The organism is Bradyrhizobium sp. USDA 4506 (assembly GCF_054058795.1).
This window is the reverse complement of record NZ_JBSSBM010000002.1, coordinates 1,774,721-1,831,919: the sequence shown is the minus strand read 5'-3', so window position 1 is coordinate 1,831,919 and position 57,199 is coordinate 1,774,721. Positions and strand designations below refer to the sequence as shown.

The window sequence follows — 57,199 nt, the reverse complement described above, 5'->3', positions numbered from 1 at the left end:
CGCCGTCGTAGTCCTCCGGCTCCGATAAAAACAGCGTGACCGAGAGGTCGGTGCGGATCCTCATGCCGGTCAGCCTGTCGCCGCGCACCGCATTGTCGACGTGCAGGCCGAAATGGTGCCCGTCGCTGGCGGCATAGCGGTTGAACAAGGGTGGAAAGATTCTAAGCGGGATCGCCGCCGAGATGAAGCGCGGGCTCGCCGACAGCGCCGACAAAATGCGATTGCCGAGCTGCCGCCCGACCTCGCTGTCGGGCGGCAGCTGCTCGTTGCGCTTGACCATCGCGGACGCGGCGCCGGCGGTCGAGCGGCCGTCCTCCCATTCGGCTTGCGCCATGATGCGGCGGAAGTCCGCCACATCAGCCTTGCTCAATACGTTGGGAACACAGATCAGCATCTCGTGCCGCGAAGCCTCCGTCAGTAACGCGCAGAAACAACCAGATACGCGGCGCGTCCCGGCGCTTCGAGCACGAACGGCGCCGCGCTCTGGTACAGCGCGTCGTAGTAGCGCTTGTCGAAGATGTTGTTGACGAACAGCTTCATCGTCCAGTGCTTGTCGATCTTTGCTTCGGCAAAGGCGTCGAAGCGCCAGTAGCTCGGGATCGAGGTACCCTGGTTGGCCGCCAGCAGCGTGCCGCCATAGACCTTCGAGCGATACACCGCCTGCCCGCCAAGCTCCCACATGTCGGTGAGCTGATACTTGGTCAGCATGCTGAACGACTGGTGCGCGACGTTGGCGAGCGGCAGTCCGACATTGCTGGAGTACAGGATGGTGTTGGCCGGCGGCGCCAGCGACCTCGTCACTGCCGACTGCATCAGCACGAGACCGCCGAACACGCTCCATTTGTCGGTGATCTTGCCGCCGACACCGAGATCGATGCCGCGGATGCGGTAGGCCGCGCCCGCGGTGATGCAGGAAATATTGCCGGTCGTCCCGGTCGGATAGGAGCAGCCGAGCGCCGCGGCCGCGGTTGCGTTGTTCACGTTCTGCGATTCGCGCGCATTTTCCTTCTCGGTCTGGAACAGCGCCGCCGTCACCAGCAGATGACGATCGAACAATTCCCACTTGGTGCCGACTTCGATCGCCTTGTTCTTTTCCGGCCCGAAAATCTGGGTATTGCCGCCGTTCAACACCGGAGACAGGCCGCCATACGCAGTGCTGGTACCGTCGAACTCGGCGCCGACAGGGTTCGACGAGGTCGCATAGGCCGCATAGACGCTGCCGTTCGGCAGCGGCTTCAAGGTAAGGCCGAGGTTGAAGTTCGGCATCCCGAAGTCAGCCGACTGACTGCCGAATGTGGTCCTATTGCCCGACGTCAGATATCCTGACGTGTTGATCTTGTAGTCGTCGTAGCGGATGCCGCCATTGAGGATCACGAAGTCATTATAGTTCGCGGTATCCATGATGTAGCCGCTGGTGGTGTCGATCCCGATCTTGGTCGGCATCCCGGACAACCCCGACGGAATCGGGAACGGAATGTTGGTGTATTGCGGATTGAACACGCTGACGCCGGAGAGCGATCCGCTTCCCGTGAAAGCCGATGTGCCGGTCGTTATTTCCGAGCTCAGGCCGAGATATCTGTCGATCGAGGACCGCTCGTTGTCGTATTCGACGCCGGCCGTCGTCGTGTGCTTGAAGCCGAGGCCGTCGACCGATTTGTAGGTCGCCTCGGTCTGGTTGGCGAACACGTCGGTGACCTGGTAGCGGCTTTGCGGATTGGCGCTCAGCGTATACGCCGTGAACGGAGCGCCGGCGGCAAGCGTCGGCGCTTCCGGCAGCGTGCCGATGTAGTTCTGGGTCGAACGCGATTCCCGGATCTTGTTGCTGACCACGAGGTCCGGCGTGATCTGCACTTCGGCGTTGATGGTGCCGATGTCCTGCCCGGTCCTGAAGAAGTCGCGGTTGACGAAGCCGTACCAATTGTTGCGGTTGACGCCGAAATCCGGGAACGGGCCGCCGGCCGTGCTCGCGGTGCTCGGCCGGTAATACGGCACGCCGAAATCCGGGAGTCCGGTCAGTTCAGTGTGGATGTAGTTGCCGGTGATCTTCACCGCATCAACCGGCTTCCATGTTCCGGCGACGAACGCGCCGTTGCGGTCGTCGGTGACATAGCTGCGGCCGGCGACGCCGGCATCCTGGAACAGGCCGCCGGCGCGGATCGCCAGCGTCGGGCTGATCACCTGGTTGACGTCGAGCGTCACGCGCTTGGTGCGATCGGTGCCGAACGTGGTGTCCATGTTGTAGAAGCTGTTCTGCGTCGTCGCCTGCTTGGTGACGATGTTGATCGCGCCGCCGGTGGTGCCGCGGCCGGCAAAGGACGAGCCCGGGCCGCGCAGGATCTCGACCTGCTCGGTGAAGAAGTTCTCGCGGACGCTGACGCCGGAGTCGCGCACGCCGTCGATGAAGATGTCGTTGCGCGCATCGAAACCGCGGATGAAGAAGCGGTCGCCGAAGGCATTGCCGCCCTCGCCCGTGCCGAGCGTGACGCCGGCCGTCGACAGGATCGCCGACTTCAGCGAGGTGGCGTTCTTGTCTTCGAGCACGTCCTTGGTCAGCACCGTGACCGATTTCGGCGTGTTCAGGATCGGCTCGGGATATTTCCCGGACGACTGCAAACGGTCGCCCTTGTACGGCGCGGCCGGATCCGCGTACGGATCGCGGTCGGCGGGAAGACCGCCGGCGTTGGGAAACGGCACCGGCGCCTGCAGTGCTTGCTGGTTGTTGCGGCGCGCGGCGCGGCGCAGCGCGTTGCGGGCGCGGACCTGGTCCGACGTGGGCTTTGACGTCACGGGCCGCGGGCGAGCGACCGGGGCATCGACATTCACCGGCGGCAGGTTGGATTGCTGCGCTTCGGCCCCCGAAAACGACGCCACCGCGATTAGGCTCGCGACTGCGGAGACCTTCGTGGCGGAATAACCGGTGTCATCAGCCGAACCGATCGCTGCATCGAAGCGCAGCGATCTCGGCGCCTTCACATTGCTCATGTCTTGCTCGCCCCAGAAAAATCAGCTCGTTCGCGAAATGAAGCTGCGACGAACTGTCTCCATCGGTTATCGAGCGTGACCTTTTTTATCAATGCGGTGAGCGCAACAGTCGGCTTGAATCGCCCCAATTCAAAGCGATTCTAATCTACGGTTTGAAATCGTTCTAAAGTAAAGTTTTTAAGCGTTCTAATAATCGTTCTAAATCAGAGCTGCCCGTCATTGATCGCGGCTTGCGGGCGCTGTCCATGCGTCCACGCGATTACTCGGCGCCTGGCGGCTTCATCAGCGAAAACAGCTCGTCGATCGTCCGCTGCGCGACCTGCCGCACGCGGTCGCTGTTCTCGAGGCCGGCGATGTTGACGCCGTTGACGACCGCTTTGATCTCGTCGCGGAAGTCGGTGAGAAAGCGCAGCGGATCCCGCTGCTCGTTGGCGACGCGCGCGATCAATCCGGTGACCAGGATCTGGCATGCCATCATGCGCCCGTTCAACTCATCCATCGCAGCCCTCGTCCTCTCGCATCGTTGCCGCGCGATATGAACGACATCCCGCGACGATTCAACCGGCACGCTGCAACGGGTGAATGGATAAAGCGAAGGAATCTGCGCGCGATGAGATGCGCTATTTCGCAGCGATGCGCTCCGCCTCCTCGCCGAGCGCCTTGATGCGATCCTTGACCTCGCGCAGCGTGGCGAGGCCGCTTTCGACGTGCTTGTCGGAGACGTCGCGCAACACGTCGCCGGCGATCGCGTCGCGCAAACTGTCGAGATCGTCGACGAGACGACGCCCGCTCCGGGTCAGGAACAGGCGATTGGCACGGCGATCCCTGGGATCGGGCCGGCGTTCGAGCAGGCCATGCTCGACGAGGCGGTCGAGCAGCCGCACCAGCGAGATCGGTTGCAATTCGAGGACGTCGGCGAGATCGACCTGGGAAAGTCCCTCCTGCTCGCGCAGGCGGAAGAGCACGATCCATTGCGCACGCGTGGTGCCTCGCGCCTTGGCGCGATGATCGATATAATTGCGCAGCAGCCGGGAACTCTCGACAAGCTGCGCGATAAACTGGCGTTTGAGATCGAGCGACATAGGGGTCCTCGGTGCGTTTCCCAGGCGAATTGTTTCTGCTCGTTTCTGACCTAAACCTTTCCAAATGTTTAGGATTCTCAAGCCTTGGTGTGTTTACACATTAAGTGCACGCATATTATATCCGCAAGCTCTGTGAACCGTTTCGATCAGCCTTTATTGTTACGTCGAACCCAAGAGTCCGTATGTCAAAGTCACGCACCATCGGTTGGGTTTTAGTGATCGCTGCGGTCGGCGCCGCCGGTTATTTCGGCTGGCAGAAACACACGAGCAACCAGCAGGCGATCGAAGCCGCCCAGAAGCGCTCCGCCCAACGCCCGGCCGTCCCGGTCAAGATCTCGCCGGTCGAGAAAGCCGACTTCCCGGTCTATCTCACGGGTCTCGGCACCGTGCAGGCATTCAACACCGTCCAGGTCCGCACCCGGGTCGACGGCCAGATCACCAGGATCGCTTTCAAGGAAGGCCAGTTCGTCAAGGCCGGGGACACGCTGGTCGAGATCGATCCGCGGCCCTATCAGGCAACGCTCGACCAGGCCAAGGCCAAGAAGGCCCAGGACGAAGCCAATCTCGCCAACGCCAATCTCGACCTGCAGCGCACCACCAGGCTCGGCGAGTTCGCGACACGCCAGCAGCTCGACACCCAGCGCTCCACGGTGGCGCAGCTGACCGCCCAGATCTCGGCTGACGAGGCCGCCATCTTCAACGCCCAGACCCAGGTGGACTACACCACCGTCAAGTCCCCGATCGACGGCATTGTCGGCCTGCGACTGGTCGATATCGGCAACATCGTCAATGCCTCGGCCCAGACTGGCATTGTCACGATCACCCAGATCGAGCCGATCACGGTGATCTTCACCGCGCCGGAAGACCAGCTGCCGGATATCAAGGCGGCGCTGGCCGTGGCGCCGCCCAAGACCATTGCCCTGACCACCGACGGCAAGCGGGTGCTATCCACGGGAACCCTGGCGCTGATCAACAATCAGGTCGACACGTCAAGCGGGACTGTCCGGCTGAAGGCGGTGTTTGATAACAAGGACCACGCGCTGTGGCCGGGCCAGTCGGTCTCGACCCGCCTTCTGGTCAGAACCTTGAAGGATGCCACCGTCGTCCCGGATGACGCGGTGCAGCATGGCACCGATGGCCTCTACGCGTATTCAGTCAATCAGGAGAACAAGGCCGAGCTTCGCAAGATCAAGGTCAGTCAGTCGATCGACGGCAAGTCGGTGATCGACGAGGGCCTGTCGCCGGGACAGCAGGTGATCACCGCGGGCCAGTACAAGGTCTCGCCGGGAACCCTGGTGACAACGGCGGTGGCGAGCTCGGATCCGTCCCAGTCGAAGGTTGCGCAGGAATGAGCGTCGGCGCCGGAATTTCCGCACCATTCATTCGTTTCCCCATCGGCACCTCGCTGCTGATGGCGGGCATCCTGTTCGTCGGTCTCGTCGCCTATCCCCTGCTGCCGGTCGCGCCGCTGCCGCAGGTCGACTTCCCCACCATCCAGATCACCGCGACCCTGCCCGGCGCCAGCCCGGAAACGATGGCGACATCGGTCGCCCAGCCGCTGGAACGCCAGTTCGCGCAGATCCCCGGCATCGCGCAGATGACCTCGACCAGCTATCTCGGCACGGCGGCGGTCACCATCCAGTTCGACCTCAACCGCAGCATCGACGGCGCCGCCAACGACGTGCAGGCCGCCATCAACGCGGCCAGCGGCCAGTTGCCGAAAACCCTTCCCTCGCCGCCGACCTACCGCAAGGTCAACCCGGCGGACTCGCCGATCATGCTGCTGTCGGCGACATCGGACACGCTGCCGCTGACGACGGTCAGCGATGCCGTCGACGCCCAGCTGGCGCAGCAGATCAGCCAGATCTCGGGCGTTGCGCAGGTCATCATCGGCGGCCAGCAGAAGCCGTCGGTTCGCGTCCAGATCGACCCCGCCAAGCTCGTCGCCAAGGGCCTGTCGCTGGAGGACGTCCGCGCCGCGATCAACATCGCCACCGTCGACAGTCCGAAGGGCAATATCGACGGCGCCACCCGCGCCTACACCATCTACGCCAACGACCAGTTGCTGACGGCGAGCCCGTGGAACGACGTCATCATCGCCTACCGCAATGGCGGGCCGCTGCGGATCCGTGACATCGGCCAGGCCGTCACCGGGCCCGAGGACGCCAAGCAGGCCGCCTGGGCCAACGGCAAGCGCGGCGTATTCCTCGTCATCTTCAAGCAGCCCGGCGCCAACGTCATCGACACCGTCGACAAGATCAAGGCGACGCTGCCCCGGCTGGTCGCCGCGATCCCGCCGGCGATCAAGATCGACGTCATCAGCGACCGCACCACCACGATCCGCGCGGCGGTCGAGGACGTCCAGTTCACCCTGCTGCTGACCATTTTCCTGGTCGTGATGGTGATCTTCGTCTTCCTGCGCAGTTTCTGGGCGACCGTGATCCCGACAGTCACGGTGCCATTGGCGCTGCTCGGCGCCTGCGCGTTGATGTGGGTGTTCGGCTACACGCTCGACAATCTGTCGCTGATGGCACTGACGATCGCGGTCGGCTTCGTGGTCGACGACGCCATCGTGATGCTGGAGAACATCAGCCGCTACATCGAAGAGGGCGAGAAGCCGATGGCTGCCGCCTTCAAGGGCTCGCAGGAAATCGGCTTCACCATCGTTTCGATCAGCATCTCGCTGGTCGCGGTGCTGATCCCGCTGCTGCTGATGGGCGGCATCATCGGCCGCCTGTTCCGCGAATTCGCGGTCGTGCTCGCGATGACCATCTTCGTCTCGATGTTCGTGTCGCTGACGCTGACCCCGATGATGGCCTCGCGCTTCCTGCGCGCCCACAATGACGAGAAGCACGGCCGGTTCTACCAGCTCAGCGAGCGCGGCTTCGACGCCATGCTGCGCGGCTATCAGAGCGTGCTCGACCTCGCTTTGCGCTGGAAGTTCACGACGTTGATGATCTTCTTCGGGACGCTGGCGCTGTCAGTCTACCTGTTCGTCGTCATCCCGAAGGGCTTCTTCCCGCAGCAGGACGTCGGCCTGATCACCGCGACCTCGGAAGCCAACCAGGACATCTCCTTCGCCGACATGAAGCGGAAGCAGGAGGAACTCGGCAAGATCGTGCAGCAGGATCCCGCGGTGGCGACGGTGGCGATGGCGATCGGCGGCAGCGGCCGCGCCGGCAACAACGGCGCGATGTACATCACGCTGAAGCCGCTGAAGGATCGCGACGCCAACGCGCAGCAGGTCATCGCCCGGCTGCGGCCGAAGCTGGAGAAGGTCGAGGGTGCCCGGCTGTTCATGCAGGCGGCGCAGGACGTCCGCCTCGGCGGCCGCCCGACCCGCACCCAGTTCGAATTCACGCTGCAGGATGCCAACCTCGCCGAATTGAACGAATGGGCGCCGAAGATTCTCGGCAAGATGCAGACGCTGCCGCAGCTGCGCGACGTCGCCACCGACCAGCAGACCAACGGCACCACGCTCGAATTGAAGATCAACCGCGACACCGCCTCGCGCTATGGCATCCAGCCGCAGCTGATCGACGACACGCTCTATGACTCGTTCGGCCAGCGCCAGGTGACGCAGTACTTCACCCAGCTCAACAGCTACCACGTCATCCTCGAGGTGTTGCCGGAGCTCCAGGGCGCGATCGACACGCTGAACAAGATCTACATCAAGTCTCCGCTGACCGGCGAACAGGTGCCGATCTCGACCTTCGCGACCTGGACCAGCGTGCCGGTACGGCCGCTCTCGATCAGCCACCAGGGCCAGTTCCCGGCGATCACCATCTCGTTCAACCTGGCGCAGGGTGTTGCGCTCGGCCAGGCGACGGAAGCGGTGCAGAAGGCGATGGTCGACCTTGGCGCGCCGCCGACACTGAGCTCGAGCTTCCAGGGTACCGCGCAGGCGTTCCAGCAATCGCTGTCGACCGTCCCGCTGTTGATCCTCGCGGCGCTCGTGGTCGTCTACCTGATCCTCGGCATTCTCTATGAGAGCTACATCCACCCGATCACGATTCTGTCGACGCTGCCGTCGGCCGGCGTCGGCGCGCTCGCGATCCTGATGGCGGCCGGCTTCGACTTCTCGCTGATCGCGCTGATCGGCATCATCCTGTTGATCGGCATCGTGAAGAAGAACGGCATCATGATGGTCGACTTCGCGATCGCGGCCGAGCGCGACCAGCACATGGAGCCGGTGGCGGCGATCCGCCAGGCCGCCCTGCTCCGCTTCCGCCCGATCATGATGACGACGATGGCCGCTTTGCTCGGCGGCGTGCCGCTGATGCTAGGGACCGGCACCGGCTCGGAAATCCGCCAGCCGCTCGGCTACGCCATGGTCGGCGGCCTGATCGTCAGCCAGGCGCTGACGCTGTTCACGACGCCGGTCGTCTATCTCTATCTCGACAGGCTCTCCAACGCGTTTGCCAACTGGGGCCGCTCGCCGCGCACCGACCACGATGCTGACGACGACGAGCATGGATCGGTCAAGGAGGCCGCCGAGTGACTTGACTTTGCCGGCATCCCGGCACATCCGAAAGATGTCCATTTCGGAGCCGGTACCGTGAAGATTGTCGCAAAGTCGCTCTTCGTCCTGTTCACCGTGTTCGGCATAGCCCACTCCGGCCACGCCCAGACGGCCAAGAGCAAGAACGCGCCCACTCCGGCAGCTGCGCCCGCGGCTCCTCAGGGTGATACAGCAGCGCCCAACAATTCCGGCTGGGTCGCGCGCTGTACCAGTGCGAGCCGCGACGCTCCGCTCGAATGCGCGATGGAACAGACCGCGGTGCTCACCAAGACCGGCCAGCTCATCGTGCTGGTCAATATCCGCGTTCCCGGCGACACCCGCACGCCGGTGGCGCTGATCCAGCTTCCACTCGGATTGAACCTGCCTGTCGGCGCCAAGCTGCAGGTCGACGACGGCAAGGCCGTCGACGTGCCGATCCAGACTTGCGAGGCGCGCGGCTGCTACATCAATACGCCGATCGCCGCCGATGTCCTGACCCAGCTGAAATCGGGCAAGCAGCTGAAGGTGTCGTTCCAGAATCTCGGCAAGGAAACCATCTCCATCCCGATGCCGCTCGCCGATTTCGCGACGGTCTACGACAAGATCAAGTAACGCCGCGCAGTTATCGCTCCCGCTTGTAGAGGAACGCGTTGTCCGGCTGCGGCATGCCGATGGTCTTGTAGAACCCAATCGAGTCCGGCGCCGACAACAGCAGGCACATCGATTCAGGTCCGGCGAGGCGCCGCGTTTCCGCGATCAGACGCTTGCCGATGCCATGTCCCTGGTACCCGCGATCGACCGCAAGGTCCGACAAATAGCAGCAATAGGCGAAATCGGTCAGCGCGCGCGACACGCCGACCAACTTGCCCGCCTTCCGCGCCGTCACGATCAGATTCGCATTGGCGATCATGCGCTCCATCCGGTCGGTATCCGCCAGCGGTCGCCGCTCGCCGAGGCCCGACTGCCGCAGCACCTCGATGAACTCATCGACGCCGATCGACGCTTCGCGGGCATAGAGAATTTCGTCCATCAGCCTAAACCTCTGGTGCAACGAGCCGGACCACACGCGCGAGACCATGGTGGATTACGCCGGACCAATCCACCCTCATGCCGTGATGGCACACATACGACTGGACCTCCGTCGGCAGCTGCAGCCGGCAATCTCGTCGGGATTTGAGAGGCTGATTCACGCCACCGAGGCGGATTGGCTGGGGAACCTGGATTCGAACCAAGACAAACAGAGTCAGAGTCTGTTGTGCTACCGTTACACCATTCCCCAAGAATAGTCCGTGGTATCAACAGCTTAGCTGGATGACTGGACATCTCGGTGCAGCGGGTTCGCCTGCCAAATCAGCGCCCGCGCGAGAGCGACCTTCTACCCGCTTGGTCCCACGCTTGGCAAGCATTGTTGGCGAGGAATGGGCGTGAAAATCGCGGCCCGAAGGCCTGCCCACCAAGCCTCAGTACAGCCCGCCCGTCCCTGACCGCATCACGGCCCGATCGGCGTCCGGCGAAATGCCCTGCTGGGTGCCGTCGATCACATCGGTACCGGCGACCATCCCGGGATCATTGACCGGCGGCGCCTGGCCCGGCTTGAAGGCTTCGAGCACCACGCCCCTGTTCTGACCGGGCGCGGCGCGCTGGCCGGTCTTGGCATCGACCAGGACCAGCCGGATGCCGACCGGCTGCTTGAACGGGGTGGCGGGCTTGTCGGCCAGCGCGAGCTTGAGGAAGTCGCGCGCGATCGGCGCCGCGGTGTGGCCGGCCTGCGCGTTGCGGCCGAGCGAGCGCGGCTTGTCGTAGCCGACATAGAGACCGACCACGAGGTCCGGCGAGAAGCCGACGAACCAGAGATCCTTGGCCTCGTTCGAGGTGCCGGTCTTGCCGGCGAGCGGCTTGCCGACGTCCTTCAGCGCGGTGCCGGTACCGGCCTGAATCACGCCCTCCATCAGCGAGGTGATCTGGTAGGCGGACATCGCGTCGAGCACCCGCTCGCGGCGGTCGACGAGCTGCGGCTCCGGCTGGTTCTTCCAGCCCTCCGGCGCGTCGCAGCCGCGACATTCGCGCTGATCGTGCTTGAAGATGGTGTGGCCGTAGCGGTCCTGGATGCGGTCGATCAAGGTCGGCTTCACGCGGACGCCGCCATTGGCGATCATCGAATAGGCCGTGGCCATCCGCATCACCGTGGTTTCGCCGGCGCCGAGCGCGTAGGCGAGATAGTTCGGCAACTCGTCATAGACGCCGAAGCGCTTTGCATATTCGCCGATCAGCGGCATGCCGATTTCCTGCGCCAGCCGCACGGTCACCGTGTTGAGCGAGAGCCGCAGCGCGTTGCGCAGCGTCACCTGGCCCTGATACTTGCCGGTCGAGAAGTTTTCGGGCCGCCAGATGTTGCCCTGCCCCTGGTCGATCTCGATCGGGGCGTCGATCATCATGGTCGATCCGGTGTAGCCGTTGTCGAGCGCCGACGAATAGACGATCGGCTTGAAGGTCGAGCCGGGCTGCCGATAGGCCTGCGTCGCGCGGTTGAACTGGCTCTGGTCGAACGAGAAGCCGCCGACCATCGCCAGCACGCGGCCGGTGTGCGGATCCATCGCCACCATCGCACCCGACAGTTCGGGGATCTGGCGCAGCCGGTACTGGCCTTCGATGCGCTGGCCGTCCTTGCTGAAGAGCGGGTCGGCGTAGATCACGTCGCCGGGCTGCAGCACCTGCGCCACCGATGTCGGCGTCTTGCCCTTGCTCTTGGCCCAGCGCACGCCGTCCATCGTGATGATGCCGGTATCGCGCTGCTTGCTAATGGCGCCGCCGAGCTCGCGGCCCGGCTGGAAGCCGATCCGCGCCGACTGGTCGTTGCTCTCCAGCACCACCGCCATCCGCCACGGCGAGATGTCGGACAGCGACTTGATCTCGGCGAGCGGCACGCCCCAGTCACTGGTCAGGTCGAGCTTCTGGATCGCACCGCGATAGCCCTGCTGCTCGTCATAGTTCACGAGCCCAGCCACCATGGCCTTGCGCGCCATCACCTGGATCTTGGGATCGAGCGTGGTGCGCACCGACAGGCCGCCCTCATAGAGCTTCTTCTCGCCATAGCGCTCGAAGATGTCGCGGCGGACTTCTTCCGAGAAGTATTCGCCGGCGAAGGTGTGCGCGCCATTGCTGCGGTTGGTGACGGTCAGCGGCTCCTTGCGCGCCTTGTCGGCGTCGGCCGCGGTGATCCAGCCGTTCTCCTGCAGGCGATCGATCACGTAGTTGCGGCGCTCGACGGCGCGCGCGCGGTTGCGCACCGGATGCAGGCTGGCCGGCATTTTCGGCAGCGCCGCCAGATAGGCCGCTTCCGCGACCGTCAGCTCATTGACGGACTTGTCGAAATACACCAGCGAGGCCGCCGCGATGCCGTAGGCGCCAAGGCCGAGATAGATTTCGTTGAGATAGAGCTCGAGGATCTTGTCCTTGGAGTAAGCCCGCTCGATTCGCATCGCCAGCAAGGCTTCCTTGATCTTGCGGGTGAACGACACCTCGTTGGTCAAAAGGAAGTTCTTGGCGACCTGCTGGGTGATCGTCGAGGCGCCCTGCGGCCGCCGGTTGGAACCGAAGTTCTGGATGTAGGCGACACCGGCGCGCGCCATGCCGGTGTAGTCGACGCCGCCATGCTCGTAGAAATTCTTGTCCTCGGCGGCGAGGAACGCGTTGATCACGAGCTTCGGCACCGCCTGGATCGGCAGATAAAGCCTGCGCTCCTTGGCGTATTCGCCGAGCAGCGAGCCGTCGGCCGCGTGCACGCGGGTCATCACCGGCGGCTCGTAGTTCTGGAGCTGCGAATACTCGGGCAGGTCCTTGGAGAAATGCCAGAACAGCCCTGCGACCGCGGCCAAACCAGCCAGGAACAGGATGGTGCCTGCGGTGAACAGGAACCCGAAGAACCGCAACAGAAATTTCATCGACCAGATTTCCGTGGCGAATACGTCGCTCGTTCTGAGCGCGCTGCGTGCCACTTAGGCCGCCCGGTATATCGGTCGCTCCATGGACCTGCAATTCAACACCGGAGAATTAAAGCAAGCCAGGCGTCAAACTTATGCCATAGAGCCCGGCTCGCGCCCGCAGCCAAATCGGCAGACCTCGCCGACTGGCAGCGCCCCGCGGAGGCTGCATCGATCTCCGCTGCAGCGCTGCGCGCTTCGCGCACCGCGCCTGATAGCGCTGCGGTCTCGATACGCTTGCGCGGAGAGCACGTTCCGAAAGAAAAGCGCGGGCCGGACGGATCGATTCCCCGATCCGGCCGACGATTTGGGTGCTGCGACATCAGAAACCGGTGGACAGCGCCGGCGCGCCAATCACATTAAGGATTTGTTAACTATAACTACCGCAAGTTGTTGGCATACACCGACTCGCGACGGGCTGATTTGGATGGCACTGCGCGGATTTAAACGGCCATTTACGGCCGACCCTAACGTTCTTGGATTTCCAAGACCACCCGCATCGGCCATGGGCACAGAAGCCTTGGACCTCGTCTACCAGGCGGCGGATTTGTTCCGCAGCATCGAGGACAGGGCTCGCGCCGGCGAAGCGCGCGCCGAGGCCGCCGAACAGGCGCAGCTCGAAATCATTGCCGCCACCGAGCGCAAATTGAGGGATGCGTCGCGGGCGCTTGAGGAAGCCCGACGGCGCATCGAGTCCCAACAGGAGCAACTCGATGCGGCCGAATTCCGCGCCCGGGCCGCCGAAGCCGAGGCGCGCGAAGCCAAGCAATCCCTGGCTCTGATCGAAGACGCGATCCGCCGGCGCCTGCTGCTGACCAGCGGGCAAAAGGACGGCAGGTCGACCGCCGTCGCCTGACCGCAGCACGGATCAATTGGAGCGGCAGCCCGCACGAGCGGAGCGACATGCGGGAGCTCAACAAGACCCGGATGTCGCTTCGCTCATCCGGGCTACGGATTGTCGCTAGCTAGCCGTCACCATCAATAGCCCGCGGCGAGCCCCGAATTGCGGCGCGGGTCGTTCGCGCCATAGAAGCGGTTGCTGCCGACCGGCTTGCCGCCCAGCGACGGCGCGCCGATGATAATCACCGCGAGGTGGTTGGCCGGATGCGGCGGGCCGAATTTGTGGCCCATGCCCTCCAGGATCTTCCGCGTATCCGGCGACAGCGTGTAGTCCTCGAGGTTGGTCGCCTCGGGGAGCCACTGCTGGTGGAAGCGCGGCATGTCCACGGCCTCCTGCGCGTTCATGCCGTAGTCGATGGCGTTGATCATCGTCAGCAGCACGGCGGTGATGATGCGGCTGCCGCCCGGGGTGCCCATCACGATGACCGGCTTGCCGTCCTTGGAGACGATGGTCGGGCTCATCGAGGACAGCGGACGCTTGCCGGGGACGATCGCGTTGGCCTCCCCCTGCACCAGCCCATACAGGTTCGGCACGCCGACCTTGGCGGTGAAGTCGTCCATCTCGTCGTTCAGCAGCACGCCGGTCCTGGCCGCCGTCACCTTGGCACCGAACCAGTCGTTCAGCGTGTAGGTGACCGACACCGCGTTGCCGTCCTTGTCGGCAATCGAATAGTGCGTGGTGTTGCTGCCCTCATGCGGCGGAACGCCGGGCTTGATGTCCCTGGACACACCGGCCTTGGCCGGGTCGATCGCGGCACGGATCTTCGCGGCGTAGGTCTTGTCGAGCAGGCGCTCGAGCGGATTTTTCACGAAGTCCGGATCGCCGAGATAGCTGTTGCGATCGACGTAAGCGTGGCGCATCGCCTCGATCTGGTAGTGCACCGCTTGCGCCGAGTGGTAGCCGAGCTCCTTCAGCGGATAGCCCTCGAGGATGTTGAGCATCTCGCAGATCACCACACCGCCCGAACTGGGCGGCGGCGCCGAGACCACGTGGTAACCGCGATAGTCACATTCGACCGGCGCCAGCTCGCGAACCCTGTAGTTGCCCAGATCCTCCTGCGTCAGCAGTCCCTTGCCGGCCTGGCTCGCGGCGACGATCGCAGCACCAACCCAGCCCTTGTAGAAGCCATCACTGCCGCGCTTGCTGATCTCGCGCAGCGTCTCGGCGAGCTCATGCTGCGTCAGCCGTTCGCCGACCTGGAACGGCTTGCCGTTGTTGAGGAAGATCGCGGCCGAGGCCGGATCGTCCTGAAAGTCCTTGGTCGAGGTCTGCAGCATGCTGACGTCGCCCTGGTCGAGCACAAAACCATCCTCCGCCAGTTGCAGCGCCGGCGCGATGACGTCAGCGCGCTTCATTGTGCCGTATTTCTCGCGCGCATACTCCATCCCGGCCACCGAGCCCGGTACGCCGACAGCGAGATGCCCCTTGGTCGAAAGGCCGGGGATAACGTTGCCGTCCTTGTCGAGATACATGTCGGCTGTGGCGCCTTTCGGCGCGGTCTCGCGGAAATCCAGGAAGGTCTTGCGGCCATCGGCGAACTGGATGGTCATGAACCCGCCGCCACCGAGATTGCCGGCGGCGGGATAGGCCACCGCAAGCGCGTAACCAACGGCGACCGCCGCATCGACCGCATTGCCGCCCCGCTTCAACACCTCGACGCCGACCTGGGTCGCGAGATGCTGCGCGGAGACCACCATGCCGTTCTCGGCAGCGGCCGGCGCAACCGAGGCTGCGCGACCGGGCGCAGCCGACGCGATGCTGATCGAGACGAGCGCGGCGACCATCCATCGCGCGCCTGCCGTTGGATTTTGCATGGAAGTCTCCCCGGGGAATGCCGGCCTGTCGCGGCTTGCGGTGCTATCTCAACGCGTACATCTAGCAGGCCGCACGCGCGCGCACTATAGGCCCGCGCGGTCCCCGCCGCCTGCCCGCAGCCGGCTGTGCCGTCTGCCATAGGCCGCATAGATCACAAGCCCGATCATTAGCCACACCGCGAGCCTGATCCAAGTGTCGAGCGGCAGGCCGAACATCAGGAACAGCGAGGTTGCAGCGGCGGCGGGGGCCACCAGCCAGATCGCCGGCGCCTTGAACGGACGCGGCAATTCCGGATCGCGCACGCGCAGCACCAGCGTGCCGATCGAGACCACCGTGAACGCGAACAGCGTGCCGATCGAGACCAGTTCGCCGACCAGCCCGATCGGCAACAGCCCACCGAGAAGAGCGGCCACGGTGCCGGCGAAGATGGTCGAGACATAGGGGGTCTGGAAGCGCGGATGGATCTTAGCGGCAAAGCCCGGCAGCAATCCGTCATGCGCCATGGCGCGAAAGATCCGCGGTTGCGCCAGCAGCATGATGAGGATCACCGATGTCAATCCGAACAGGATGCCGAGCTTGATGAACGGACCGAGCCAGCCGATACCGATCGCATCGATGCCGACCGCGATCGGATCGGGCACGCTGAGCCGGTCATAGGGCACGATGCCGGTCAGCACGAATCCGACCGCGACATAGAGCGCGGCGCAGATCACGAGCGAGCCGAGAATGCCGATCGGCATGTCGCGCTCCGGCGTCTTCGCTTCCTGCGCCGCGGTCGAGATCGCGTCGAAGCCGATATAGGCGAAGAACACCACCGCCGCGCCGCGGACCACGCCGGACCAGCCGAACACGCCAGGACCGGCATTCGGCGGGATCAGCGCGCCCTCCGGGTTGCTCGCCGTCACCCAGTTCGCCAGCGTCACCGAGGAAGCCGCGGTGGCGAGAAACAGCGCGATCACGACGAGCTTGACCACGACGACGAAGCTGGTGAAGCGCGCGGACTCGCGAATGCCGACCACCAGCAGCGTGGTCACGAAGGCGATGATCGCCATCGACGGGATGTTGATGACCGCACCGGTCGACGACCACGCGCCGGTGTTGACGTCGTAGGCGAGCGGCGCCGAGGTGAATTGCGGCGGCAGGTCGATGCCAAAATCGCGCATCAGACTGACGAAATAGCCGGACCACCCGACCGAGACCGCGATCGCGCCGACCGCGTATTCGAGGATCAGATCCCAGCCGATGATCCAGGCGATCAGTTCGCCGAGCGTGGCATAGGCATAGGTGTAGGCGCTGCCGCAGATCGGCACCGTCGACGACATCTCGGCGTAGCACAGGCCGGCGAAGGCGCAGGCCACCGCACCAATCATGAAGGAGAGCGTGACCGCGGGACCGGCATTGGCGGCGGCCGCGTGGCCCGTCAGCACGAAGATGCCGGCGCCGATGATGCCGCCGATACCGAGCGTGACCAGTTGCAACGCCGACAGCGACCGCCTGAAGATCGGCGTCTCCGCGTCGCCATCGGCCCGCGCCGCCTCCCGCAACAGGTCCGAGGTCGACTTTCGGTCCCAGAAACCGGCCAGAGCATCTGTCACGCCGGGTGTCCTCCGCCGCTCGGGTCCGGCGGGACCCGACACGATCGGCGGACTATAACGCGCCTAACGTCCAGTCGTTCGGGCGCCGGGCGAATGCCGGCGCCCTTATCCACCGCCAAGCGCGGTACAGGGCCTTATCGGCAGGGATGGCGGCGGCCGTCGCGGCCAAGGAAGGTACCGGACGCCGGATCGAATGAACGGTAACGCGCGCAGGCGGAAGATGGCTCCGCCGCGGACATGGCGCCGTAGGCGTTCGCCGGATTGCTGCCGCGCTGCGCGGCCTCCTGGGCCTCGCCCCATGGCGTCAGGGCGCCGCCGTTGATCGCGCTGCGCCCGGGATTTTGCGCGTCGAAATATGCCGGCTCCGACATCTGGGCCGCGACCGGCGTAAACGTCATTCCCACGAGCAGCACAGCGGCTGCGACTGCCCATGACCTGGTCATGCGGCCTCTCCTATCGATCAATAAACGTGTGCCGGATGACGGCCGAGCCGCCCCCAAACGGAGATAGGGACGGCAATCCTCCAGGCACAGGGGCCACGACGTCACGATGCTGCGAGCCAGCCGGCCGTGCCTGCCGCTCAGTGGTTGTGCACGTCCGGCCGCGGATCGGAGACGAAGCCGTCGCGGTTCGGCATCTTGACGGCGGCGAGCGACTTGGCGTCGAGCACCGCATTGGCCGGCACGATGCCGTTCAGGCTGAGGATGTAGGCGGAAACCGCGTAGACGTCCTCATTGCTCAGCGACTGCGGCGCGTTCTGCGGCATCGCGCGGCGGATGTAGTCGAACAGCGTCGGCGCATAGGGCCAATAGCTGCCGACGGTGCGGATCGGCTTGAGACTCGCCAGCGTGCCCTGTCCGCCGACCAGGCGGTCGCCGACGCCGCCCTGCCCGTTGTCGCCGTGGCACGCCGCGCATTGCTCGCTGAACACCGTGCGGCCGCGCTCGACGCTGCCGTTGCCCGGCGGCAGGTTGGAGCCGTCACGGCCGATATCGATGTTCCAGCCGCCGATCTCGACAGGCGTTGCCGCACGCCCGATGCCAAAGCGATCCTCGGCCTGCCCGGCAGTCGCGAGCATCGCGATCGCACTCACGAGGAACGCCGCCTTGAGCTTACGCCTGGCCATTGGTCACCTCACCATTCGCATCGATGCGCCAGGGCCAGATCGCGTTGTTGTGGTAGAACGAGTTGAGACCGCGCACCTTGACCAATTCCGCCAGCGTCGGCTGGACGTATCCGGTCTCGTCGACGGCGCGGCTCTGGATCACGGCGGGTTTGCCGTCCCAATGCCAGGGCAAGCGGAAACGCGTGAGCGCGCGCGTCAACACCGGCTCCTGCAATTCGGCCTGCTGCCAGCTCTTGCCCTCGTCGAGCGAGACCTCGACGCTCTTGACCTTGCCGTGACCGCTCCAGGCGATGCCGGTAATCTCGTGAAAGCCCTGCGCGGTCAGCTTCTGCCCGCCGGACGGCCGCGTGATGATCGACTTGGCTTCCATATAGAAGGTGAATTCGCGCGACGTGCCGTCGGGCATCGGGTCGGTGTATTTCGAGGTCTCCTCGCGCGAATAGGCCGGCTCGGCGACGACCTTGAGCCGGCGCAGCCACTTCACGTTCATGTTGCCCTCGAAGCCGGGCAGCAACAGGCGCAGCGGATAGCCCTGCTGCGGGCGCAGCCGCTCGCCATTCTGGCTGTAGACCAGCATGGCGTCGTCGAGGCATTTCTCGATCGGGATCGAGCGCGTCAACGCCGCCGCGTCGGCGCCTTCGGCCACGATCCATTTGGCACCCGCCTGCAGGCCCGCCTCGTCCAGCACCGTCTTGAGCGGCACGCCGGTCCATTCCGCACAGCTCAGCAGGCCGACGAGGTCGGAGGCCGTCTTGCCGTACGGCTTGGTGTAGACCGGATTGCCGGAGCACTCGAGGAAGTGGATGCGCGACTGCGACGGAAAGCGGCGGATGTCCTCCATCGTGAACACCAGCGGGCGATCGACCATGCCATGCAGCACCAGCCGGTGCTCGGCCGGGTCGATGGTCGGCACGCCGCCATGGTGGCGTTCGTAGAACAAACCGTTCGGCGTGATGATGCCGTCGAGCTCCTGCAGCGGCGTGCGGCCCGAAGCGGAGATGTATTGCGGCAGCGTCTTCGAGATGTTCTTGACGACAGCCTTCTCGTGAACCGACGGCGTGCCATAGGGCTGGCTTCCCATCGGGTCGCCGGGCGCTTTCATCCATTCCGGCACATTGGGCGGAAGATTATTCCCCTGTTCGGCAAGCGCGGTAGAACCGGCAACTCCCGATATGGCGGAGCCACCGGCCAGTGCTGCGCCGGCCTGAAGGAATCGCCTGCGAGACGCCTCTCGCACGCGCTTGTCCGTCGTGTGTTCGCTCATCGACGTTTTCCTCTGACGTTACCAGAGCATGATCCGGAAAAGTGCGAAGCGGTTTTCCGAAAAGATCATGCCAGGACAACAATCCAAAGCGCGATGGCGATTCATCGGGCTTTGGTGCAGCCTAACACCAAAGGGCTGAGGCGAGGCAATGCTCTATCGCGCAGAGCTGCATCGACAGCGCGTCGTGGCCGCTGCTTACCGGTCCTGACCTGCGTTGCCACTCACATCCGTTCGCCGGGCAATTGACTGGCTTGCTTCACCCACGCGGTGAACTGGGCTTCGTCGAGCTCGTCGTTCTCGTGAATGTCGAGATAGCGCGTGTGCTGCTGCTTGGACTCGCCCGGCGGCACCGGATGCAGCGACGCACCGCGAAAGAAAGCCACCTTGACGTAGCGCGTGAAGACATGGATGCCGAGGAACCAGCCGTCGCCTTCCATGCCGTAGAGCGGCGAGTTCCACTTCACCGCCTTGTGCACGCCGGGGACGGCACGCACGATGAGCGCGTCAAGCTTGCGCCCGACGTCGCGCTTCCACCCGGGCATCGCGGCGATATAGGCTTGCACCGGAGCATCGCCATAGCCTTTTGCGATCTGCGGATTGCCGCCCGCGAGCAGACGCGGCTTTGCAGAGCCACGCTTCGCGGCGCTCTTTTTCGCCCCCTTCGCCGACGTCTTTCGCGTCTTGCCAGCCATTGTGCCCGCTCTCACCGGTTCAAATTTCGCGCGGCGCAGCGTCCGCCGCCGCGAACCGGATCATATCGGTTGCGCGTCGGTGTTGTCGTCAGCGAGCGCGGGTGTTCGCGGCGGCGTATCGACGCGCTCGGGCGGCTTTTCGTGCGGCGGTCTCGCGTCTAGTCGATCACGGGCGGGGTGCCGTGGGTGTGAAACGACTCGATCGTCTTCAACCCCCACGCCTGTCCCTTCCTGCGCTCTTCCTCGGTCCACACGATCGGCTTCCAGTCCGGCGCGAGGATCAGGCGTGCGCCGGCGTTGGCGACCTCGACGCGGTTGCCGCCGGGTTCATAGACATAGAGGAAGAAAGTCTGCTGGATCGCGTGCTTGTGCGGCCCGGTCTCGATATGCACCCCGTGCTCGAGAAAAATATCCGCAGCACGCAGGATCTCCTCGCGGCTGTCGAGCGCGTAGGTAACATGGTGAAACCGGCCGCGCTTGCCGTAATGGTCGCGCGTATAGGCGAAGTCGTAGCTCTTGTTCGACATCGTCATCCACATCGCGGCTTCCGTGCCGTCGTTGAGTACGATCTGCTCGGTGGTGCGGCAGCCGAGGTAGTCTTCGAAGAACAGACGGTTGGCCTTGATATCGACCGCGAGGCAATTGAGATGGTCGAGCCGCCGCACATTGACGCCGCGCGCCGGAAAGCGCTGCGCCTGGTTTTTCAGCGCGGGCTTCAGCTCGGCCGGCGCCTCGTACCACTCGGTCTCGTAATAGAGCTCGATGACATGGCCGTCGGGATCGCGGCAGCGGAATGCCGGCCCCTGCCCCATGTCACCGTCGATCCAGCCGATATCGAAGCCCGAGCCCTTCAGCGCGGCAACGCGGCGTTCGAGCGCCTGCGGGCTGCGCGCCCGCAGCGCCATGTGCTCCATCCCCGAAGTCTTCGACGCCGTCAGCTTCAGCGAATAGCGCTCGTAATCGTCCCAGCCGCGCAGATAGACCGACTCGCCCTTGCGGCCGCTGACGGTCATGCCCATGACGTCGACAAAGAATTTCAGGCTCTCGTCCGGCTTCGGCGTCAAAAGCTCCATGTGCCCGAGATGCGCGAGATCGAAGATCGGTTCCGGCTGCATGGACGGTCTCCCTCCGCGACGACGCCGGATCGACGACTTGCGGTTGGACAGGTGAGCGGCGCGCCGATTTGTACTAGTGTACAAATGATTAGGTCCCGTCAACAAATTACTGGCGACGGCAATTGCGCTCGCAGGGCATTCCGTGGCCGGAATCACCTCGTGAAAGCGGTCAAGGCAGGCGTCAGGCGACCGAGACAGCCTTCTCGTGATCCGACGACAGGAGCTTGCGGATTTCAGCCGATGACACCGGCCGGCTGAACAGATAGCCCTGCATCTCGGTGCAGCCGAGGATGCGCAGCAGGTTGCGCTGCTGCTCGGTCTCGACGCCCTCCGCGGTCGTGGTCATGTCGCTGGCAGCGGCGATGTTGACGACGGCCTGGACGATCGTGGACGACGCGCCGGTCCCGGCGAGATCCTTGATGAAGGCGCGATCGATCTTGATCTTGTCGAAGGGGAAGCGCTGCAGATAGCTCAGCGAGGAATAGCCGGTGCCGAAATCGTCGAGCGCGATACGGACGCCGAGTTCGCGCAGCTGATGCAGGATATCGAGCGCAGCCTCGTCGTCGCGGATCAGCACCGCCTCGGTGATCTCGAGCTCGAGCCGCGAAGGTGCCAGACCTGTCGCGGCGAGCGCGGCGGCGACGTTGAGTGCCAGCGTCTGGCTCTTGAACTGGATCGGAGACACGTTGACCGCGACATGAACATGCTCCGGCCAGTTCATCGCCTCGCGGCACGCGGTGTTGAGCACCCAGTGACCGAGATCGTTGATCAGGCCGGTGTCCTCGGCGATCGGGATGAAATCCGCCGGCGAGATGGTGCCGCGTTCGGGATGACGCCAGCGCACCAGCGCCTCGCAGCAACTGACCTGGCCCTCCTCGAGATGGAGCAGCGGCTGATAGTGCAGCTCGAAGCTGCCGTCGGCGATCGCCTGGCGCAGCTCGAGCTCGAGGCTGCGCCGCGCCTTGGCGCGTGCATCCATGCCGGTCTCGAAGAACCGGTAGGTGCGGCGGCCGTCGCTCTTGGCTCCGTAGAGCGCGAGGTCGGCATTGCGCAGCAATTGATCGATGTCGAGGCCGTCGGCGGGCGCAACGGCGATGCCGATGCTGGCATCGGTGGTGATCAGATGCCCGCTGCAGTCGATCGGCCGGCGGATCGCCTGATAGATCGCAGCGAGGAGCTGCATGGTCTCGGTCTGATCGCGGACGGCGGTCTGGATCACGGCAAACTCGTCGCCGCCGAGCCGCGCCGCGACGTCGGTGTCCCCAACGCAGCCGCGCAGGCGGTCGGCGATCGCCCTGAGCAATTCGTCGCCGATCTGATGGCCGAGCGCGTCGTTGACGGCCTTGAACTCGTCGATGTCGATATACATGACCGCGAGCTGCTGATCCGGCCGGATCGCCTTCAGCGCCCGCTCCAGGCGTTCGCGGAACAGCACGCGGTTCGGCAGGTCGGTCAGCGCATCATAGTGCGCCATGTGGGCGATCTTGTTCTCGGTGCGCGCACGCTCGGTGACATCCTGGATGGTCGCCACCCAGCCGCCTTCCGGCAGCGGCTTGTTGACGATCTCGATCGCGCGCCCGCCCGGCGCCTGCGTCAGCTGACGCGTGGCGCGGCCAAGCTTCACGTTGCCGATGATGGCGTCGCAGAAGTCGTCGACATCGCCGTCGAACGAGCCCGTCTCCTGTCTATGCGCAATCAGCCGGTGCATCGTGCAGCCGGGCTTGGCGACGTCGGGCGAAAGCCCGAACATCTCGATGTAGGGGCGGTTGCAGATGATGATGCGCGCCGATGCATCGTAGAGCACGAGGCCCTGCGGAATGTTGTTCACGGCGGTCATGAGATTGCGACGTTCGGTGGCGAGCCGCTCGTCGGAGATTTCGTGCCGCTTGAGCAACAGGAAGACGATCACGGCCATGATCGCGAATGCCGCCATCAGCAGGCCTTCGCGCTCACTCCATTGCGCGGTCGCGCTTCCGAGCAGGCTGCCGACCAACAGGCCGGCACAGAACGCCAGCCCCTTGGTCGAGCCAGCATCGGCATTTCCTGACGATGAATTGCGGTGTTCGATGCGCACGCTGATCTCTCCCAGGGCGCGGCATCGTTACGCAGCACAAATGGAAAGGTCGTTACAACTCGCAGTTAGCAATCGGTTACGCGATACCGGGCGACAGCGTATGACAAATCGCGCCCATTGCCCCGTAAACCTACGGAGCTGCCGATGCACTCCTCAGAGATGGTGAATCCCGCCTTAACGGAAAAACCGGGAAACAAACGCGGCTGTGCCGGAAAGCGACGATTCCACCGCCGATGCGCGCGACAGCGCATAATCTCCCGGTACGACAGAAACAAATCGTCACCGGGAAGGTGTAGATTTAGCCGATGCGGAACCCCGGCGATTTAACGGTTTTTCCAATCCCGGGCGGGCATATTGGTCCGGACATTTAGATTTTGAGAACGAGCCAGGCTGGAACTGTGACACCCTTCGGACGTGTGATCTCTGTGCGCGGCTCGCAGGCCCGGGTTGGGCTGCTGGCGGGCGGCCAGATGCAACTTTCAGAGATGCGAGCGACCGTCGGCCGGTTCGTCAGTATCCGCTGCGCGAGCTCGGTCATCGTCGCCATGATCACCGAAGTGACGTGCGAGAACCTGCCGGCGTCCGACGAATACATGGCGACCGCCTCGGTCGACCTGCTGGGCGAGATCCTGGGCGGCGACCGCCCGAAATTCCAGCGCGGTGTCACCCACTATCCGACCATCGGCGACAGCACCGATCTGATCACGAACCAGGAGCTGCGCACGGTCTATGCGCCGAGCGGCTCGGACCAGATCAATGTCGGCACGCTGCAGCAGGATCGTTCTGTCATCGCCTATGTCGACGTCGAGGAGATGCTCTCCAAGCACTTCGCGGTGCTCGGCTCGACCGGCGTCGGCAAGTCGACCGGCGTGTCGCTGCTGCTCAACGAGATCCTGAAGTCGCGGCCGAACCTGCGCATCTTCCTGCTCGACGTGCACAACGAATACGGCCGCTGCTTCGGCGAGCGCGCTCAGGTGCTCAACCCGCGGAACCTGAAGCTGCCGTTCTGGCTGTTCAACTTCGAAGAGATCGTCGACGTGCTGTTCGGCGGCCGGCCCGGCGTGCCCGAGGAGCTCGACATTCTCGCCGAAGTGATCCCGATGGCGAAGGGCATCTACACCCAGTACCAGAACTCCGACCGGGTCGGTCTCGGGCTGAAGCGCATTGACCCCAAGCAGGTCGGCTACACCGTCGATACGCCGGTGCCCTATCGTCTGGTCGACCTGATCTCGCTGATCGACGAGCGCATGGGCAAGCTGGAGAACCGCTCCTCGCGCATCATCTATCACAAGCTGATCTCGCGCATCGACGCGGTGCGCAACGATCCGCGCTACGCCTTCATGTTCGACAATGCCAATGTCGGCGGCGATACCATGGCCGAGGTGATCAGCCATCTGTTCCGCCTGCCCGCCAACGGCAAGCCGATGACGATCATGCAGCTCGCCGGCTTCCCCGCCGAAGTCGTCGATTCCGTGGTGTCCGTATTGTGCCGCATGGCGTTCGATTTCGGGCTGTGGAGCGACGGCGTCTCGCCGATGCTGTTCGTTTGCGAGGAAGCGCACCGCTACGCCTCCGCCGACCGCAATATCGGCTTCGGGCCGACCCGCAAGGCGGTGTCGCGCATTGCCAAGGAAGGCCGCAAATACGGCGTCTATCTCGGCCTGATCACCCAGCGTCCGGCCGAGCTCGACGCGACCATCATCTCCCAGTGCAACACGCTGTTCACGATGCGCCTCGCCAACGACCGCGACCAGGCGCTGCTGCGTTCCGCGGTCTCGGACGCCGCCGCCAACCTGCTGTCCTTCGTGCCCTCGCTCGGCACCCGCGAGGTGCTGGCGTTCGGCGAAGGCGTGGCGCTGCCGACCCGGCTGCGCTTCAAGGAGGTGCCGCCGCACCAGCTGCCGCGCGGCGAGGCCACCATCGCCACGGTACCGTCGGTCACCGCCGGGCATGACATGCATTTCGTCAGCGCCGTGCTGGAGCGCTGGCGCGGCGCCACCTCGCATCGCGACAGCCCGAGCGGCGACGCCAACTTCAACTCTCCCGCGCCGGCGCGCAGCATGGCGCCGGCCGAGGCGCCGATGCTGCAGCCCTCGCTCGGCCTCGATCCGGACCGCTTCTCGCTGCTGAAGAAGCCGCTGCGTTAGCCGAATTCCGCCAAGGCGCCGATGCGCCTTGCGCCCAAGGCGTCATCCACTATGGTCTCGCGTGACGCCGCATCCAGGCGGCACGCCGGAACCATCTCATGACGCAGCCGACCGCAAAACGCTTCCCGACGCCCGCTCTCGACAAGCTCCCCGAGGACATCCGCGCCCGCATCCTGGCGGTGCAGGAGAAATCCGGCTTCGTGCCGAACGTCTTCCTCACGTTGGCCTATCGCCCCGACGAGTTTCGCGCCTTCTTCGCCTATCACGACGCGCTGATGGAGAAGGACTCCGGCCTCTCGAAGGCCGAGCGCGAGATGATCGTGGTGGCGACCAGCGCCGCCAACCAGTGCCAGTATTGTGTGATCGCCCACGGCGCGATCCTGCGCATCCGCGCCAAGAATCCGGAAATCGCCGACCAGATCGCGGTCAACTACCGCAAGGCCGACATCACGCCGCGGCAGCGCGCGATGCTCGACTTCGCCATGAAGGTGAGCCGCGCCGCCGAGGAAGTCTCGGAGGCGGACTTCGCCGCGCTTGCCGCCCACGGCTTCAGCGACGACGACGTCTGGGACATCGCCGCGGTTGCGGCATTCTTCGCGCTGTCGAACCGGCTCGCCAACGTCACCGGCATGCGGCCGAACAGCGAGTTCTACATGCTCGGCCGGCAGCCGAAATAGAGGACGCCTTGGCGGACTGGAGCGAGATCGTCCTGCGTCTCGGCGCGGCCACCCTTGCCGGTTGCGCGATCGGGCTCGACCGTGACCTGCGCGGCAAGCCGATCGGCCTGAAGACGCTGGGTCTCGTCAGCCTCTCGACAGCCATGGTCGTGCTGCTGGCATTGCAGGCCGTCGAGCCCGGCAAGTTCACCGACGCGGTGAGCCGCGTGATCCAGGGCGTGCTGACCGGCATCGGATTCCTCGGCGCCGGCGTGATCGTGCGGCAGGGCGACCGCTTCCAGGTCCGCGGCCTGACCAGCGCCGCATGCGCTTTCTTCGCCGCTTGCGTCGGCATCGTCTGCGGCGCCGGACATTGGCCGATCGTCGTCACCGCCGTCGCGCTAGCCTTCCTGCTGTTGACCTTCGGCAAGCGGACCGAGCGGTGGCTGCACCACGCGCTCGGCGGCAGGGAGGATCAGCACGGGCCGGCGGTCGCGGCAGATCAGTCGTCAGATGCCGGCCCGCACCAGCCGGGCAAATAGACCGCGTCCTTGCTGCGGCCGAGCGCCAGTCCCTTCTCCAGCGCCTTGGCGAAATTGTTCTCCACCGTCTTGCGCGGGATGTGGCGGCGCAGGAAATCGGCCCACAGGAATTCGCTGAACGGCGTCGTGTCCTTGGCAAAACCGCCCGCCCGGCGCATCTCGCCGGCGAGGCTGCGGAACGGATCGTCCCTGAGGTCCTTGATCGATTTCGGAATGTCCTTGAAGTGGCGGCGCTCGCCCTTGGAATCGTAGGGATAGACCCAGCGCTTGTTGTCCATCACGCCCCAGAACACGTCACGCTCGACCATCGTGAGATCGCCGATCACCGTGACCAGGATGTCCTTGACGCCCTCGTCGTGCAGCGCCCGCGCCATGTGATGGTGATCGACCACGTAGTAGCGATCGTCGGGACCATGGACGACCGGGATCATGTGCTTGCCCAGCAGTTCGGCGCGCTTCTTGTCCGACTTGTGCTCGCGCCAGCGCTTCCGCTTCTCCGTCACCTCCTGCATGCCGACCGTCATCTGGGTCGGCCGCAGCGACAGGATCGGGACCGGTTTGACGTAAGGCTCGCGCGTGTGGGCCATGATTTATGCTCCCTTTTGACCGGCACTCCGGAACGGGTTCCACTATGTCATGAGCCCGCAGGCGGGTGAAAGAGTCCGGTGTGCCGGAATGGCTTCACGAAGCGGTGGGGGCCGATGGCCGGATGGTCCGCCCTCGGCTGTCGATGCTCCCGGGCTGTCAATGCCCGGGCGCGCAGCCTCAACCTCCGTGACGGCGTTGCAGCGCAAACTGTGCATGCGCGAAGGTCGAACGAATATGTCGACATGGTCATCGCCGAGCATCCCGCGCGCCGCAGCAGCCGCCTCGACGGCAAGCCAGTTCCTGGAGGTGATCGACGCATGAATACCACCTCTGCGCGCACCAAGATTTTAGGTGTGAAGTGCAGCGAACATGCTAAACATAATCGGCGACGCGACCGGACTGACAACAGTGAAGACGCAGCGGCCAATCTCCTCGGATGCCGAGCACGTGGTGCTCAAATTCCGGCCGCGTACCTCGGCGCAGCCGCCCGGCAAGCGCGAGGAGCCGCACCGAACGACGCGCCCGGCTTCCGTTGCCAGCGATCTCTCTCGCTATGAGAAGCCGCGCGAGGAGCCGGACGATTTCCGCCAGCGCATGCTCGCCAACATCGCCGCCTTCGCCTTCACGGTGGCGCTCACCGCGATCGGCATCTGGCTTGCCATGAGCATCGCCGATTTGCGCAAGACCCAGGATTGCGTGCTGATGGGCCGCCGGGATTGCGCGAAGATTACGGTGATGCCGCGCAGCTAGGCTGGCCGGAACCCTGCCCAAAAACCGTCCTTGCGAGGCCGGCCAAGCTCCATTGAACTAACGGCCCTGCTCCGATATACGGGCACACGACTCCGGCACCAGCAATCGGGCATTCCGGGGCAACGCGCCCGCCTCCTCTGAGCCGACCCGGAATTACCTTCAATATATCAAAGGCTTAATGATGTCCTCCACATTCGAGCAGATCGCCAACATTATCGCGGAGACCTGCGACATCCCGCGCGACACGATCAAGCCGGAGAGCCACGCGATCGACGATCTGGGGATCGACAGCCTCGACTTCCTCGACATCGCGTTTGCCATCGACAAGGCCTTCGGGATCAAGATGCCGCTCGAAAAGTGGACCCAGGAGGTCAACGACGGCAAGGCCACGACCGAGCAGTATTTCGTGTTGAAGAATCTCGCCGACCGCATCGACGAGCTGGTTGCAGCCAAGAACGCGGGCACGGGCTCGGGCTCGTAATCGCCCATCATGCAGCTCGAGATCTTTCAGCTGATTGATCGGATCGTCGACCTCAACCTCGACGCAAGGACCATTGTCGTCGAGGCGGATGTCCCGCCCGACAGCCATTCGGTGTTCGCGGGGCACTTCCCGGGCTATCCGATCATGCCCGGCGTGCTGCTGACCGAAGCAATGGCCCAGAGCTCGGGCTGGCTGATCCTTGGTCTGACCAAGTTCGAGCGCATGCCCTTCCTTGCCATGGTCAAGGAAGCCAAGATGCGCGGCTTCGTCAGCCCCGGCTCGGTCCTGACCATCGAGGCCAAGATCGAGCACGAAGGTTCAGGCTTCGCCGTGACCTCGGCGAAGGTTCGCGTCGGCAAGGAGCTCAAGTGCAATGCCGAGCTGACCTTCCGTCACATCCCCTTCCCCAGCCCGGACTTGCGCGTGCACATGGATGCGATGGCCGCCAAGATCGGGTTTCCGCAGCAGGCACTGAGTAATGGCTGAGAAGGAAGTCTGGATCACCGGCGTAGGCCTGCTCTCCTCGCTTGGCGAGGGACTGGATGCGCATTGGGAGGCGCTCGGCGCCCGGCGCGTCAATGCCGACGAGAAGCGTCTCGCGCCATACGTGATCCATCCGATCGCTCCCGTCAGCTTCGACGCCCAGATCCCGAAGAAGGGCGATCAGCGTCAGATGGAAACCTGGCAGCGGATCGGCACCTATGCCGCCGGGCTGGCGCTCGATTCCGCCGGCGTCAAAGGCAATCAGGAAATCCTGTCGCGGATGGACATGATCATCGCAGCCGGTGGCGGCGAGCGTGACCTCACTGTCGACCTCGCGATCATGAACGCCGACGCACAGGGCAAGCTGCCGCCAGCCCTCCTCAACGAGAAGCTGATGAACGAGCTGCGCCCGACGCTGTTCCTGGCGCAGCTCTCCAACCTGCTCGCCGGCAACATCGCGATCGTTCACGGCGTGTGCGGGACCTCGCGCACCTTCATGGGCGAGGAAGCCTCAAGCATCGACGCGGCACGGATCGCGGTCGCGCGCATTGGAGCCGGCCAGAGTGACATCGCCTTGGTCGGCGCCGCTCATAACGGCGATCGCGGCGACCTCTTGATGCTCTATGCATTCGGCGATCTCGCCCTCAAGGACCAGCATAGCTCGGTCTGGGCCCGCAGGAACAACCCGGGCTTTGCCATCGGCTCCGCCGGCGCCTTCCTCGTGATGGAATCGCGCGAACATGCCGAGGCCCGCGGCGCAAAGCCGTACGCCAAGCTGACCAAGGTTGTCGCCGACCTTGCCCGACGCAAGGAGCCGGGCGCCGTGACGAAATCGCTGCAGGCGTTGTGGCCGCAGCTCGGTGTCAGCGGCGACAACGGTATCCTGATCACGGGCGCGACCGGCGCCGAGCCTGCGACCGCCGAAGAGCGCGCATTCCTCAGCCAGCATGCCGACTTTGCCGTCCGCGCCACCGGAACGACCTTCGGCCACACTATGGAGGCGCAATTCCCGCTTGGGCTCGCGCTGGCCGCGTTGTCGATCTCGCGCGGCGCGCTCTATCCGGCCAACGACCCGACCGGGCTGGAGGTTGAAAAGACCGAAGCGCCAACCCAGATTGTGGTGTTGGGGGTCGGCCACTGGCAGGGCGAAGGCATGGCACTGGTCGAGGCCGTCAGTTAGAGCATGATCCGGACAATTGTTTCCGAACATCATGCTCGAACAAACAACTAGGGTGCGATGAAGCTCATCGCACTTTAAGTCCGGCGCAAGCACCGACGGGGACACCATGACAGCACCACGCGATAAATTCGGCCGACCGATCGTTGTCGTGACCGGCATGGGAATCGTGACGTCGCTCGGCGGCGGCAAGACCGACAATTGGAAGCGCCTCACCGCGGGTGAGTCCGGCATCAAGACCGTGACACGCTTCCCGCTCGACAGTATGAAGACGACGATGGCCGGCGCCGTCGATTTCGTCACCGTCGACCCGTTCTCCTCCACCAGCCTGTCGCAGCGTCTGGCGGAGATCGCGACCGAAGAAGCGCTCGAGCAAGCCTGCATCGGCAGCAAGGGCGACTTTCCCGGCCCGCTGTTTCTGGCAGTCGCCCCGATCGAGACCGAGTGGCCGCAGCGGCTCGAAGTCGCGCGCGAGGTTCCGACCAAGGACTTTGGAATCATTGAATACCTTGCGACCTGTAGCGGCGGGAAGTTCGCGCACTTTCACCGGCGCTTCACCTTCGGCTCCGTCGCGCTCAACCTCGCCGAGACCTTCGGCACCAAAGGGTCGCCGATTTCGCTGTCGACGGCTTGCGCCTCCGGCGCGACCGCGATCCAGCTCGGCGTCGAGGCGATCCGCCGCGGCGAAACCGATGCAACGCTGTGCATCGCGACCGACGGCTCGGTCAATCCCGAAGCCATGGTGCGCTTCTCGCTGCTGTCGGCTCTCTCCACCCAGAACGACCCGCCGCAGGCCGCTTCGAAACCGTTCTCGAAGAACCGCGACGGCTTCGTGATGGCCGAGGGCGCCGGTGCGCTGGTGCTCGAGAGCTACGACGCCGCGATGGCGCGCGGCGCGCGCATCCTCGGCGTCGTTGCCGGCTGCGGCGAGCTCACCGATTCCTTCCACCGCACCCGCTCGAGCCCGGACGGCAAGCCGGCGATCGGCTGCGTGCGCAAGACGCTCGCCGATGCCGGAATGGAGCCCGAGCAAATCGATCACATCAACGCGCACGGCACCTCGACGCCGGAAAACGACAAGATGGAGTATCTTGCGACGTCGGCCGTGTTTGGCGAACACACCAAAAACATTCCGGTGTCGTCGAACAAGTCGATGGTCGGCCACACCATCTCGGCCGCCGGTGCGGTCGAGGCGATCTTCTCGCTGCTCACGCTCGAGCATCAGCGGATTCCACCGACGATCAACTACGAGGTGCCCGATCCCGCGATCCCGTTCGACGTGGTCGGCAACAAGGCGCGCGATGCCAAGGTGACCGCCGTGATGTCGAACTCGTTCGGGTTCGGCGGGCAGAACGCCTCACTGATCCTGACGCGCGAGCCGGCCTAGCGCCCTCGCCTCATCAGATGAAACGCCTGCTCCTTCGCACCAGGGCGCACCTGCGTGACGCCGCGAAGCCCGTGACCGACGCGGCGATCGGCGGGCTGACGATCGGCCTGCTGCGTACGACGCGCTACTTCGATCCCGAGAAGACCGCAAGATTCTTCGGCCGCGCCGCGCATTTCATCGGCCGCCGGCTGCGCGAGGATCGCATCGGCCGCGAGAACCTCAAGGCCGCCTTCCCGGAAAAGTCACCGGAGGAGATCGAGGAGATCCTGACGGGCGTCTGGCACAACCTCGGACGCATCGGCGCTGAATTCGCGCACATCGACCGCATCTGGGACCACGATCCCCAGAATCCCGACAAGCCGGGTCGCGTCGAATTCTCGGCGCGCAGCAAGCAGCTGTTCGATCAGTTGCGTGACGACGGCAAGCCGGCACTGTTCTTCGCCGCACATCTCGGCAACTGGGAGCTCTCTCCAATTGCCGCCGCAGCGCATGGGCTCGACGCCACCATCCTGTTTCGCCGGCCGAACATCGAAGCCGCCGACCGCGCCATCGAACGCATCCGCGCGGTCAATCTGGGCACGCTGGTGCCGGCCGGCCGTGACGCGCCGCTCAAGCTGGCGCAGGCGCTGAAGAACGGCCAGCACGTCGCGATGCTGGTCGATCAGTATTTGACCAACGGCGTTCCCGTCACCTTCTTCGGCCGCAAGACCACCGCAAATCCGCTGCTGGCGCGCCTGCGCCGGCAGATCGATTGCCCCATCCACGGCACGCGGATCATCCGCCTGCCCGACGGCCGCTTCCGCGGTGAGGTCACCGAGGAAGTCAAGCCGGTGTTCGACGCATCCGGCCAGATCGATATCCAGGGCACCATGCAGGCGATCACCGACGTCGTCGAGGGCTGGGTCCGTGAGTATCCCGATCAATGGCTCTGGCTGCACCGGCGCTGGCGGTAGACGGAGACTGTCATTCGTCATTGCGAGCGAAGCGAAGCAATCCATCTCGCCACTTGCGGAGCCATGGATTGCTTCGTCGCTGACGCACCTCGCAATAACGGCACGCTACTGCGACGAGTATGTCATTTCCCGGTCTTCACTCTCGTCCACAGGCGATTGATGATCCGCTGCGTCGCGGGATCGCGCGCCGTGATCACGAACAGCTTCTTCTGCATCGCCTCATCGGGATAGATGTTCTTGTCGTTGAAGATCTTCGGATCGATCAGCTTCTGGCTCGCCAGATTGCCGTTGGCGTAGGACAGGAAGTTCGAGTTCTTCGCCGCGATCTCGGGACGGTACAGGTAGTTGATCAGCTCATAGGCCTCAGCGACGTTCTTCGCATCCGCGGGGATCGCGAGATTGTCGAAGAACATCTGCGCACCCTCCTTCGGGATCGTGTAACCGATCTCGACGCCGGTGTTGGCTTCCGCCGCCCGGCTGCGCGCCTGCATGATGTCGCCCGACCATCCGACCACGAAGCAGATCTCACCCGAGGCCAGCGCGCTGAGATATTCGGACGAGTGGAATTTGCGCACATAGGGCCGGATCTTGATGACGAGATCGGCGGCCTTCTCGAGGTCGGCCTGCTTGGTCGAGTTCGGATCGAGGCCGAGATAGCTCAGCGCCGCCGGCAGGATGTCGTCGGCGGAATCCAGCATGTGGATGCCGCAATCCTTGAATTTCGCGAGGTTCTCCGGCTTGAACACCATGTCCCAGCTGTCGATCTTCGCGTCCGGACCGAGTATCTTCTGCGCGATCTTGACGTTGTAGCCGATGCCGGTGGTGCCCCACATGTAGTTGGCGCCGTAGCTATTGCCGGGATCGTAAGTCGCAAGTTGGCTCGTCATCACGGGCCATGCATTGGCGAGGTTCGGCAGCTTCGACTTGTCGAGCTTGAGGAACACCTTCGCGGTGATCTGGCGCTGCAGGAAGTAGCCGGTCGGCACCACGACGTCATAGCCCGACTTGCCGGCGAGCAGCCGCGTCTCCAGCGTCTCGTTGGCGTCGAACGTATCGTAGACCACCTTGATGCCGGTTTCCTTGGTGAAGTCCTCGAGGACCCCTGGCGCCATGTAGTTCGACCAGTTGTAGAAGTTGACCGTGCGCTCCTCGGCGTCAGCGGAGGCTGAGAGCAGCAGGACCGTCGCGACCGCGCCGACGAAGCTGACGAGACGACGATTCTGCTCTCGCATTCTGGCCTACCTCTTGCGGTGGTGAACGGCATCCGACAACCGCTCCAGCGCGGCGTCGAGTGTCGAGTCCTTCTTGGCGAAACAAAAACGCACGACCGACGTCACCGCATCCTGCTCGTAGAACGCCGACACCGGGATCGCCGCAACCTTGTAGTCCTGCACGATCCGCCAGCAAAACTCCGCATCGGTCTCGTTGAGCCCGAGCGGCGACAGGTCCACGGTGAGGAAGTAGGTTCCCTGCGACTTCAGCACCGGAAAGCCGATGCTCTCCAACCCCTTGGTCAGGCGGTCGCGGCTCCGGGCCATGTCCTTGCGCATGTCGAGGAAATAGTCGTCGGGCTTGCCGAGCCCATATGCCACCGCCGCCTGCAGATTGGGCGCCGTCGTGAAGGTAAGGAACTGGTGCACCTTCGCCGCGACGCGCAGCAGCGGCGGCGCGGCGCAGACGAAGCCGATCTTCCATCCGGTCAGCGAGAAGATCTTGCCAGCGCTGCCGACCTTGATGGTGCGGTCGCGCATGCCCGGGATCGTGATCAGCGGGATGTGCTCGCGGCCGTCGAACACCACGTGTTCCCAGACCTCGTCGCAGATCGCGACCGCGTCGAATTCCTGGCAGAACCGCGCCAGCAGTTCGAGGTCCTCGCGCGGATAGACCACCGCCGCCGGATTGAGCGGATTGTTGAACAGCACCGCCTTGGTCTTGTGGTTGAAGACGCTGCGCAGCATCTCCTCGCTCAGCCGCCACTCCGGCGGTTCGAGCCGCAGCAGCCGCGGAATGCCGCCAGCCTGGCGGATGATCGGCAGATAGGAATCATAGACCGGCTGGAAGCACACCACCTCGTCACCGGGCTCGACCACGGAGAGGATCGAGGCGGTCAGCGCCTCGGTGCCGCCCGAGGTGACCATCACCTCGGTCATCGGATCGAGCTTGAGTCCGTGCCAGTGGCCGTAATGCGATGCGATCGCCTGACGGAGTTCCGGGATGCCCATCATCGACGGATATTGATTATAGCCGTTGATCGAGGCGTCCGCGGCGGCGCGGCGGATGTCCTCCGGACCGGGATCGTCGGGAAAGCCCTGGCCGAGATTGATGGCGTTGTTGTCGCGCGCGGCCTGCGACATCGCCTCGAAGATAGTGACAGGAAGGTCCGCGAAGACCTTGTTCATGGAGGTCATGTCAGGGATCAGCCGCCGGTCTTGGTCGGCAGTCCCGCCGCCTTCCAGCCGATGATGCCGCCCGCCAGATGCTTGTCATAGGGCAGGCCCGCGGCTTGGGCGGCCAGCGAGGCCGTCACCGAGCGCTTACCGGAGCGGCAGGCGAACACCACCTGCTTGCCCTGCGGATCCGGAATCGCCGCCGGGTCGAACGTCGACAGTGGCACCACAACGCCATCGGGATAGGCCTCGACGGCGACCTCGTTCGGCTCACGGACGTCGACCAGGAGATAGCGGCCTTCCGCTATGCCCTTCGACACCTCGTCCGGAAACAAATCTTCCACCTTGTGGTCCGCCACGGAAATATCCTCCCGACATGATCTTTGGCGAGCATCGCGCGGCTCACCGTTCCGGGCCGCAAAGTCGCCTCTTGCGCGGAGAAAATCAAGCGTCCGAAACGGGTTAGATGCCACGCGGAATCGCCGGATCGTAGTCCTAGATCGTGACCTGCGTGCCGACCTCGACCACCCGCCCGGTCGGGATCTGGAAATAGTCGGTGGCATCGTTCGACGAGCGGCTCAGCGCGATGAACAGATGGTCCTGCCAACTCGGCATGCCCGAATGCGCCGCCGGCTTCAGCGCACGGCGGGACAGGAAGAACGAGGTCGACATGATGTCGAACTGCCAGCCGAGCTTGCGGGCGATCGCCAGCGTCTTCGGCACGTTCGGCTGTTCCATGAAGCCGAACTTCAGCGTCACCTTGGAGAAGGTCTCACTCAGCTGCTCCATCCGCACCCGCTCGGACGGATCGATGCGCGGCGTCGGCGCGGTCTCGATGGTCAGGATGACGTTCTTCTCGTGCAGCACCTTGTAGTGCTTGAGGCTATGCATCAGCGCGGTCGGCGCGCTGACGGGATCGCTGGTCAGGAACACCGCGGTGCCGGAGACCCGTTGCGGCGGCCGCTTCTCCAGCATCGCGACGAGATCGGCGAGCGGGAATTCCAGCTTGCGCGACTTCTCGAACAACAGCCGGCTGCCGCGCCGCCAAGTGTACATCACCACGATCATGGCGCCGCCAAGCGCGAGTGGCACCCAGCCGCCCTCGAACACCTTGAGCAGGTTGGCGGCCAGGAAGGTGATGTCGAGGAACAGGAAGGGCGCGACCAGCGCGGCGGCCGCGATCGGCGACCAGCGCCAGACCTTCCAGATCACGACAAAGCCCATCATCGCCGTCACCACCATGGTGCCGGTCACCGAGATGCCGTAAGCCGAGGCCAGTGCGCTCGACGAACGGAACATCAGCACCAGCACGATGACCGCGATGAACAGGAAGCGGTTGATGCGCGGCATGTAGATCTGCCCGGAATGCGCTTCCGAGGTGTGGCGGATCTCGAACCGCGGCAACAGGCCGAGCTGGATCGCCTGCCGCGTCAGCGAATACGCACCGGTGATGACGGCCTGGCTCGCGATCACGGTCGCCATGGTCGCCAGCGCTACCATCGGGATCAGCGCCCAGTCCGGGAACATCAGGAAGAACGGGTTCTCGATGCCCTTGGGATTGCCGATCAGGAGCGCGCCCTGCCCCAGATAGTTCAGCGCCAGCGACGGCAGCACGATGAACAGCCACGCGGTCTGGATAGGGCGTTTGCCGAAATGGCCGAGGTCGGCATAGAGCGCCTCGGCGCCGGTCACCGCGAGGAAGACCGCACCGAGCGTGATGAAGCCGATCACGCCGTGATGCAGCATGAACGACACCGCGAGGATCGGATTGAGCGCGTATAGCACTTCGGGATGCCGCGCGATCTGCGGCAGCGCCGCGACCGCGATCAGGGCGAACCATACGCACATCACCGGGCCGAAGAAGGCCGCGACGCGCGCGGTGCCGCGCGACTGCACCGCGAACAGGACGACAAGGATCACCACCGTGAGCGGCACGACATAGGGATCGAATGTCGAGGTGACGAGCTTGATGCCCTCGATTGCCGACAGCACCGAGAGCGCCGGCGTGATGACGGCGTCGCCATAGAACAGCGCGCCGCTGATGATGCCGAGCAGCACGATCGCGGCGCCGCCCTTGGTCGCCGCGCGCTGCGCCAGCGCCATCAGCGCCAGTGTGCCGCCCTCGCCATTGTTGTCCGCGCGCAGCAGGATCACGACGTATTTCAGCGTGACGACGACGATCAAAGCCCAGAGGATCAGCGAGAGCACGCCGAGCACCGCATGCGCCGTCACCGCGCCCTCGCCGCCGGCGGCGGCAACGACGGCCTCGCGCAAGGCGTAAAGCGGGCTGGTGCCGATGTCGCCATAGACGACACCGATGCTACCGAGCATCAGGGCCTTGAAGGTGGCGGTTGAATGCGCCTCACCATTGCCGTTTGCCGCCGGCGTTTCCGCCGCGGTGATCGCACTCTCGGATGACATGGGGAAGCTGTGCCTCTGTCTTCTGCCGCACCGCACAATGCCGGGTCGCAGCGCTATACTCCCGGCAGGAATGCATAGGTTAGCCCGGATTCAGGCCTCCGCCATGCACATCACGCATGGGTCACGGCCGATCAATGTCAGAATCCTGCGCCCGGTCAGATAGTTACCTGGGTACCCACTTCAACCACCCGGCCGGTCGGGATCTGGAAATAGTCGGTGGCATCATTGGCGGACCGGCTCATCGCGATGAACAGGTGGTCCTGCCATTGCGGCATGCCGGACTGGGCCGACGGCTTCAGCGAGCGGCGTGACACGAAGAACGAGGTCGACATGATGTCGAACTGCCAGCCGAGCTTGCGCGCGACCGCCAGCGCCTTGGGCACGTTCGGCGATTCCATGTAGCCGAAGCGCAGCCGCACCGCGGTGAACTTGTCGCTCACCTTCTCCATGTTGACCCGCTCGGATAGATCGACGCGCGGCGTCGGTGCGGTCTCGATGGTCAGGATCACGTTGTGCTCGTGCAGCACCTTGTTGTGCTTGAGGTTGTGCAGCAGCGCGGTCGGCACGAAGCTCGGGTCGCTGGTCAGGAATACCGCGGTGCCCTTGACGATATGCGGCGGCCGCTTCTCCAGACTGTGGATCAGGTCGCGCAGCGGCACCTCGATGCGCCGGGTCTTGGCGACCAGGATGGCGGCGCCGCGGCGCCAGGTCCAGATCATCGTCGCCATGACCACGCCGAACAGCAGCGGCACCCACGCGCCCTCGAACAGCTTCAGGAGATTGGCGCTGAAGAAGGTCATGTCGACGATCACGAACGGCAGGATCAATGCCGCCGCCGACGCCATGCGCCAGTTCCACAGCTTCCAGATCACGATGAAGCCCATGATGCCGTCGGCGACCATGGTGGTAGAGACGGCGATGCCGTAGGCCGACGCCAGCCCGCTCGAGGTGCGGAACAGCAGCACCAGCAGCAGCACGCCGATCAGCAGCAGCCGGTTGACGCGCGGCAGATAGATCTGACCGGCATGGGTCTCCGAGGTGTAGCGGACCTCGAAGCGCGGCAAGAGCCCAAGTTGCACCGCCTGGCTGATCAGCGAATAGGCGCCGGTGATCACCGCCTGGCTCGCGATCACCGTCGCGGCGGTGGCGAGCCCGACCAGGGGCAGCAGCAGCACGTCGGGCACCATGCGGTAGAACGAGTTCTCGATCGCGCTGGGATCGGACAGCACCAGCGCGCCCTGCCCGAAATAGTTCAGCAGCAGCGAGGGCAGCACGAAGAACAACCAGCCGGACTGGATCGGCTTGCGGCCGAAATGCCCGAGATCGGCATACAGCGCCTCGCCGCCGGTCACCGCGAGGAACACCGCGCCCAGCGTCACCAGACCGATGGTGCCGTGGGTCAGCATGAACTGGAGCGCGTAATAGGGATTGATCGCCGCCAGCACCGACGGGTCGTCCATGATGTGAACGAGCCCCATCACCGCCAGCGAGGCGAACCACACCACCATCACCGGACCGAAGGCGGAAGCGACGCGCGCGGTGCCAGAACTCTGCACAGAGAACAGCACGACCAGGATCAGGATCGTCAGCGGCACCACATAGTGCTCGAGATGCGGGGTGGCGAGCTTGAGGCCTTCGACCGCCGACAGCACCGAGATCGCCGGCGTGATCATGGAATCGCCGATGAACATCGAGGCGCCGACCACGCCGAGCGCGAGCAGCGGCCAGCTGCGCCGACCGATCGCGCGCTGGCCGAGCGCCATCAGAGAGAGCGTGCCGCCCTCGCCATTGTTGTCGGCGCGCAGCAGCAACAGCACGTATTTCGCGGTGACGACGGTGAACAGCGCCCACAGGATCAGGCTGAGCACGCCCAGCACCATGATGCGGGTGACCGGCTGGCCGTGCGCGGCGCCGCCGACCGCCTCACGGAATGCGTAGAGCGGCGAAGTTCCGATATCGCCGAACACCACCCCGATGCTGCCGAGTGTCAGGGCCCAGAAGCTGGAGGTCGGTTGTCCTTCCTGAGCTTCGGTAGATGAGACGCTGACAGCCATGGCGAGGTTGGAACGCCCGATCGGTTGATTTGATCCGCGCGGCTATCGACGCTTCCGCATCGCGTGTCAACCGCGCAACAATGGTAGTTGACGGTAGTATGGTAACCCAGAGCTACGGCTTCAGATCCGGCGGCAGCGGCGGATTTTCCCGCATCAACGTGATGGTCACGCGACGGTTGGCCGGCAGCGTCGGATCGTCGGGAAACAGCGGCTGGCCGTCGGCCTTGCCGGAAACCGCGAAAATATGCGACGGCGGCAGCCCTTCCCGCTCCAGGATCTGCCGCACCGCGTTGGCGCGGTCCGCGGACAAGTCGAAGCCGTCATAATCGCTGCGCGCCGGCACGAAGCCTGCGGCTGTATGCCCCACGATCGCAACCCGCAGCGGCGTCGCCTTCAGCGGCGCGGCCAGCTTCTGGATCAGCCGGCGGGTGCGGTCATACGGCTCCCTGGAGCCGTCCGCGAACATCGAGCGGCCGTCCTGGTCGACGATCTCGAGGTTGAGTCCCTCCTTGGTCTCCTCGAACATGATGTTCTTGGAGATCTCGGTCAGCTCCGGCATGTCCTGCAGCGCCTGGCGAAGCGAGGCCGAGGCGAGCGCGAATTCGCGGTCGATCTTCAGCCGCGCGCCGTTGATCTGGCTGCGCTCCTTCTCGTCCGGCGTCGGATTGGCCGAGGAGTCCTCCGGCGAGATGTGCTCGACGTTCTTCAGCTTCGGCCGGGTCGGCAGGCCGTCGGATTCGACGATGCCGGAATAGCGCACATTGGTCTGCACGCCGAAGGCATCGCGCATCGAGCCGGCGACGATCTTCAGCTTGTTGTTGTCCATGGTGGAGAACGCGACGAGCATCACGAAGAAGCTCATCATCAGGCCCATCAGGTCGGCGAAGGTCACGAACCAGCCGTGACCTCCGGTATGGGCGTCGCCGCGCTTTTTCTTGGCCATCGCTGCGTTTCCCGAAAGCGCGGTCCGGTCAGGCCGGAACCGGCTCGCCTTCCTCCTGGCGATGCTTCTCCGGCAGATAGGCCAGCAGCATCTCGCGCACCAGCGCCGGGCTCTTGGAGTCGCGGATCATCAGGATGCCGTCGATGATCAGCGTGCGGTTGGTCTCCTCGTCGAGCAGCTTGCCATGCAACTTGTCGGCAATCGGCAGGCAGAACAAATTGGCGACCAGCGCGCCGTACAGCGTCGCGAGCAGCGCGGTCGCCATGAACGGGCCGAGCTTGGAGGGGTCGGTCATGTTGGCGAACATCTGCACCATGCCGATCAGCGTGCCGATCATGCCGAACGCCGGAGCGCAGTCGCCGATCGCGCGATAGATCTTGCTGCCCTCGTCGAGGTGCATCAGGAAGTTGTCGCGGTCGCGCTCCATGTTGTCGCGGATGAATTCGAGGTCGTAACCGTCGGCGACGTAACGGATGCCCTTGGCGAGGAACGGCTCGTCGGTCTCGACCTTTTCTAGGCCGACCGGCCCCTGCTTGCGGGCGATCTCGGCGATGCGGGCGAGCTCGTCGACGAGGTCGCGGGCCGACAGCCGGCTCATCGTGAAGGCGAATTTGGCGCCGAGCGGCAGCCCATGCAGCATCACGCCCAGCGGGAAGCGGATCATCGTCGCCGCGATCGAGCCGCCGAAGATGATGATCATGGCGTGTTCGGAGATGAACATGTGCAGGTCGCCGCCCATGAACATCATCACCGCGATGACGATGATGCCAGCCAACAGCCCGGCGCCAGTCATGATATCCATAGGAGACTCCAACGCGTACGCAACCTGCCCGTCCTGGACGGCGCGCAGCCCAAGGCGGGCCGCGTGGAAAACCCTAACGTTAACGCCATTAAGGACGCGTTACCGAATTTGGTAGGGATAACAACGGGTAAACGCCGGTCTTTTCGCGATGTCGTTGAAGATGCTGGCTTTCCGCATGCGAGCCTGCCGTCGCATGCGCAAATCCCCTCCCCGTAGAACAACGGACATGGGATAGGTTTGCCGGAAGTGTATTCGCGCGAACTGGCTACCGGCTCGCGTGAAGAAGACGCGTCAACACAAGAATCCGGGGCCCCGTTCCGATTCAATCGGAGCGGAAAAGGGTCTCGAGGAAACCAACCAATGAGCAGGACAGGATGAAGGCCGTCGTCGTCGAGCAATACGCGCCAATCGATCAGATCGGGTTGAGGGAGATCGCCACCCCCGAACCCGGCCCCGGACAGATCCGAGTCCGGGTCCACGCCGCGAGCATCGGCTTCGTCGATGGGCTGAAGGTCGAGGGCCGCTACCAAACCAAGGATGCCCTGCCCTTTACGCCGGGCGCGGAATTCGCCGGCGTGGTCGATGCGGTCGCAGGCGACGTCGCCGGCATCGCGCCGGGCATGCGGGTGATGGGCGCGGCGCGCTCGGGCGCGCTGGCCGAGCACATCGTGGTGCCGCCCGACGCCGTCGAGATCATGCCCGACGGACTGTCGATGGAGGCCGCCGCGGCCTTTCGCACCAATTACCTCACCGCGCTCTATGCGCTCGGCGAGCGCGGCTCGCTCAAGGCCGGCGAGCAGTTGCTGGTGCTCGGCGCCGCCGGCGGCACCGGCATCGCCGCCATTCAAATCGGCAAGCTGCTCGGCGCGCGCGTCGTCGCCGCGGCCTCGACGGAGGAGAAGCGCAACTTCGCCGCAAGCTTCGGTGCCGACGCGGTCGTCGACTACACGCGACCCGACTGGCGCGACGCGCTGAAGGACGCGACCGGCGGCCATGGCCCCGACGTGATCTTCGATCCGGTCGGCGGCGAGGTCTCGCTGCAGGCGTTCCGCTCGATCGCCTGGAACGGCCGCCATGTCGTGGTCGGCTTCGCGGCCGGCAGCATTCCCGCATTGCCGTTCAATCTGCCGCTCCTGAAAGGAGGCCTCCTGATCGGCGTCGATGCCGCCCAGATCGCGCGGCGCGAGCCCGAGGCGCAGGCGCGCGTGATGACGCAATTGTCGGCATGGCTGAACGATGGCCGACTGACGCCTGTTGTCGGTAAGGTGTTCGCATTCGACGATTTTCGCGCGGCCTTCACCACCATGCAGACCCGCGCGGCGCTCGGCAAGATGGTGGTGCGGATCGGGTCGTGAGAGAGGCAGCGCTATCGCCTCATCCTCGCTGCGTCCCTGCGAAAGCAGGGACCCATACGCCGCGGCGGACGTCGTGAACAGGGCTCGTCATTCCAGCGAAGCACACCAATCAGCGCTTGTGGTTATGGGTCCCTGCTTTCGCACTAGGGGATGCACACATCTGGTGCGACGGATTGACTCGGGTCAGAGATTGGGGATTCCAGAATCGGGGGTCTCGGTGACTTCTATTACGGCACTTCGGCTTGGGCGGAGGTGCCAGCATGTTGTCGCGGATTGACTGGACGTTGGGCCGGTTCGAGGATGGTCGTCTCGATAAAGGGGGGCGGCGCTCATCGGACGCATGGTCGCGGGCAAGGATGTATGCCTTCGGCGGCTTTCCAAGGGAGACCGCGCGCTGGAGGTGCGGTTCAACCGCTTTCTCGGTAACTCCAAGGTGACGAAGGAGCGCATCATCGAAAGCTGGAGCGAAAGCACGGCTGCGGCGGTTACAGGCCGCCATGTTTTGGCGATCCAGGACACCAGCGAGATCCACTTCAACACCACGCCGCAACGCCGGCGCGGGCTCGGGGAGATCGGCAAGGGCAATCACCACGGCGTGCTGCTGCACCCGATGCTGGCGGTGGATGCGGACAATGGCACCTGCCTGGGACTTTTGAGCGGCGAGGTGTGGACGCGTGAAGGCCCTCGGAGCGTCTCGCATGACAGCCGCGACCTGTCGGACAAGGAATCGCAGCGCTGGATTGCCACCGCCCTTGCGGCCAAGCCGCTGCTTACCGGTGCTGCAATGGTGACCCTGCTTGGTGACCGCGAGAGCGACATCTTTGCTCTTTATGCCAGCGCAGCCGAGCAAGACTACCGCGTGATCGCCCGCAGCATGCATGATCGCAAGCTGGCCGACACGACGGGTTTGTATGCGGCGATCGACGCCATGACGGCGGTAGAGCGTCGCATCATCGAGTTGCCTGCGCGTGCGGGGCGGCCTGCACGTCCGATGGACCTCGAACTTCGCTTCGGCGCAATCGAGCTGGCCCGGCCGCAAAGCAAGTTCCTGCGCCATTTGCCGAAAAGCCTGCATCTGGCCATCGTTGACGTCCGCGAGATCAATGCCGATCCCAACGTCGAGCCGTTGCACTGGCGTCTTCTCACCTCTCACGAGGTCACCAGTTCAGACGATGCCTGGCGCATCGTCGCCTGGTACAAGCAGCGCTGGATCATCGAGCAGTTCTTCCGCGTCCTCAAGACGCAGGGCTTCAAGCTCGAGGATAGCCAGATCGGCACCGCCGGCCGGCTTCTCAAATTGGTTGCCATCGCTGCCAAGGCCGCGATCATCACCATCCAGCTCCTGCAAGCGCGCAACGGGAGCCAGCAGTCGCTTCACGTTGCCTTCAATCCCAGCGAGATCGATGCGTTGACCGCCCTCAATCAGCAGCTTGAAGCCAGGAACAGACGACTGAAGAACCCGCATCCGTCCGATCGTCTTGCCTGGGCGGCCTGGATTATCGGCCGCATTGGAGGATGGGACGGCTATCCGTCCTCCAAGCCACCAGGCCCCATCACCTTCAAAAACGGTCTCGATTACTTCCGCGCCGTCGCTCTCGGATGGAGCCTCAGAAATGTGTGCATGCCCTAGTGCTTTCGCAGGGACGACACTGAATGTCGCAAGCCAAGCTTGCCTTGAGGGTCAGAAAAATACGCGCCCCTCGCCAAGGTTCGCGAAAATTATCACAGGTTATTGTTACGCGGTTCTGTGCCGCCTTAGCGTTGCGGAGTACGGCATTCGGGGACGAAAAATGCAGGACATGCTGACGCATCTCGAAAAGCTTCGCCGCGACGCGGCGGAATGTGCGTTGATCCGAGACCTGGCGACTGACATGCGCAAGCGCGAGTTGTTCAGCAAGCTCGCCGAACATCTCACGGCCCTTGCCGCCGAGGTGGAGGAAACCATCAACGCAGCCCGCAAGGAGGACCAAGTCATCTAGCGAGGCCTACGTCGAGCGTTCGAAAGTATCGACACTTGTCGTGACGGCTCGCCACCAGTTCACGGGCTTCAGGGCCGCCGCTTCGCCCTCGCGGACCGCGACCAGCGCCTCGTCCGACATGGCAATTTGCCGGATGGAACCAACGTCGCAACGGCGCATTGTCATTTCACCCATCGGTTGACAGGTAATATGCCGCCAGTATCGGTAGACGTGCCGATGCTGTAGCATTGCTGGTTCGCCGAGGAGCCTATTCGCCGCAATGTGTTGTATTTCAGGATTCTTTGTCTTGGCACTTTTTGCACATCGAGCATCGAGCATCACGTCGCGATCGCGCGGGCGGATTACCACCAAAGAGGCGCGATGAAGACCGACAAGGCCATCTGGTACGTCTCGTTCGCCATGCGAAATCCTGACGCCGGACATCACCGCTTCGCGCGCCAGACCCGTACCTTCACGACCGAGCAGGACGCCAAGGCGTTTGCGCGCACGCTGCTCGTTCAGACGCAGGACGTCAGCGCCGGAACGATCAATCCGCACGCACCGCGACGCGTGATCGCACCGGCCGCGATCACGGCCTGGGCCGGCGACAGCTGAGGCTTCGCCGCCGTTGCTTCCTACAGGAAGCGCGAGGGCGCAAACGGGGCGAGCGGAATCTCCGGCGCCTTGCCGCTCAGGAGTTGCGCGACCAGCCGGCCGGTCCGGGCCGATCCGACCAGGCCGACATGGCCGTGGCCGAAGGCGTAGACCACATCGCGCGTGGCACGGGCATAACCGATGCAGGGGCGCCCGTCCGGCATGCTCGGCCGATGGCCGAACCAGGTCTTGATCCGCGATGGCGGAATATCCGTCGGCAGCTTCGGGAACATGCTGAAGAGGTGCTCGCGCAGGATCTCGGCGCGCTTCCAGTTCGGTGCTGCGTCAAGCCCCGCGATCTCCACCGTGCCGGCGGCGCGCAGGCCCTTGTCGGTCCAGTTGACAACCATGTTGGCATCCGAGGCCATCATCGAATTGCGCGGGCCGGATTCCGGATTCTCGATCATGACGTGATAGCCGCGCTCGGTCTCCAGCGGCAGCGGATCGCCGATCGAGGCGGTCAGTTGCCTGGAGCGCGCGCCCGCGGCGACGACGGCGGCGTCGCAGGCGATCTCGCCGCTCTCGGTGATCACAGCGACCAGCCTGTCACCGGCAAGCCTGAGGCCCGTTGCCTTGGCGGCGACGCGTTCGGCGCCGTTCGCGACGGCGTGCGCGGCAAGCGCCGCGATATAGGCGCCGGGATCGCGGCAGCGTCCCGCCTCCTCCACCACGACGCCGAATTTGTAGCGCGGATGCAGATCGGGCTCGCGCTGGCGCATCTCGTCTTCATCGAGCTCCAGCCATTCGATGCCGACGCGCTTGCGGATGCGCCAGCCGAGATCGCGGTCGAACGGCGCGCGTGAGGGAAACACGTGCATCACCCCGCGCCGCTCGATCAATTCGCCCACGCCGGCTTCCTCGGCGAGCTGCCGGTGCAGCAGCGGTGCATCCTTCAGGAGATCGCGCATCGCCCGCGCGGTGGCCTCGACCTGCGCCTCGGTCCGGCTCGACAGCAGATACTTGACCAGCCACGGCAAGGCCTTCGGCAGATACGACCAGCGGATCGCCAGCGGCCCGAGCGGATCCATCAGATAGCCCGGCACCTTCTTCCAGGTGCCCGGCTCGGCCGGCGGGATCACCGAATGCGACGACAGCCAACCGGCATTGCCGTAGCTCGCCGCCTGGGTGCCGCCGGGCTCGCCCGGATCGATCAAGGTTACGCTGTGGCCCGCACGCAGCGCCTCGATGGCGCTGATGACGCCGACCGCGCCGGCCCCGATGATCGCGACGTGACGGGACTTTTGTTTGGGCATGATCTCCTCGGAAAACCGCTTCGCACTTTTCCGGATCATGCCCTAGCGCGTGGCCTGCGGCGCAAAATCCTTGCCGACCGACAGCGCACGCTGATCGACCAGGCAGTGCAGGATCGCGGGCTTGCCGGAGGCCAGCGCGCGCTCGAACGCGGGCGCGAAGTCTTCGGTGCGCTCGACCCGCTCGCCATGGCCGCCGAACGCCTTGGCGTAAAGCGCGAAGTCCGGGTTCTTGAGCTGGGTGCCGACGACGCGGCCCGGATAGTCGCGCTCCTGATGCATGCGGATGGTGCCGTATTGCGCGTTGTCGATGACGACGACGATCAGCGGCGCGTCATACTGCACGGCGGTGGCGAACTCCTGCCCGTTCATCAGGAAGCAGCCGTCGCCGGCGAACGCCACGACGACCCGGTCCGGATGATGCCGCTTGGCCATCACAGCCGCCGGCACGCCGTAGCCCATCGAGCCCGAGGTCGGCGCGAGCTGCGCGGCGAAAGCGTGGAAGCGATGGTGGCGGTGAATCCAGCCGGCATAATTGCCGGCGCCGTTGCAGACGATGGCATCCTTCGGCAGGCGATCGCGCAGCCAGGTCACGACCTCGCCATACTGGAAGCTGCCCGGCAGCTCGCGCGGCTTGTCGGTCCAGGCGAGGTAATCCGCGTGCGCCTTGGCCGCCTCGCCCTTCCAGGCCGGCACTGCCGCCGGCATCATGGTCTCGACCGCGGCGGCAAAGGCCGCAGGCGTCGCCTGGATCGCCAGCGCCGGCTGGTAGACACGGCCGAGCTCCTCGGCGCCGGGATGGACATGGATCAGTTTCTGGCTCGGCACCGGAATGTCGAGCAGCGTGTAGGACGAGGACGGCATTTCCGACATGCGGCCGCCGATCAGGAGGATGACGTCGGCGCCGGTGATGCGATCCCTGAGCTTCGGACTCGGGCCGATGCCAAGATCGCCGGCATAATGCGAGTGGTCGGCGTCGAACAGCGAGGCGCGGCGGAACGAGGTGGCAACCGGCAGGTCGAAGCGCTCGGCGAAGCGCGCGATGCCCTTGGCGGCCTCCGCGGTCCAGGCCGAGCCACCGAGCACCACGATCGGCGCCTTGGCGCCGGCGAGCATGCTGCCGAGGCGCTCAAGATCGGCCGGCGCAGGCCAGGTCGCCGCAGGCTCGACCTTCGGCGCGTCGGCGACCGCGGCGGTTTCAGTCAGCATGTTCTCCGGCAGCGAGATCACCACCGGACCGGGCCGGCCCTGCAGCGCGACGCGGAAGGCGCGCGCGACCAGTTCCGGAATGCGATCCGGACGATCGATCTCGACCGCCCATTTCGCCATCGTGCCGAACACCGCCTTGTAGTCGAGTTCCTGGAATGCCTCGCGCTCGCGCATGCCGGTGTCGACCTGGCCGACGAACAGGATCATCGGGGTGGAGTCCTGCATCGCGATGTGCACGCCATGGGCGGCATTGGTCGAGCCCGGACCGCGGGTGACAAAGCAGATGCCCGGACGTCCCGTGAGCTTGCCATAGGCCTCCGCCATCATCGCGGCCCCGCCCTCGGCGCGGCAGATCACGACGTCGATCGGGCTGTCGTGCAAGGCGTCGAGCGCCGCCAGATAGCTCTCGCCCGGCACGCAGGTGACGCGCTCCACCCCTTGCGCGACCAGCTGGTCGATCAAGATCTGGCCTCCGGTGCGGGCATTGCTTTTGGTCATGAGGGCTCCCTGCAAGTACTGGCGCGCGTTTGAGCTTCGCGCGGATCGTGGTCCCACGGGGTATGATAGACGGAAATGGGGTGCAAGGCCGAAGCTGCGTCTCGCGGCCGCAGCGGCGTCAAGCCATGCGGTAGGCAATGGGCAACGCAGTTTCGTCATCGATTTCCGCAGAGCGGACGATCGCCGGCAGGATTGAAGCCGCCGGCCGGCAAGCAACGCAGGTCACGATCGTCCGGCTCGAGGGCGATCTCGTTGCGCTCGCGCGGGACCACGACGCCGGTCTGTGACCCCGATCGGGTCTCGCGCGGCATGATCAACCTGCGCGGGCTCCTTTCACGAACACCCGCATCGACGATGCGGCAGCCTGTCATCACGGAGGCGCCGACCGACGCAACAGAGCGCAGGCGAAAGAATGCTCGCACGCCACGTTGCCAAGACCGACAGCGCGTGGCCGCCGAGAAGATTGCAGTCAAGAACTCTCCGCTGCGCGCGATGGCGTGGCACAATCTGCATGAGCCACCGCGTTATGTGCACGATAACAATCATTAGGAGCGCACGCTTCTGCTTCCGTATGATTACGGTGCAGCGATCGGCCGCTTCGCATCTTCGTCGCCGGATCGCGTGGATTTCACGGCAAATCGCGGTGTTGCGCAACGTTTTCGGCTGCGCTCATCGCGAGCATCGCGCGTTCGACCTGCGCGAGTGCACGCGGCGCATTGCGCGCCCTTCTTGGTGGAACTCGAATCGCCTACCGTTCCACGCAGTCAGAAATTGTAAATCGTGTAGCGCACCTGCGTGGGGCCGGCGGTGGAAGGCATTCCGTCGCCGATCAGGTGCACCGTTTCAATTCACCAAGATCAATATCAAGGCTGGAGGCAATGCATGTTGGGGATGAAGAGCGTCGCAAGCGTGATCGGCTCGGACAGTTCGTATCGGCTGTTCGACGACATGCCGATCAGTGTCATGCTCTGCGAGCTGGACAATTTCAAAATCACCTACATCAACGAGTCGACGCGGCAGAACCTGAAGAAGATCGAGCATGTGCTGCCGGTGAAGGTCGACGCGCTGATCGGGCAATCGATCGATATCTTTCACAAGAACCCGCAGCATCAGCGCCGGCTGCTGTCCGACCCGAAGAACCTGCCGCACAAGGCGCGCATCACCATCGGCGGCGAGACGCTCGATCTCACCGTGACAGCCATGACCAATTCGCGCGGCCGCTACACCGGCCCGATGCTGACCTGGGAGCTAGCGACCGAGAAGGCGCGGCTTGAAACGCAGACCGAACGGCTGTTGCAAATGCTCGACAACATGCCGATCAACATCATGATGTGCGACACCGACTTCAACATCACCTACATCAACCAGACCAGCCTCAAGACGCTCGACACCGTGAAGCACTTGCTTCCGATGGCGCCGGACAAGATCCTCGGCAACTCGTTCGACATCTTCCACAAGAACCCGGCGCACCAGCGCCGCATCGTCGGCGATCCCAAGAACCTGCCGCATGCGGCCAAGATCAAGCTCGGTCCGGAAACGCTCGACCTGCGGGTCTCCGGGCTGACCGACAAGCGCGGCAACTACACCGGCGCGATGCTGAGCTGGTCGGTCGTGACTGGCAATGTGAAGCTGGCGGACGATTTCGAGAAAGACGTGAAGGGCCTTGCCGGGATGCTGGCGTCGGCGTCGACGCAAATGCAGGGCACGGCGCGATCGCTGACGACGACCGCCGAATTCGTCAATCAGCGCTCGGCGAGCGCGGCGTCCGCGTCCGAGGAGCTGTCGTCCTCGGTCAACGAGATCAGCCGCCAGGTGGCCGAGGCGAGCCGCATTGCCCGCATGGCGGTCGACGAAGCCGAGAAGTCCGACAAGCTGGTCGCGGGTCTCGTGACCATGGCGCAGAAGATCGGCGACGTCGTCGCCCTGATCAGCCAGATCGCCGGCCAGACCAACCTGCTTGCGCTCAACGCAACCATCGAATCCGCGCGGGCCGGTGAGGCCGGACGCGGCTTCGCCGTCGTCGCCTCCGAGGTGAAGGCGCTGGCCAACCAGACCGCCAAGGCCACGGAAGACATTTCGGCGCAGATCAACGAGATGCAGGCCGCGACCGGCAACACCGCCACGGCGCTGAAGGCGATCTCGCAGGTCATCGTCCAGATCAGCGAGATCTCGACCGTGATCGCCAGCGCGGTCGAGGAACAGGCCGCGGCCACCAAGGAGGTCACCGCAAACATCAACGGCACGACCAAGGCGATCGACGATGCCAGCAAGGCCGCCGAGAACGTGCTGGCGGCCTCCGGAGAGCTCGCCAGCAACGCCTCAGAGCTGGAAGTTCAGGTCGACAAGTTCCTCAAGAACGTGCGGGCGATGTAGCGGCGCACGGCCGAAGGAGATGAGCGCGCACTCACCCCTCCGCGTCATTGGGGCGATGCGCGAGCATCGAACCGGAATCTCAAGCCGCAACTTCGAGATTCCGGGTTCACGCTTCGCGTGCCCCGGAATGACGGCCAAAGACGCGCCCGCCTACAGCGAACGCGCGATCAGGAGCTTCATGATTTCGTTGGTGCCGCCATAGATCTTCTGGATGCGGGAATCGATGAACATGCGCGAGATCGGATATTCCTGCATGTAGCCGTAGCCGCCATGCAGCTGCAGGCATTCGTCGGCGGTCTCGATCTGCTTCTGCGAGCACCACCATTTCGCCATCGACGCCGTCACGGTGTCGAGGTCGCCGGCGACCAGGCGCTCGACGCACCAGTCGACGAACACGCGGGCGATCATCGCCTCGGTCTTGCGCTCGGCAAGCTTGAAGGCGGTGTTCTGGAATTCGAGCAGCGGCTTGCCGAACGCGGTGCGCTCCTTGGTGTATTCGGCGGTGATCCTGACCGCGCGCTCCATCGAGGCGACCGCGCCGATCGCGAGCGACAGCCGCTCCTGCGGCAATTGCTGCATCAGCTGTATGAAGCCGTTGCCCTCCTCGGCGCCGAGCAGGTTCTCCGGCGGCACCGTGACGTTATCGAAGAACAGCTCCGACGTGTCTGATGCGTGCAGCCCGATCTTGTCGAGGTTGCGCCCGCGCCGGTACCCCTCGGCGCCCGCGGTCTCAACCACGATCAGCGAGATGCCCTTGGCGCCCGGAGCCCCGGTCCGCGCCACCACGATGACGAGATCGGCGGCCTGGCCGTTGGTGATGAAAGTCTTCTGGCCGTTGATGACGTAGGAATTGCCCTGCTTCTTCGCCGTGGTCTTGACGGCCTGCAGATCCGAGCCGGTGCCGGGCTCGGTCATCGCGATGGCGCCGACCATCTCACCCGACGCCATCTTCGGCAGCCAACGTTTCTTCTGCTCCTCCGAGCCATAGTTGACGATGTAATGCGCGACGATCGCGCTGTGCACGGAGACGCCGGTGGTCAGCTCCGGCACCGTGCTCTCGAGGTCATCGAGCACGGCGGCGTCATAGGCGAAGCTGGCCCCTAAGCCGCCATAGGCCTCGGGCACGCTCGGCAGCAACGCGCCCATCTCGCCGAGCGCGCGCCAGGCCGAGCGATCGACCAGCTTCTGCTCGCGCCATTTTTCGGCGTGCGGCGCCAGATCCTTGGCGAGGAATTTGCGGAACTGGTCTCGGAAGGTGTCCAGCTCCTCGGTCATCCAGGACGATCGGTAGTGCATTCTGCCCTCGTATTAAATCAGAAGACCGCCGCCGGCGACGATCACCTGACCACTGATGTAATTCGATTCCGGAGCGCAGAACAGATAGACCGCATCGGCCGCCTCCTCCGGCGTGCCGCCGCGGCCGAGCGGGATCATGCGGCCCATCGCCTCCAGCATCTGCGGCTGGACGCCGACCTTGATGTCGCGGCCGGCGACGTCGATGGTTTTCTGCTGGGTCTCGATCGGCTGGGTCAGGCGGGTGTTGATCAGGCCGAACGCCACGCAATTGACGTTGACCTTGTAGCGGCCCCACTCCTTGCACATCGTGCGCGTCAGCCCGATCAGCGATGCTTTGGCGGACGAATAGCTCGCCTGCCCGGCATTGCCGTAGAGGCCCGCGATCGAGGAGATGTTGACGACCTTGCGGAACACCTCGCGGCCCGCCTCGGCCTCCCTCTTCGCCATCACTCGGATCGGCTCCGACGCCGCGCGCATGATGCGGAACGGGGCGACCAGATGGACGTCCAGCATCGCCTGGAACTGCTCGTCGGTCATCTTCTAGATCGTCGAGTCCCAGGTGTAGCCGGCATTATTGACGATGATGTCGAGACCGCCGAACCGCTCGATCGCGGCGCCGACGAAGCGATCGGCAAAGCCGGCTTCGGTCACGCTGCCATTGACCGCGATCGCCTCGCCGCCCATGGCCTTGATCTCGGCGACGACCGCATCGCCCGGCTCGGCATCGAGGTCGTTGACCACGACGCGCGCGCCCTCGTTCGCCAGCTTCAGCGCAATCGCGCGCCCGATGCCGCGGCCGGAGCCTGAGACGAGCGCGACTTTGCCTTGCAGCTTTGACATTCAAACCTCCCTCAAACAACGTGATCTTTGCGGTATGCCCGCCTCACCTCGCCCCGCTTGCGGGGAGAGGTCGGAACGCATCGTCAGATGCGTTCCGGGTGAGGGGGTACAGGTCTCACCACCTCCAGAGTGCGCGGAAGCAGCCCCTCACCCCAACCCTCTCCCCGCAAGAGCGGGGCGAGGGAGCGCACAATCCTTCGTGGCGAGACCTTCGCGCTACAGCGCGACAACCGCCTCGCCGGCGAGCTTGATCTCGCCGTTCTGATCCCTGGTGGTCAGCGCGAGTTTTGCGCGCCTCTCACCGCCCTGCTCGACCAGCTCGGTCACCGTGCCCTCGCAGGTCAGCTTCGCGCCGAGCTGGGTGATCGCCGCAAAGCGGGTCGAGAACGAGCGGATGCGCGACGGCACCACCGCGTCGGTCAGCGCCTGGCCGAGATAGCCCATCACCAGCATGCCGTGCGCGAACACGTCGGGGAAGCCGGCCGCCTTCGCGAAATCGATGTCGACATGGATCGGATTGTGATCGCCGGAGGCGCCGCAATACAGCGCGAGGCGATGGCGGGTGATCGGTGGAAACTCCTTGTGGACGATGCGGTCGCCGACAGAGGGAGAGCTGCTCATGACGGCCTCGCATTGCGTACCACGACGGTGCGCGAGACATCGGCGACATGGACACCGTTCTGGTTGGTGACCGGGGTGTCGACCACGATCAGCGTCATCGCCCCGCCCTTCTTGTCGGTCACGCCAGTGACACGCGGATGGAAGGTCAAGGTGTCGCCGACGACCACGGGAGCGTGATAGTCGAAGCGCTGCTCGCCGTGCAGCACGCGGGCCAGATCGATGTCGAGCGCCGTGAGGAACTCGAACGGGTCAGGTGCATCCATCATCTCGAGGCAGAACAGATAGGTCGGCGGCACTGGCGCTGCCGTGAAGCCGGCCGCCTGTGCGGCCGCCTCGTCGCGATAGACGGCATTCGTCTCGCCGAGCGTATCGAGGAAGAAGCGCAGCCGCCCCGGCTCGACGCGCGCGGTCACAGGCGTAAATGTACGCCCGACAGCGGATTGATCGACCATGACGACCTCAGGCGCGTTCGTAGAGCGTCACGACGCAGGCGCCGCCGAGGCCGAGATTGTGCTGCAAACCGATCCGCGCGCCTTCCACTTGCGTCGCCGCAGCGGTGCCGCGCAGTTGCCGCGTCAGCTCATAGCACTGCGCAAGCCCGGTGGCGCCGAGCGGATGGCCCTTCGACAGCAACCCGCCGGACGGGTTGGTGACGATCCTGCCGCCATAGGAGTTGTCGCCGTCGTCGATGAATTTCGCGGCCTCGCCCTCGCCGCACAGGCCAAGCCCCTCATAGGTGATCAGCTCGTTGTGCGCGAAGCAGTCGTGCAGCTCGACGACGTCGAGATCATCAGGCCCGATGCCGGCGGCCTCATAGACCTTGCGCGCGGCATCCCGCGCCATGTCGTAGCCGACCACCTGCATCATGTCTGACGCACCGAACGTCGAGGGCGTGTCGGTCGTCATCGCCTGCGCCGCGATGCGGACCTGCTTGTTGAGGCCGTGCTGGTCGGCGAATTTTTCCGAGACCAGGATCGCGGCGGCGCCGCCGCAGGTCGGCGGGCACGCCATCAGCCGCGTCATCACGCCGGGCCAGATCACCTGGTCGTTCATCACGTCGTCGGCGGTGACCTCTTTGCGGAACAGCGCCAGCGGATTGTTCTTGGCATGACGGCTCGCCTTGGCGCGCACTTTTGCAAAGGCGGAGAGCGGCGTGCCGTATTTCTTCATGTGGCTGAGGCCGGCGCCGCCGAAATAGCGCAGCGCCAGCGGCACGCCGGGCGCGTCGACCAGCTTGTCGGCCGCGGCGTCGAAATCGTCGAACGCACTGGGACGGTCGGTGAACACGGCCCCGAGCGCGCCGGGCTTCATCTGCTCGAAGCCGAGCGCCATCACGCAATCGGCCGCGCCCGACTCGATCGCCTGCCGCGCCAGGAACAGCGCGGTCGAGCCGGTCGAGCAGTTGTTGTTGACGTTGACGATCGGGATGCCGGTCATGCCGACCGGATAGAGCGCGCGCTGCCCGCAGGTGGAGTCGCCATAGACGTAGCCGACATAGGCCTGCTGCACGCGGCCGTAGTCGAGCCCGGCGTCGGCGAGCGCCAGCTTCGCCGCTTCGGCGCCCATCACGTGATACGGCGCATTGGCGCCGGGCTTGACGAACGGGATCATGCCGACCCCGGCAACATAGGTGCGTGACGTCATCGCGTGTCCTCCCGAAAATTACCCACTGGACTGTTTGTTACCCATGGGTAATATACGGGCGATCTTCCGGAGTCAATGCGACAACAGCCGACGCGATGGACGCCCACTCCCCCTCTTCCAGCAACGAGTCGCCATGGCTGCCATTCGAAAGCCGGCGCCGCGCCCGCGACGAGAAGCGCGAGGCAGTGCTGCGCACGGCCGTAGCCCTGTTCCTCGAACAGGGCTATCACCGTGCCACGCTGAACGACGTCGCCAAGCGGCTCAACATCACCAAGCCGGCGCTCTACAACTACTTCCGCGGCAAGGACGAGATCCTGTTCGAGTGCTGGTCGATCGGCAATGAGCTGGTCGACGAATGTATTGCCGAAACTTCGGCGGGCGGCGGCTCAGGGCTCGACAAGCTGCGCAAGCTCACCGTCCGCTATGCCGAGCTGATGACCGCGGACTACGGCAAGAGCCTGGTCCGGTTCGACATCCGCGACCTCAGCGAGGACAATCGCAAGATCGTGCAGACGGCGAAGCGGCGGATCGACCGCGCCTTCCGCGACTATATCGCACAGGGCGTCGCGGACGGTTCGGTGAAACCGTGCGACCCGAAGCTCGCGGCTTTCGCGATTGCCGGCTCGCTGAACTGGATCGGCCACTGGTTCCAGCCGGGCGGCGAGCTGAGCGGACGCGCCGTCGCCGAGGAATTCGCGATCCGCCTCACCGAAGGCATCGCCAAAACAACAACGCAAATGACATCAACGCGCAAGACAACGGCGCACGAGAAGGCGGACAAACCGCTTCGCAGGGGAAACGCATCAAGGGAGGAGACAAGTGAACATCACACACGGACTGCGGCGCGCGCTGCAGGTCAATCCAAACGGGCTCGCAGTCGTCTGCGGTGAGCGGCGGCGCAACTGGCGCGAGGTCGGCGAACGCGTCGCCCGCCTCGCCACCGCGATCCGCGGCCTCGGCGCCCAGGACGGCGATCGCGTCGCGATCCTGTCGTTGAACTCCGACCGCTATCTCGAGCTCTACCTCGCGGTCGGCTGGGCCGGCGCCGTGATCGTGCCGCTCAACATCCGCTGGTCTCCGATCGAAAACGAGGACGCGCTGCGCGACTGCCGCGCAACGATCCTGTTCGTCGACAAGGCGTTCGCGCCGGTCGGCACGGCGCTGGCAGGCGCTATCCCCCGCCTGAAGCTGGTCTATGCCGACGAGGGCGAGACGCCTGCCGGCATGGCGAATTACGAGACGTTGATCGCGCGCAGCGCGCCTGTTCCGGATGCGATGCGCGGCCGCGACGATCTCGCCGGCATCTTCTACACCGGCGGCACCACCGGCCGCTCCAAGGGCGTGATGCTGAGCCACGGCAATCTGATGGCCAACGCGCTCAACGCGCTCGGCGAAGGCTTGTGGCCGAGCAGCACGATCTACCTGCACGCGGCGCCGATGTTCCACCTCGCCAATGGCGCGGCGATGTATTCGGTGCTGCTGTCCGGCGGCTCCAACGTCGTGATCCAGGGCTTTACGCCTGACGGCGTCGCAGCCGCCGTGCAGAAGGAGCGCATCACCGACGTGCTGCTGGTGCCGACCATGATCCAGATGTTCGTCGACCACCCGACGCTCGGCAGTTACGACCTGTCGTCCTTGAAGCGGATCTCCTACGGCGCCTCCGTGATCAGCGACGCCGTGCTGATGCGCGCCATGAAGGCGCTGCCGCATGTCGAGTTCACGCAAGCCTACGGCATGACCGAGCTGTCGCCGATCGCGACCCTGCTGCACTGGAAGGAGCATATCGGCGACGGCCGCGCCAAGGGACGGCACCGCGGCGCCGGCCGCGCCACGCTTGGCGCCGAGGTCAGGATCGTCGATGCGGAGGACAAGGTCGTACCGACGGGCACCGTCGGCGAGATCGCGGTGCGCGGCGACATGGTGATGATGGGCTATTGGGAGCGGCCGGAGGAGACCGCGCGCGCCGTGATCGACGGCTGGATGCACACCGGCGACGGCGGCTACATGGACGAGGACGGCTTTGTCTACGTCGTCGACCGCGTCAAGGACATGATCATCTCCGGCGGCGAGAACGTCTATTCGGCCGAGGTCGAGAACGCGCTCGCCCAGCACGCGGCGGTGGCGCAATGCGCCGTGATCGGGATCCCGAGCGAACGCTGGGGCGAGCAGGTTCACGCCGTCGTGGTGATGAAGAGCGGCGCCGGCGCCACGCCGGAAGAGCTGATGGAGCACTGCAAGGTGCTGATCGCCGGCTACAAATGCCCGCGCAGCGTCGACATCACCTCGACGCCGCTGCCGCTCTCCGGCGCCGGCAAGATCTTAAAGCGCGAGCTCAGAAAGCCGTATTGGGAGAACCGCGAACGGCGGGTGAGCTGAGGGACAGCTCTCAACGTCACCCCCATCATTCCGGGGCGATGCGAAGCATCGAACCCGGAATCTCGAGATTCCGGGTCTGGCGCTAACGCGCCATCCCGGAATGACGATGTCTCATGACGCCATTCGACCGCGAGCGTTGACATCGGAGCACATGGCCGATTGGATCGGTTCGAGATTCAATCCAGCGAGTTCCGATGTCCGCACCCGATACCAATACCGACGGCAAG

Annotated in this window: 50 protein-coding genes, 1 tRNA gene and 2 pseudogenes (2 of these 53 cut by a window edge); 22 read left to right on the top strand and 31 right to left on the bottom strand. The window is 64.7% G+C overall.

The window, feature by feature from the left end; translation table 11 throughout:
* From ACVIHF_RS10750 to ACVIHF_RS10735, 4 genes are all read right to left on the bottom strand, one after another.
* Positions 1-394 carry the 5' portion of a Fe2+-dependent dioxygenase gene (locus ACVIHF_RS10750; protein WP_253609141.1) on the bottom strand. The gene continues 296 nt to the left of window position 1, outside the view, so 394 of the gene's 690 nt are visible here — the first part of the coding sequence; it begins with the start codon at positions 392-394; its stop codon lies beyond the left edge, outside the window.
* A gap of 20 nt (positions 395-414) precedes the next feature.
* Positions 415-2,982 carry a TonB-dependent receptor gene (locus ACVIHF_RS10745; protein WP_253609142.1) on the bottom strand — a complete coding sequence of 856 codons (2,568 nt, stop codon included), beginning with the start codon at positions 2,980-2,982 and terminating at the stop codon, positions 415-417.
* A 259-nt stretch (positions 2,983-3,241) separates the two neighbouring features.
* Complete coding sequence (locus ACVIHF_RS10740) at positions 3,242-3,481, bottom strand: hypothetical protein (protein ID WP_456780865.1); 240 nt, start codon at positions 3,479-3,481, stop codon at positions 3,242-3,244.
* Positions 3,482-3,602: 121 nt separating this feature from the next.
* Complete coding sequence (locus tag ACVIHF_RS10735) at positions 3,603-4,064, bottom strand: MarR family winged helix-turn-helix transcriptional regulator (protein WP_016841339.1); 462 nt, start codon at positions 4,062-4,064, stop codon at positions 3,603-3,605.
* A gap of 182 nt (positions 4,065-4,246) precedes the next feature.
* Between ACVIHF_RS10735 and ACVIHF_RS10730 the strand changes: the two genes are divergently transcribed.
* The 3 genes from ACVIHF_RS10730 to ACVIHF_RS10720 are packed head-to-tail and all read left to right on the top strand — an operon-like array spanning position 4,247 to position 9,177.
* Entirely contained in the window at positions 4,247-5,416 is a 1,170-nt protein-coding gene (locus ACVIHF_RS10730) for an efflux RND transporter periplasmic adaptor subunit (RefSeq protein ID WP_253609143.1), read from the top strand.
* Positions 5,413-8,565, top strand: coding sequence for an efflux RND transporter permease subunit (locus ACVIHF_RS10725; RefSeq protein ID WP_456792027.1), 3,153 nt, complete (start codon positions 5,413-5,415; stop codon positions 8,563-8,565). The genes ACVIHF_RS10730 and ACVIHF_RS10725 overlap by 4 nt, the downstream gene beginning before the upstream one ends.
* Before the next feature lie 57 nt (positions 8,566-8,622).
* Positions 8,623-9,177: an invasion associated locus B family protein gene (locus ACVIHF_RS10720; RefSeq protein ID WP_253609144.1), complete on the top strand. Its 555-nt coding sequence runs from the start codon at positions 8,623-8,625 to the stop codon at positions 9,175-9,177.
* Positions 9,178-9,187: 10 nt separating this feature from the next.
* On the opposite strand, the gene ACVIHF_RS10715 is transcribed toward ACVIHF_RS10720, so the two are convergent.
* The 3 genes from ACVIHF_RS10715 to ACVIHF_RS10705 form a co-directional block, all read right to left on the bottom strand.
* A complete protein-coding gene (locus ACVIHF_RS10715) occupies positions 9,188-9,595 on the bottom strand; it encodes a GNAT family N-acetyltransferase (protein ID WP_018271115.1) in 408 nt (135 codons plus the stop codon).
* 175 nt (positions 9,596-9,770) lie between these two features.
* Positions 9,771-9,844 (bottom strand) — tRNA-Gln (locus tag ACVIHF_RS10710).
* Between the two features lie 181 nt (positions 9,845-10,025).
* Positions 10,026-12,506, bottom strand: coding sequence for a penicillin-binding protein 1A (locus ACVIHF_RS10705; protein WP_456780868.1), 2,481 nt, complete (start codon positions 12,504-12,506; stop codon positions 10,026-10,028).
* 559 nt (positions 12,507-13,065) lie between these two features.
* Here ACVIHF_RS10705 and ACVIHF_RS10700 point away from each other — a divergent pair.
* Positions 13,066-13,401: a hypothetical protein gene (locus ACVIHF_RS10700; protein ID WP_456792026.1), complete on the top strand. Its 336-nt coding sequence runs from the start codon at positions 13,066-13,068 to the stop codon at positions 13,399-13,401.
* 122 nt (positions 13,402-13,523) lie between these two features.
* Here ACVIHF_RS10700 and ggt read toward each other — a convergent pair whose 3' ends face one another.
* The 8 genes and pseudogenes from ggt to ACVIHF_RS10660 all read right to left on the bottom strand — a co-directional run.
* Complete coding sequence (gene ggt / locus ACVIHF_RS10695) at positions 13,524-15,260, bottom strand: gamma-glutamyltransferase (RefSeq protein ID WP_456792025.1); 1,737 nt, start codon at positions 15,258-15,260, stop codon at positions 13,524-13,526.
* An 84-nt stretch (positions 15,261-15,344) separates the two neighbouring features.
* Entirely contained in the window at positions 15,345-16,844 is a 1,500-nt protein-coding gene (locus ACVIHF_RS10690; protein WP_456781924.1) for an amino acid permease, read from the bottom strand.
* A 146-nt stretch (positions 16,845-16,990) separates the two neighbouring features.
* Positions 16,991-17,299: a BA14K family protein gene (locus tag ACVIHF_RS10685; RefSeq protein WP_253609149.1), complete on the bottom strand. Its 309-nt coding sequence runs from the start codon at positions 17,297-17,299 to the stop codon at positions 16,991-16,993.
* A 137-nt stretch (positions 17,300-17,436) separates the two neighbouring features.
* On the bottom strand, positions 17,437-17,934 hold the full coding sequence (locus ACVIHF_RS10680) for a c-type cytochrome (RefSeq protein WP_253610035.1): 498 nt from the start codon (positions 17,932-17,934) through the stop codon (positions 17,437-17,439).
* A gap of 34 nt (positions 17,935-17,968) precedes the next feature.
* Positions 17,969-19,246, bottom strand: a complete 1,278-nt coding sequence (gene soxC / locus ACVIHF_RS10675) for a sulfite dehydrogenase (RefSeq protein ID WP_253609150.1) — start codon at positions 19,244-19,246, stop codon at positions 17,969-17,971.
* A 221-nt stretch (positions 19,247-19,467) separates the two neighbouring features.
* On the bottom strand, positions 19,468-19,938 hold the full coding sequence (locus ACVIHF_RS10670; RefSeq protein ID WP_141340570.1) for a DUF1801 domain-containing protein: 471 nt from the start codon (positions 19,936-19,938) through the stop codon (positions 19,468-19,470).
* Between the two features lie 158 nt (positions 19,939-20,096).
* Positions 20,097-21,053: a catechol 2,3-dioxygenase gene (locus ACVIHF_RS10665; protein WP_456792024.1), complete on the bottom strand. Its 957-nt coding sequence runs from the start codon at positions 21,051-21,053 to the stop codon at positions 20,097-20,099.
* Positions 21,054-21,234: 181 nt separating this feature from the next.
* Positions 21,235-23,025 (bottom strand): annotated as a pseudogene (locus ACVIHF_RS10660) (putative bifunctional diguanylate cyclase/phosphodiesterase); the annotation flags it as partial.
* Between the two features lie 500 nt (positions 23,026-23,525).
* On the opposite strand from ACVIHF_RS10660, the gene ACVIHF_RS10655 reads away from it, so the two are divergent.
* From ACVIHF_RS10655 to ACVIHF_RS10645, 3 genes are all read left to right on the top strand, one after another.
* Positions 23,526-25,274, top strand: a complete 1,749-nt coding sequence (locus ACVIHF_RS10655) for an ATP-binding protein (protein ID WP_092085551.1) — start codon at positions 23,526-23,528, stop codon at positions 25,272-25,274.
* 98 nt (positions 25,275-25,372) lie between these two features.
* Entirely contained in the window at positions 25,373-25,951 is a 579-nt protein-coding gene (locus ACVIHF_RS10650; protein WP_038384070.1) for a peroxidase-related enzyme, read from the top strand.
* Between the two features lie 8 nt (positions 25,952-25,959).
* Positions 25,960-26,472, top strand: coding sequence for an MgtC/SapB family protein (locus ACVIHF_RS10645; protein WP_092085555.1), 513 nt, complete (start codon positions 25,960-25,962; stop codon positions 26,470-26,472).
* On the opposite strand, the gene ACVIHF_RS10640 is transcribed toward ACVIHF_RS10645, so the two are convergent.
* Positions 26,433-27,059, bottom strand: a complete 627-nt coding sequence (locus tag ACVIHF_RS10640; RefSeq protein WP_057019711.1) for a ParB-like protein — start codon at positions 27,057-27,059, stop codon at positions 26,433-26,435. The two genes, ACVIHF_RS10645 and ACVIHF_RS10640, sit on opposite strands and share 40 nt — an antisense overlap.
* Before the next feature lie 409 nt (positions 27,060-27,468).
* On the opposite strand from ACVIHF_RS10640, the gene ACVIHF_RS10635 reads away from it, so the two are divergent.
* The 6 genes from ACVIHF_RS10635 to ACVIHF_RS10610 all read left to right on the top strand — a co-directional run bounded on the left by ACVIHF_RS10635 (position 27,469) and on the right by ACVIHF_RS10610 (position 32,291).
* Entirely contained in the window at positions 27,469-27,810 is a 342-nt protein-coding gene (locus tag ACVIHF_RS10635; protein ID WP_253610036.1) for a hypothetical protein, read from the top strand.
* Between the two features lie 181 nt (positions 27,811-27,991).
* A complete protein-coding gene (locus tag ACVIHF_RS10630) occupies positions 27,992-28,291 on the top strand; it encodes an acyl carrier protein (protein WP_028334296.1) in 300 nt (99 codons plus the stop codon).
* A gap of 9 nt (positions 28,292-28,300) precedes the next feature.
* On the top strand, positions 28,301-28,777 hold the full coding sequence (locus tag ACVIHF_RS10625; protein ID WP_141340566.1) for a 3-hydroxyacyl-ACP dehydratase FabZ family protein: 477 nt from the start codon (positions 28,301-28,303) through the stop codon (positions 28,775-28,777).
* Positions 28,770-29,954, top strand: a complete 1,185-nt coding sequence (locus tag ACVIHF_RS10620) for a beta-ketoacyl-ACP synthase (protein ID WP_141340565.1) — start codon at positions 28,770-28,772, stop codon at positions 29,952-29,954. The genes ACVIHF_RS10625 and ACVIHF_RS10620 overlap by 8 nt, the downstream gene beginning before the upstream one ends.
* 106 nt (positions 29,955-30,060) lie before the next feature.
* On the top strand, positions 30,061-31,338 hold the full coding sequence (locus tag ACVIHF_RS10615) for a beta-ketoacyl-ACP synthase (RefSeq protein WP_456792023.1): 1,278 nt from the start codon (positions 30,061-30,063) through the stop codon (positions 31,336-31,338).
* Between the two features lie 17 nt (positions 31,339-31,355).
* Entirely contained in the window at positions 31,356-32,291 is a 936-nt protein-coding gene (locus ACVIHF_RS10610) for a lipid A biosynthesis lauroyl acyltransferase (protein ID WP_057019707.1), read from the top strand.
* Positions 32,292-32,413: 122 nt separating this feature from the next.
* Here ACVIHF_RS10610 and ACVIHF_RS10605 read toward each other — a convergent pair whose 3' ends face one another.
* From ACVIHF_RS10605 to ACVIHF_RS10575, 7 genes are all read right to left on the bottom strand, one after another.
* Positions 32,414-33,523, bottom strand: a complete 1,110-nt coding sequence (locus tag ACVIHF_RS10605; RefSeq protein WP_456792022.1) for a polyamine ABC transporter substrate-binding protein — start codon at positions 33,521-33,523, stop codon at positions 32,414-32,416.
* 6 nt (positions 33,524-33,529) lie between these two features.
* Positions 33,530-34,699 (bottom strand): aminotransferase, encoded by a 1,170-nt coding sequence (locus ACVIHF_RS10600; protein WP_456792021.1) that lies wholly within the window; start codon positions 34,697-34,699, stop codon positions 33,530-33,532.
* An 8-nt stretch (positions 34,700-34,707) separates the two neighbouring features.
* Complete coding sequence (locus ACVIHF_RS10595) at positions 34,708-35,037, bottom strand: rhodanese-like domain-containing protein (protein WP_016848419.1); 330 nt, start codon at positions 35,035-35,037, stop codon at positions 34,708-34,710.
* A gap of 136 nt (positions 35,038-35,173) precedes the next feature.
* Positions 35,174-37,099: a potassium transporter Kup gene (locus tag ACVIHF_RS10590; protein WP_092085565.1), complete on the bottom strand. Its 1,926-nt coding sequence runs from the start codon at positions 37,097-37,099 to the stop codon at positions 35,174-35,176.
* Between the two features lie 155 nt (positions 37,100-37,254).
* Positions 37,255-39,153 (bottom strand): potassium transporter Kup, encoded by a 1,899-nt coding sequence (locus tag ACVIHF_RS10585; protein ID WP_057019703.1) that lies wholly within the window; start codon positions 39,151-39,153, stop codon positions 37,255-37,257.
* Positions 39,154-39,265: 112 nt separating this feature from the next.
* Positions 39,266-40,096 (bottom strand): OmpA/MotB family protein, encoded by an 831-nt coding sequence (locus ACVIHF_RS10580; protein ID WP_016848417.1) that lies wholly within the window; start codon positions 40,094-40,096, stop codon positions 39,266-39,268.
* A gap of 28 nt (positions 40,097-40,124) precedes the next feature.
* Positions 40,125-40,898: a motility protein A gene (locus ACVIHF_RS10575; RefSeq protein ID WP_016848416.1), complete on the bottom strand. Its 774-nt coding sequence runs from the start codon at positions 40,896-40,898 to the stop codon at positions 40,125-40,127.
* A gap of 374 nt (positions 40,899-41,272) precedes the next feature.
* Between ACVIHF_RS10575 and ACVIHF_RS10570 the strand changes: the two genes are divergently transcribed.
* From ACVIHF_RS10570 to ACVIHF_RS10560, 3 genes are all read left to right on the top strand, one after another.
* Entirely contained in the window at positions 41,273-42,253 is a 981-nt protein-coding gene (locus ACVIHF_RS10570; RefSeq protein WP_310880417.1) for an NADPH:quinone oxidoreductase family protein, read from the top strand.
* Positions 42,254-42,593: 340 nt separating this feature from the next.
* Positions 42,594-43,883 carry an IS4 family transposase gene (locus ACVIHF_RS10565; protein WP_225642830.1) on the top strand — a complete coding sequence of 430 codons (1,290 nt, stop codon included), beginning with the start codon at positions 42,594-42,596 and terminating at the stop codon, positions 43,881-43,883.
* A 160-nt stretch (positions 43,884-44,043) separates the two neighbouring features.
* Positions 44,044-44,232, top strand: coding sequence for a hypothetical protein (locus ACVIHF_RS10560; RefSeq protein ID WP_016848414.1), 189 nt, complete (start codon positions 44,044-44,046; stop codon positions 44,230-44,232).
* A 6-nt stretch (positions 44,233-44,238) separates the two neighbouring features.
* Here ACVIHF_RS10560 and ACVIHF_RS10555 read toward each other — a convergent pair whose 3' ends face one another.
* Complete coding sequence (locus tag ACVIHF_RS10555; RefSeq protein ID WP_229189756.1) at positions 44,239-44,550, bottom strand: hypothetical protein; 312 nt, start codon at positions 44,548-44,550, stop codon at positions 44,239-44,241.
* Between the two features lie 42 nt (positions 44,551-44,592).
* Between ACVIHF_RS10555 and ACVIHF_RS10550 the strand changes: the two genes are divergently transcribed.
* Complete coding sequence (locus tag ACVIHF_RS10550) at positions 44,593-44,826, top strand: hypothetical protein (RefSeq protein ID WP_057019701.1); 234 nt, start codon at positions 44,593-44,595, stop codon at positions 44,824-44,826.
* Between the two features lie 20 nt (positions 44,827-44,846).
* On the opposite strand, the gene ACVIHF_RS10545 is transcribed toward ACVIHF_RS10550, so the two are convergent.
* Complete coding sequence (locus ACVIHF_RS10545) at positions 44,847-46,118, bottom strand: NAD(P)/FAD-dependent oxidoreductase (RefSeq protein ID WP_456792020.1); 1,272 nt, start codon at positions 46,116-46,118, stop codon at positions 44,847-44,849.
* A gap of 42 nt (positions 46,119-46,160) precedes the next feature.
* On the bottom strand, positions 46,161-47,822 hold the full coding sequence (locus ACVIHF_RS10540; RefSeq protein ID WP_253587145.1) for a thiamine pyrophosphate-binding protein: 1,662 nt from the start codon (positions 47,820-47,822) through the stop codon (positions 46,161-46,163).
* Between the two features lie 137 nt (positions 47,823-47,959).
* Here ACVIHF_RS10540 and ACVIHF_RS10535 point away from each other — a divergent pair, with 137 nt between their 5' ends.
* Together ACVIHF_RS10535 and ACVIHF_RS10530 are read left to right on the top strand one after the other, a co-directional pair.
* Positions 47,960-48,109 carry a hypothetical protein gene (locus ACVIHF_RS10535; RefSeq protein WP_156436480.1) on the top strand — a complete coding sequence of 50 codons (150 nt, stop codon included), beginning with the start codon at positions 47,960-47,962 and terminating at the stop codon, positions 48,107-48,109.
* Positions 48,110-48,704: 595 nt separating this feature from the next.
* A complete protein-coding gene (locus ACVIHF_RS10530; protein WP_253609160.1) occupies positions 48,705-50,195 on the top strand; it encodes a methyl-accepting chemotaxis protein in 1,491 nt (496 codons plus the stop codon).
* Between the two features lie 150 nt (positions 50,196-50,345).
* Here the strand turns inward: ACVIHF_RS10530 and ACVIHF_RS10525 are convergent, their stop codons facing one another.
* The 5 genes and pseudogenes from ACVIHF_RS10525 to ACVIHF_RS10505 form a co-directional block, all read right to left on the bottom strand.
* Positions 50,346-51,491 carry an acyl-CoA dehydrogenase family protein gene (locus ACVIHF_RS10525; protein ID WP_456792019.1) on the bottom strand — a complete coding sequence of 382 codons (1,146 nt, stop codon included), beginning with the start codon at positions 51,489-51,491 and terminating at the stop codon, positions 50,346-50,348.
* A gap of 12 nt (positions 51,492-51,503) precedes the next feature.
* Positions 51,504-52,331, bottom strand: a pseudogene (locus ACVIHF_RS10520) (SDR family NAD(P)-dependent oxidoreductase).
* A 216-nt stretch (positions 52,332-52,547) separates the two neighbouring features.
* A complete protein-coding gene (locus tag ACVIHF_RS10515; RefSeq protein WP_456792018.1) occupies positions 52,548-52,952 on the bottom strand; it encodes a MaoC family dehydratase in 405 nt (134 codons plus the stop codon).
* Entirely contained in the window at positions 52,949-53,404 is a 456-nt protein-coding gene (locus ACVIHF_RS10510) for a MaoC family dehydratase N-terminal domain-containing protein (protein ID WP_253609162.1), read from the bottom strand. Before ACVIHF_RS10510 ends, ACVIHF_RS10515 begins: the two co-directional genes overlap by 4 nt.
* A gap of 7 nt (positions 53,405-53,411) precedes the next feature.
* Positions 53,412-54,596 carry a lipid-transfer protein gene (locus ACVIHF_RS10505; RefSeq protein ID WP_028344580.1) on the bottom strand — a complete coding sequence of 395 codons (1,185 nt, stop codon included), beginning with the start codon at positions 54,594-54,596 and terminating at the stop codon, positions 53,412-53,414.
* 95 nt (positions 54,597-54,691) lie between these two features.
* Here ACVIHF_RS10505 and ACVIHF_RS10500 point away from each other — a divergent pair, with 95 nt between their 5' ends.
* The 3 genes from ACVIHF_RS10500 to ACVIHF_RS10490 all read left to right on the top strand — a co-directional run.
* Entirely contained in the window at positions 54,692-55,486 is a 795-nt protein-coding gene (locus tag ACVIHF_RS10500) for a TetR/AcrR family transcriptional regulator (RefSeq protein ID WP_456792017.1), read from the top strand.
* Entirely contained in the window at positions 55,416-56,972 is a 1,557-nt protein-coding gene (locus tag ACVIHF_RS10495) for an acyl-CoA synthetase (RefSeq protein WP_456792016.1), read from the top strand. Before ACVIHF_RS10500 ends, ACVIHF_RS10495 begins: the two co-directional genes overlap by 71 nt.
* A 194-nt stretch (positions 56,973-57,166) precedes the next feature.
* Positions 57,167-57,199 carry the start of a DUF2889 domain-containing protein gene (locus ACVIHF_RS10490; RefSeq protein ID WP_456792015.1) on the top strand. The gene runs 564 nt beyond the window's last position, so 33 of the gene's 597 nt are visible here — the first part of the coding sequence; the start codon lies at positions 57,167-57,169; its stop codon lies off the right edge, out of view.

Excerpts from the sequence above, each read along its gene's own strand:
- ACVIHF_RS10745 (WP_253609142.1), bottom strand. The coding sequence starts at position 2,982 with ATGAGCAATGTGAAGGCGCCGAGATCGCTGCGCTTCGATGCAGCGATC.
- ACVIHF_RS10740 (WP_456780865.1), bottom strand. The coding sequence starts at position 3,481 with ATGGATGAGTTGAACGGGCGCATGATGGCATGCCAGATCCTGGTCACC.
- ACVIHF_RS10735 (WP_016841339.1), bottom strand. The coding sequence starts at position 4,064 with ATGTCGCTCGATCTCAAACGCCAGTTTATCGCGCAGCTTGTCGAGAGT.
- ACVIHF_RS10730 (WP_253609143.1), top strand. The coding sequence starts at position 4,247 with ATGTCAAAGTCACGCACCATCGGTTGGGTTTTAGTGATCGCTGCGGTC.
- ACVIHF_RS10725 (WP_456792027.1), top strand. The coding sequence starts at position 5,413 with ATGAGCGTCGGCGCCGGAATTTCCGCACCATTCATTCGTTTCCCCATC.
- ACVIHF_RS10715 (WP_018271115.1), bottom strand. The coding sequence starts at position 9,595 with ATGGACGAAATTCTCTATGCCCGCGAAGCGTCGATCGGCGTCGATGAG.
- ACVIHF_RS10705 (WP_456780868.1), bottom strand. The coding sequence starts at position 12,506 with ATGAAATTTCTGTTGCGGTTCTTCGGGTTCCTGTTCACCGCAGGCACC.
- ggt (WP_456792025.1), bottom strand. The coding sequence starts at position 15,260 with ATGCAAAATCCAACGGCAGGCGCGCGATGGATGGTCGCCGCGCTCGTC.
- ACVIHF_RS10685 (WP_253609149.1), bottom strand. The coding sequence starts at position 17,299 with ATGACCAGGTCATGGGCAGTCGCAGCCGCTGTGCTGCTCGTGGGAATG.
- ACVIHF_RS10680 (WP_253610035.1), bottom strand. The coding sequence starts at position 17,934 with ATGCTCGCGACTGCCGGGCAGGCCGAGGATCGCTTTGGCATCGGGCGT.
- soxC (WP_253609150.1), bottom strand. The coding sequence starts at position 19,246 with ATGAGCGAACACACGACGGACAAGCGCGTGCGAGAGGCGTCTCGCAGG.
- ACVIHF_RS10670 (WP_141340570.1), bottom strand. The coding sequence starts at position 19,938 with ATGGCTGGCAAGACGCGAAAGACGTCGGCGAAGGGGGCGAAAAAGAGC.
- ACVIHF_RS10665 (WP_456792024.1), bottom strand. The coding sequence starts at position 21,053 with ATGCAGCCGGAACCGATCTTCGATCTCGCGCATCTCGGGCACATGGAG.
- ACVIHF_RS10650 (WP_038384070.1), top strand. The coding sequence starts at position 25,373 with ATGACGCAGCCGACCGCAAAACGCTTCCCGACGCCCGCTCTCGACAAG.
- ACVIHF_RS10640 (WP_057019711.1), bottom strand. The coding sequence starts at position 27,059 with ATGGCCCACACGCGCGAGCCTTACGTCAAACCGGTCCCGATCCTGTCG.
- ACVIHF_RS10630 (WP_028334296.1), top strand. The coding sequence starts at position 27,992 with ATGTCCTCCACATTCGAGCAGATCGCCAACATTATCGCGGAGACCTGC.
- ACVIHF_RS10625 (WP_141340566.1), top strand. The coding sequence starts at position 28,301 with ATGCAGCTCGAGATCTTTCAGCTGATTGATCGGATCGTCGACCTCAAC.
- ACVIHF_RS10620 (WP_141340565.1), top strand. The coding sequence starts at position 28,770 with ATGGCTGAGAAGGAAGTCTGGATCACCGGCGTAGGCCTGCTCTCCTCG.
- ACVIHF_RS10615 (WP_456792023.1), top strand. The coding sequence starts at position 30,061 with ATGACAGCACCACGCGATAAATTCGGCCGACCGATCGTTGTCGTGACC.
- ACVIHF_RS10610 (WP_057019707.1), top strand. The coding sequence starts at position 31,356 with ATGAAACGCCTGCTCCTTCGCACCAGGGCGCACCTGCGTGACGCCGCG.
- ACVIHF_RS10605 (WP_456792022.1), bottom strand. The coding sequence starts at position 33,523 with ATGCGAGAGCAGAATCGTCGTCTCGTCAGCTTCGTCGGCGCGGTCGCG.
- ACVIHF_RS10600 (WP_456792021.1), bottom strand. The coding sequence starts at position 34,699 with ATGACCTCCATGAACAAGGTCTTCGCGGACCTTCCTGTCACTATCTTC.
- ACVIHF_RS10590 (WP_092085565.1), bottom strand. The coding sequence starts at position 37,099 with ATGTCATCCGAGAGTGCGATCACCGCGGCGGAAACGCCGGCGGCAAAC.
- ACVIHF_RS10585 (WP_057019703.1), bottom strand. The coding sequence starts at position 39,153 with ATGGCTGTCAGCGTCTCATCTACCGAAGCTCAGGAAGGACAACCGACC.
- ACVIHF_RS10580 (WP_016848417.1), bottom strand. The coding sequence starts at position 40,096 with ATGGCCAAGAAAAAGCGCGGCGACGCCCATACCGGAGGTCACGGCTGG.
- ACVIHF_RS10575 (WP_016848416.1), bottom strand. The coding sequence starts at position 40,898 with ATGGATATCATGACTGGCGCCGGGCTGTTGGCTGGCATCATCGTCATC.
- ACVIHF_RS10570 (WP_310880417.1), top strand. The coding sequence starts at position 41,273 with ATGAAGGCCGTCGTCGTCGAGCAATACGCGCCAATCGATCAGATCGGG.
- ACVIHF_RS10565 (WP_225642830.1), top strand. The coding sequence starts at position 42,594 with ATGGTCGCGGGCAAGGATGTATGCCTTCGGCGGCTTTCCAAGGGAGAC.
- ACVIHF_RS10560 (WP_016848414.1), top strand. The coding sequence starts at position 44,044 with ATGCAGGACATGCTGACGCATCTCGAAAAGCTTCGCCGCGACGCGGCG.
- ACVIHF_RS10555 (WP_229189756.1), bottom strand. The coding sequence starts at position 44,550 with ATGCTCGATGCTCGATGTGCAAAAAGTGCCAAGACAAAGAATCCTGAA.
- ACVIHF_RS10550 (WP_057019701.1), top strand. The coding sequence starts at position 44,593 with ATGAAGACCGACAAGGCCATCTGGTACGTCTCGTTCGCCATGCGAAAT.
- ACVIHF_RS10545 (WP_456792020.1), bottom strand. The coding sequence starts at position 46,118 with ATGCCCAAACAAAAGTCCCGTCACGTCGCGATCATCGGGGCCGGCGCG.
- ACVIHF_RS10540 (WP_253587145.1), bottom strand. The coding sequence starts at position 47,822 with ATGACCAAAAGCAATGCCCGCACCGGAGGCCAGATCTTGATCGACCAG.
- ACVIHF_RS10535 (WP_156436480.1), top strand. The coding sequence starts at position 47,960 with ATGGGCAACGCAGTTTCGTCATCGATTTCCGCAGAGCGGACGATCGCC.
- ACVIHF_RS10530 (WP_253609160.1), top strand. The coding sequence starts at position 48,705 with ATGTTGGGGATGAAGAGCGTCGCAAGCGTGATCGGCTCGGACAGTTCG.
- ACVIHF_RS10525 (WP_456792019.1), bottom strand. The coding sequence starts at position 51,491 with ATGCACTACCGATCGTCCTGGATGACCGAGGAGCTGGACACCTTCCGA.
- ACVIHF_RS10515 (WP_456792018.1), bottom strand. The coding sequence starts at position 52,952 with ATGAGCAGCTCTCCCTCTGTCGGCGACCGCATCGTCCACAAGGAGTTT.
- ACVIHF_RS10510 (WP_253609162.1), bottom strand. The coding sequence starts at position 53,404 with ATGGTCGATCAATCCGCTGTCGGGCGTACATTTACGCCTGTGACCGCG.
- ACVIHF_RS10505 (WP_028344580.1), bottom strand. The coding sequence starts at position 54,596 with ATGACGTCACGCACCTATGTTGCCGGGGTCGGCATGATCCCGTTCGTC.
- ACVIHF_RS10500 (WP_456792017.1), top strand. The coding sequence starts at position 54,692 with ATGGACGCCCACTCCCCCTCTTCCAGCAACGAGTCGCCATGGCTGCCA.